The organism is Shewanella sp. Sh95, assembly GCF_001308045.1.
In the GTDB taxonomy this organism is placed as follows: domain Bacteria; phylum Pseudomonadota; class Gammaproteobacteria; order Enterobacterales; family Shewanellaceae; genus Shewanella; species Shewanella xiamenensis.
The window spans coordinates 1-57,671 of record NZ_LGYY01000058.1 but is presented as its reverse complement, the minus strand read 5'-3'; the positions used below and the strand labels follow the sequence as shown (position 1 = coordinate 57,671).

Genomic DNA, 57,671 nt, shown 5'->3' with positions numbered 1-57,671 from the left:
GAGACAAGGTAAATCGCGTTGTTAACCAATTAATTGATACTATGCCAATCACCTTGCCTATCACTCAGGACAGCCCTGCTTGGGTCATTTTGATGGGGATTGAACATGAACGTATCCATTTAGAAACCTCATCAGTCATTATCCGTCAGTTGCCTTTAGAAGAAGTATCCCCAAGCGCTCACTGGCCTGAGTGCCAAGACTATGGAACGATAGACGCTAACCAGCTGATTGCTGTGGCGGGCAAAAAAATCACTTTAGGTAAAAAAGAGCAAGATGAAACCTACGGCTGGGACAACGAATACGGCAATAAGAGCTTTAAAGTGGCAGACTTTAAAGCTTCAAAGTATTTAGTGAGTAATCAAGAATATTTGGGCTTTGTTGAAGCCGGTGGCTATCAATCGCCCGAGTTTTGGAATGAAGAAGGTCGTGCATGGCTGGCTTACACTCAAGCCCAGATGCCACGTTTTTGGCGCCGATATGAGGGCAAATGGTGGCAACGAAATCTTACCAGCGAAATTCCACTTCCCCTTAATTGGCCAGTTGAAGTCAATCAACTCGAAGCTAAAGCGTTTTGTTATTGGAAAGCGCGCCAGACTCAAAGCAACATCCGCCTTCTGACTGAGGCGGAATGGTATATTTTACGAGAAAATATTCCAACCGATGCCCCCGACTGGCAAGAAGTACCAGGGAATATCTCGCTGGCCTACTACGCTTCCTCTTGTCCGGTAAATCGCTTTAAACATAATGAATTTTACGACATTGTCGGTAATGTCTGGCAATGGACCGAAACTGCTATCGATGGTTTTAATGGCTTTGCAGTGCATCCACTCTACGATGATTTTTCAACGCCAACTTTCGATGGTAAACATAACCTGATTAAAGGGGGCTCTTGGATCTCGACGGGCAATGAAGCCATTGCAGCCTCTCGCTACGCGTTTCGCCGTCACTTCTACCAACATGCCGGATTTCGATATGTGGAGTCCCTGCAAAACCCAGAGCAAATGGCCGAGGTTAATGTGTACGAAACCGATGAACTGATTTCTCAATACTTAGAATTCCATTATGGCGCTCAATATTTTGGCGTCCCGAATTTCTGCGTTAATGGCGTTCAACAGGCGTTAAACGAAATCCAACTTGAGCATACCGCGAAGGCATTAGACATCGGCTGTTCGGTGGGCCGAGCCAGCTTTGAGTTAGCTAAAGTGTTCGACCATGTTGACGGTATCGATTTTTCGGCTCGTTTTATTCAACAAGCCTACGCGCTGACTGAACAAGGCGAAAAACGCTATACCATCCGCACCGAGGGCGATTTACAAGAGTTTAAGAGTGTCAGCCTTGCTAAACTGGGCTACCAAGAAGAAGCCAAAAAAGTCAACTTCATGCAAGGTGATGCCTGTAATCTTAAGCCGATCTACACAGGTTACGACTTAGTTTATGCCTCAAACCTTATCGACAGGTTGAACGATCCCAAACATTTCCTCACCAGTATTGGCCAACGCATTAACCAAGGTGGCTACCTAGTGATTGCATCACCTTATACTTGGCTTGAGGATTACACACCAAAAGAGAAATGGCTCGGAGGCATCAAAGTAAAAGGGGAAAACTTCACCACTTTAGATGGGTTGACCGAAACCTTGATCGGCCAATTTGAGCTAGTCGCGGTTAAGGAAATCCCCTTTGTTATCCGTGAAACTAAACGCAAGTTCCAACATTCCCTCTCAGAAATGACGATCTGGCGTAAACGATAACCGAAAACATTTAGGAAAAAATCCGCCAGAGAATCACTTCTGGCGGATGCATAACAGACAGCTCTGTGACATTCGCGGCCCCAATGGCAAGGATCTGCTTTTGATATTGCTTACCATAACCAAGTTGATTTGCTAAGCCAATAAACTCTCTCTTCAGGAAGCGGCTAGGCTTATCACAGCACTGTATTCCTCTACTATGGCGTGTTGATATTTCAGTAGAATAACTAGACATCATTCCTCGTTTCGCGAGCACGTGCTTGCTAGAACGAACAAAATCTAATCTCGAAACGTCAACACGCCCTAATACCAATGGCATTAAACATCTGTTCATTCAGCGCAAGTTCAAAGTGCTTTAGGCAAGTCGAAGCATAATAGAGCTCTATCAGAAGTCTTTAACCTAATATAAAGTACCTCCTCCAGCCATCACCTGCACTATGGTTGCTAAGCCAGATTATTTTATTGGGTATGCCAACACCAACGAGTAATAACATAGAATAACTTAGAAAGTTTATGCACTTACACCCAAAACAAATCCTGTGTGCACAACATCCTATTTATTAAACAGCTACAGAGTAAAAATCATATTGACGACCGAATTAAAATAACTTTGAATTGCATACATATTCACAAAACATACAGTAATTGGAGCACGGGATGGAACGAATTGAGCAAGTAGCAGTAGCCAAAAAAGCCAATATCTATTTTGAGGGTAAGGTCGCTAGCCGCAGTGTATTTTTCAGTGACGGTAGTAAACAAACCCTAGGCGTAGTGCTTCCAGGAGAATACGAGTTTTCCACCTCGCAGGGTGAAATCATGCAAGTTACTAGCGGCAGTTTTGAGGTATTACTGCCAAATAGCTCAACTTGGCAAATATTTAGCGAAGGCAGCCAGTTTGAGCTTGCGGCCAATGTCAGCTTTAAAATTCGCAATAGCGACATAGCAGAATATTGCTGCTGCTATCTATAGCGTTCAAGTCGATGGAATGCTTAGCCAACTGAGCATTCCGCTGTTTACACAATACGTCTGTATAAAAACCACACACTAGACGACTGGTCTAATTTGCTATAGACTCCTGCGCCATGAAAACAGAAACCCAATCAACCCGTCAGCATATTCTCGACGTCGGTTACTCGCTGATCGTTAAGCAAGGCTTTTCGTGTCTAGGGTTAGCCCAATTACTCAAGACCGCCCAAGTACCAAAAGGCTCGTTTTACCATTACTTTGAATCCAAAGAGCAATTCGGTGAGGCACTTTTAACCAGTTATTTTGCGCAATACCAAACAGAGCTTGATAGCTTATTTGCCAACCCACAGCTCTCAGGCTTTGATCGCCAAATGCAATACTGGCAAAGATGGTTGCACGTACAACAGGACGGTTGTATCGATCAAAAATGCCTAGTCGTTAAGTTAAGTGCTGAGGTGGCCGATCTCTCTGAGGCCATGCGCCTTGTGCTTTTAAAGGGATCGGCAAGCATCATCGAACGCTTAACCCAGTGCATTCAAGTGGGAATTGCCGATAACTCCATCTGCAACCAAGACGCTCAAGCAACAGCAGAGTTGTTGTATCACATGTGGCTCGGCGCCAGTTTGATGAATAAACTCGGCCACAGCCGCGCAGCTTTAGAGCGCGCCCTTGCAATGACCGAATCTATTTTAAAGACCAAAACCATGGGTTAATGCCAGCAACACTGGCACACCAATTAATCAGCAACCCGTTAATGAACAATGAAATATCGCCTCGTCGGCTTGATTTATCATTTAGTAGCCAAACAAATATAGACGACTGGTCTACTAAATTTATTTTCCAACCATAGGACAAATAGCAGTATGTTTAATTTCACCTACTACAATCCAACTCGCATTCATTTTGGTAAAAATACCATAGCTGAAATCGACACCTTAGTGCCTAGCAATGCCAGAGTGATGGTGCTATTTGGCGGCAGCAGCGCCAAACGAACAGGTACCTTAGCCGAAGTAAAACAAGCGCTTGGAAATCGTTTTGTGGTCGAATTTGAGGGGATCGAACCCAATCCAACCTACGAAACTCTGATGCAAGCGGTCGCGCAAGTACGTGAATTACATATCGACTTCTTACTCGCCGTTGGTGGCGGTTCGGTCATCGATGGCACTAAGTTTGTTGCCGCGGCTGCGGTATTTGAAGGCGAGCCTTGGGATATTCTCACGAGCTGGGGCACCAAGGTGACCAAAGCCATGCCATTTGGCTCGGTATTAACCCTACCGGCCACAGGTTCAGAGATGAACAATGCCAGTGTGGTGACCCGTAAATCTTTGAAAGCAAAGCTGCCATTCCGTAACGATTTAGTGTATCCACAATTCTCCATCCTCGATCCCACCAAAACCTTTACCCTACCGGAAAGACAAGTGGCGAACGGTGTTGTCGATGCGTTTGTGCATATCACCGAGCAATATCTCACTTACCCAGTCAATGCCGCGGTGCAGGACAGATTTGCCGAAGGTTTACTGCAAATTTTGATTGAATTAGGCCCACAAGCACTCACAAAGCCTGAAGATTACGATATCCGCGCTAACTTGATGTGGGTCGCGACTATGGCACTCAATGGCACGATTGCCACAGGCGTTCCGCATGATTGGGCAACTCACATGATTGGCCATGAGCTCACCGCACTCTATGATATTGACCATGCCCGTACCTTAGCCATTGTATTGCCAGCACTATTACGCTGCACTAAAACGGCTAAGCGTGAAAAATTACTGCAATTTGCAGACAGAGTATGGCATATCACCACAGGCTCCGAAGACGAACGAATCGAGGCCGCGATTGCGAAAACCCAAGCATTTTTCGAAGCCATGGGCATTGCAACGCACTTATCTGGCTATGATTTAGGTAAAGAAGCTGTCGATGCGGTTGTTGCTCAACTCGAGAAACATGGCATGGTTGCTTTAGGTGAACATGGCAATATCGATCCCGCCATGAGCCGCGATATTTTAACCCTCGCCTTATAGTTCAATCTCACACCTCTGCAATCCCATGCTGCCGTGAGACTTTACACTATCAACGCACCATAATGGTGCGTTGATATTCCCTCAAACGGGGCAAAGGGTACTCACACTTAGGGGCATCAAGTTTTAAAGAAATATTTGTAATGGCGTTAGCGACATCATTCAGTCACACCTTGTCATCTTGTAAACCCGTTTATCGCCGATAAATCCTCATTACTGATGCACAAACACCATGATTTTTGATGAAAAAACGACTACTCTTGGATAATCTTATCTTACTGATAAAAGGATTTTTGCATGCGTTTCTTTACTCTCATCAGCTTAGTGCTGCTTAGCTTATTCGCGCAGGCAACAGTATATAAGTGGGTCGATAAGAACGGTAAAGTTCATTATTCCGATGAGCCACATCCAAATGCTGAGATTGTTGAATTAAAAGAAAAAACGCTAAACCAAATTACTCTTCCCCCCGTAAACCCTGATACAAATGACTCGCAAGCCATTGAACAAACCAAATACCAAGTCGTCATAACTTCCCCTGAAGAAGAGGAAACCGTCAGGGATAATAATGGCGATTTCCAAGTCACAGCCACAGTAACCCCTGAAATCAAGAGCCAATATTTGATGGCCCTTAAACTCGATGGTAAAGCCATCGGCCAACCCCAAATTGGCGGCACATTTCAGTTGAGCAACATCGACAGAGGTGAACATACCATTGTTGTCGATGCGATGACTCAAAACGGCAAAGTCTTTGCATCTAGCTCACCAAGAAAGATATTTCTTCATCAAGCGGCGATGACTCCAGCACCTAAAAAGCAACCAAAATCAAATTAAGTTGTTTAATAATAATTAGTTAGGTTGTAAGCAATACATTAAGCCGTTTGACGAAGTCGAGTTGCAGTATGCACCAAATCGGTGCAACATAAGGGTGCAACCCTATTTTCAGGAACGGTAGATGGATAAAGAGACTCTGCTCAATCATTTAGTGACCGCGGTACTGGTCATCGATAAGGATCTTAAGCCTTGTTATGCCAACGCCGCTGCAGAGCAACTGTTAGGTGTCGGTAGCCACAGGCTAGTCGAACAAGCATTACCCGAGCATTATCAAGCGCTAGGTGTCGACGCTCAGCTCCTTAGCGATGCGGTAAAGGCTGGGCAAAGTCTCACCGTTAACACCGCGACGTTAGTCACCTTAGATGCCCAGCATCACACCGTCGATCTGACACTGATCCCGCTCGAGGATGAAGCACAGCTGAGCCTGCTTGAACTTAGGCAAGTCGACCAACAACGACGTATCCACCAGCAACTTAGCCAAGATGCACAGCAGCAGGCGGCACAATTCTTAGTGCGTAACTTAGCCCATGAGATTAAAAACCCCTTAGGCGGCTTGCGTGGCGCAGCGCAATTGCTCTCGCGGGAACTCGACGATCCCGCGCAAAAGGAATTTACCAATCTCATCATCGAACAAGCTGATCGGCTGCGTAGCTTAGTCGACCGACTGCTTGGCCCGCAGCGCCCCACTCAACATAGTCTGCATAACATTCATCAAGTGGTGCAAAAAGTGTACAAGTTGGTGGAAATCGCACTGCCAGCCAATATCCAGTTGAAGCGGGATTATGATCCCTCGATTCCCGATATCGAGATGGACCCAGATCAAATGCAGCAAGCCGTGCTGAATATTTTGCAGAATGCGGTGCAAGCCCTTGAGCATACAGGTGGCGAAATCCTAATCCGCACCCGCACGCAACATCAGGTCACTATCGGTTCGCAGCGCCACAAGCTCGTACTGACCCTGTCCATTATCGACAATGGCCCAGGCATTCCGCCTGAGCTGATGGACACACTGTTTTATCCCATGGTCACCAGCCGTGAGCAAGGTTCTGGGCTGGGTCTATCGATTGCCCACAACATTGCCAGATTACACTCGGGCAGAATTGATTGCGTCTCCAGCCCAGGACACACAGAATTTATTATCTCTCTACCGATTTTAAGCGCAAAATAATTAAGCAAAACAAACGCATACCGTATGAGGAAGCAAAATGCGAATCAGTGAACAAGTGTGGATCCTCGACGATGATAGCTCAATACGTTGGGTGCTCGAAAAAGCGCTCCAAGGCGCTAAACTCAGCACCGCCAGCTTTGCTGCGGCCGAATCACTTTGGCAAGCATTAGAGATTGCCCAACCACGGGTCATCGTCTCGGATATTCGTATGCCGGGCACCGATGGCTTAACTCTGCTTGAAAGACTGCAAATCCACTATCCGCATATACCCGTTATCATCATGACGGCGCATTCAGACTTAGACAGTGCCGTGAGTGCCTATCAAGCTGGGGCGTTTGAGTATTTGCCAAAACCCTTTGATATTGATGAGGCAATTTCCCTCGTTGAGCGTGCGCTGACCCATGCAACAGAGCAAAGTCCAACGCCAGTTGCGCAGGAAACTCAAGTCAAAACCCCCGAAATTATCGGTGAAGCCCCCGCGATGCAGGAAGTGTTTCGTGCCATTGGTAGATTATCGCGCTCTTCAATCAGCGTACTGATCAATGGCCAATCAGGCACAGGTAAAGAGCTAGTCGCAGGCGCACTGCATAAGCACAGTCCGCGTAAAGATAAACCTTTTATCGCCTTGAATATGGCGGCGATTCCCAAGGATTTAATCGAATCAGAACTGTTTGGCCACGAAAAAGGCGCCTTTACTGGTGCGGCTAACGTGCGTCAAGGGCGCTTTGAGCAAGCTAACGGCGGCACCCTGTTTTTAGATGAAATCGGCGATATGCCGCTAGACGTGCAAACCCGTTTGCTACGGGTTCTCGCCGATGGACAGTTTTATCGAGTCGGCGGCCACAGTGCTGTACAAGTGGATGTGCGCATCATTGCTGCCACCCACCAAGATCTTGAGCAATTAGTCCTAAAAGGCGGATTTAGGGAAGACTTATTCCACCGCCTCAATGTGATTCGTATCCATTTGCCACCGCTGTCACAACGCCGTGAGGATATTCCTCAGCTTGCTAGCCACTTTTTAGCCTCCGCCGCCAAGGAGATTGGTGTCGAAGCCAAAATCCTCACCAAGGAGACCGCCGCTAAGCTATCGCAATTGCCATGGCCGGGCAACGTTAGACAACTCGAGAACACTTGTCGCTGGCTCACCGTCATGGCCTCAGGACAAGAAATCCTGCCCCAAGACTTGCCGCCCGAGTTACTTAAGGAACCTACCAGTATTAATCCAATGGCGAAAGGCAGCCAAGATTGGCAATCGGCACTCACCGAGTGGATCGACCAAAAACTGTCTGAGGGAAATAGCGATTTATTAACCGAAGTACAGCCTGCCTTTGAGCGCATATTACTCGAAACCGCATTGAGACATACACAAGGGCATAAACAAGAAGCGGCAAAACGTTTAGGCTGGGGCAGAAATACTTTAACGCGAAAACTGAAAGAATTGTCTATGGATTAACCATCCATTTAAAAGCAAAAAAGGGATAGTGATATCCCTTTTTTATTATTTAGATTAAATCTAAATAATTAGAACTGGTAATGCACACCAATCGCCAGTTGTTTAATATCGGTATCGATATCTTTCACATTTAAATAATTGTGGTCAGCGTCTAAATCACCGCTAGTAACATCGTAACTCAAGCGAACATTTAAATGCTCTGTCACAGCAGCGTTAATACCAACACCGTAGGTCCAGCCATAGCCTGTGAAATCTTCATCAAAACCAAAACCGTCAATATTCATAGCCATAGATGCAACACCGACCTTTGCATAAGCTGAGAACATATCATTGATTTGCATAGTAAACTTAGGTGTAAAAGTAAGTGCACCCGCAGAAATATCGACATCGTTATCGCCTAAATCGCCAGTTGCAAATAAATTCGCCTCTAAACCAAACCATTCGTTAAAGTTGTAACCACCGTATACACCGAAACCTGTCCCTGTTTCTCCATCATCAAGCACATCAACAGTCACGCGATTTAGTGCACCACCCACATAAAAACCTGTGGTGTCAGCTGCCGCTACAGCTTGGCCTGTCACTAATACTGCTAGTAAAGAACCCGCAACTAAAGATAGTTTTTTCATTACATTTCCCTAATGAGTTAACCTAAGTAGTAAACGCCGCGAATAATATAACAAACACAAAATAAGAGTAATAGTTTGTAAAGGCTAAATACACTTTATACAGAAAGCATTCAGCTTTAAATAAAACGAGCATGTATGAGAAGAGACTTAAGCATTAACTAACGACTCGCAATACATTCATAATCGCGAAATAACACTAGAGAATAAGGGAACGACGTTTTCGCTCATCGAGGCATTCACTAATCATAACTTTTCCCGATTGTGCACAAATTACCCGGCTGCGCCACATTAATAATGGCCAAACATGTAGTCGATACTCCCGCTGCGCAATATTGAACGGAATAATTCTCGGCCAATAATATAAGGATTGACGCAGGATAAGCTCGCTCCAAACGCCCATAGGAAGATTCACTAGATTATGATCAGAGAGGTTTGAGTCAAGTCCCCCGCTCGCGCTGGGGACATGCTCGGCAATCAACTCAAAGCGAGTGAGTCGACAATCGATGATAACGGCAGATGAGCCGCGTATTAGCATCAAACAGGTGAGACTGCCGCTGCATCCATGGCATAACCACTCCTTTAGTATGTCAATAATCGCTTTAGTGTTTTACCGCGGTTATTGAGTCGTTGGCTCCACTTGTACGGGATCTTGGTGAATAATCACCTCGGCATCTTCAAAGGCGGCCTTTACCCTAAGCCCTGTGGTATCAGCAATACTGTGGGCCTCGTTTAGGCTTAAATGGCCGTCTAACTCCAAATGGAATTGAATAAAAATAGTTTTACCTGCTTGGCGCGTCCGTAAATCATGAAGCCCTAATACTCTTGGATCTTCCTTAGCAATTTGTTTTATCCGCTGACGGGTTTCTTCATCTAACTCACGATCTAACAATGCTTGAATCGAGCGGTAACCTAAATCAAAAGCCTGCCGGCCTATGTAACAGGCAATCAGTACTGCAAATAGACCATCCGCCCACCACCAGCCATATTGAGACAATATGAGTGCTAAAAGCACCGCGGCATTGAGAAATAAATCTGACTTATAGTGCAACGAATCGGCTTCCACCACTGTGCTATTCGTTGCCGCTAGCGCCCGTTTTTGCAGCAAAACTAAGGCGAGTGTCAGCACAATTGCGACCACAGAAACCACTACGCCTAAGGTGGCATTTTCAACGGGTGAAGGATTTAGCAAACGTTCGCCGCCATAAAATAGCAATAGAAATGCCGATCCCATAATAAAAGCCGATTGCGCTAGCGAGGCTAATGGCTCAGCTTTACCGTGGCCATATCTGTGGTCATGATCTGCGGGAACGAGAGCATAGCGAATGGCAATAAAATTGATAATCGAGGCGAGTGCATCGGCGAATGAATCCGTCAAGGATGCCAACATACTGGCAGAACCGGAATACAACCAAGCTAACAGTTTGATTGTGATAAGGGTCAAAGCAGTAGCCACGGAAGCGCGGCTAGCTAATTTGACCCAAAAATCGTATTGGGAAGTTTCAGTCATAGGGGTCTATATCGGGAAGCTATGACTCTATTGTATATCAGCTTACAAGCTTAACTGCGAGGTTCTTTAGCAGCTTGTGCTTCAAATCGCGCTTTAAACTTAGCTTGTTGCTCGGGCGTCAGCAGATTGTAAATTTGATTCTGCATCTTCATCCTTTCAATCGCTTGCGTTAGACGTTTTTCCTGCTGAGCACTCAGCAGTGCCTTAGCTTGCGCCTCATCGAAGGTGGCCGAGGTGATCAACCGCATTTCAGTTCGGTGCGCTAAACGCTCTTCCTTCGAAGGTCTATCATCACTACGTGCTGCACGTTGCTCAGCAAACAGTTTTTTAATGTCTGCTTTTTGTGCATCAGTTAAGTCTAATCCTTCGAACATTCTATGCATGCCATCATGCTCCATGCGATCGCCACGTTTATGAAACTCACCACGAGAATGATCACAGCCTTGGCTAGGCTCAGCACTCACTGCTGTCGCCAATACTGCGGAGCTTGCTAAGATAGCAAATAGACCTGCTTTTAAAGGAGATAATGTTTTCATCATATTAACCTCAATAATTCAACTTCATGTTGTAAAGATAAGAAATAGTGACGACCCTTTTAAAAGCCGAATCACTTTCGACGATAACAGTCTAAAGCCTCATATGTAAGTGAGGGCGTGACCTGAGTAAATCAGTGTAAAGTTGCGACAAGAACTAACAAATTCCCTATTCTTTACTTTGGCTTACATTGCTACACAGCAATTGACATCAAAAGAGGTATACTCAGGCAAAATACTAAAAGAGCCTGCGGTTTAGCGCACGACTCTTACACCAGTTCACCCAGATTAAGGAACACTATGAGTCGGATATTATTAATCGATGATGATCTCGGTTTGTCAGAACTCCTTGGACAATTACTCGAACTCGAAGGGTTTAAACTCACGTTAGCCTACGATGGTAAGCAAGGCCTAGAACTTGCCTTAGCTGCAGATTACGATTTGATCTTACTCGATGTGATGTTACCTAAATTAAACGGTTTTAAAGTGCTACGCGCCCTGCGCCAACACAAGCAAACTCCAGTGCTGATGCTCACCGCCAGAGGTGATGAAATTGACCGTGTGGTAGGGCTTGAGATCGGTGCCGATGACTATTTACCTAAGCCCTTCAATGACAGGGAGCTTATCGCTCGAATTCGTGCCATCATTCGTCGCTCACACTTAACCGCCCAAGAAATTCATGCAACACCCGCGCAAGAGTTTGGTGATTTGCGTTTAGATCCCTCACGCCAAGAGGCCTATTGCAATGAGCAACTGATCATCCTCACGGGCACAGAATTTACCCTACTGCACACCTTAGCGCTCCATGCTGGCGAGTTGATGAATAAAGAAGAGCTCAATGAAATTGTGCTGGGTAAAAAATTGATGCCATTCGATCGCAGCCTAGACATGCACCTCTCGAATCTACGTAAAAAACTTCCCGAGCGCAGCGATGGCAGACCCAGGGTGAAAACTATTCGTGGCAAAGGTTATATCTGGTTACCATAACGGCGGGAACAACTGTGCCTAATCGCTTATTTATCAAATTACTGCTCGGATTTTGGCTCTGTAGTTCGTTGATTATTGCCTTAGTCGGGCTGTTGCCTTTGTTGCAACAAAATCACGACCGCGCCCCAATACCGCCCCACCTGCAAAAAGTACTGGCGACCGTAGCGCAGCGCATTCAAGAAAATCCAACTCTGCTTAAGTCCGATTTTCTGCGCCGCTGGGAGAGGCATCGAGATATGGAAGGCAAACCGCTGCGGCTGTATCTCACCAATAGCCAAGGCCAAGTGATTAACACCAATAGAATCAGCCGTGGTGTACGCAGTTTTATGCTGATGGCCGATGAAGAAAAACAGCCAATTAGCCACCAATTTAAAGATGAATTAGTATTTGGCCCACACCAATTTACTCTGGAGGGAGAAACCTATTTTCTCTATGGTCGACTGCCAGATATTCATCCTCGGCCCTGGTTCTTCTTCTTCATCGAAAACAAACTACTCACCCTCAGTTTGGCCATACTGATGTCGGGATTACTCTGCGCCCTACTCGCTTGGCATTTGGGTAAGCCACTCAGTTCACTCAAGAAAAGTGCAGATGCCCTCGCCGAAGGTGATCTCAGTAATCGGGTAGATAAGGCAACCACCCAACGTAACGATGAAATCGGCCAACTCGCCACTGCGTTTAACAGCATGGCTGACTCGATTGAGGCCATGGTCAAAAATCAACAGCGATTAATGGGTGATATTTCCCACGAACTGCGCACCCCACTGACCCGCCTGCAATTGTCACTGGCACTGGCCCGTAAGAAAGGCCAACAAACTACAGAAACCGACCGCATTGCCTACGAGGCCGAGCAATTAGAACAACTGATTGCCGAGCTGCTGGAGCTATCGCGGGTCAAACTTAGCACCAATGAGACCAAGGTACGCCTTGGCTTAGCCGAGTCGTTAAGCCAAGTATTGGACGATGCCGAATTTGAAGCCGATCAACAGGGCAAAAAGATCACTATCGATATCGATGAAGCCATCGAACTCAGCCATTACCCCAAATCCCTGTCTCGCGCGATAGAAAACCTGCTGCGCAACGCGATTCGTTATGCCCAGAGCGATATCCACCTGCGCGCGAGCCAAGCCAGCGGCCAAGTACAGATCACCATTAAAGACGATGGCCCGGGGATAGATCCTGCTGAACTTGAAGCGATTTTTAAACCCTTCTATCGCCCCGATTCGGCAAGGCAGCGGGAAAGCGGTGGTTGGGGCCTAGGACTCGCCATTACCGAAGCGGCCATTAGCGCCCATAAAGGTAAAATCAGAGCCGAGAATCGCCAGCCCCACGGCCTTGAAGTCAATATCAGTTTACCGACCTAAAAACATAAGCCCCGCTAACACAGTTAGCGGGGCTTATATCATCAACAGTCAACTACCGTTAATTCTTAATCCCTAGCTGTTTTAATTTGCGATACAAGGCATTACGACTAATCCCCAAACGCTTAGCACATTGGCTCACATTACCCTCACAGGCGCGGTAAGCCTGCAACACGTTCAGATTTATGGTTCCATGGAGCGAGTCGATGGTGGCGGAGCTAGGCTCGGACAGTTCGTGCGGATGCGCCGTGGTTTCCGCGTCGACAACCTCAGTTAATGTGTGCGGCTCAAACGCCAGATCCATTAGCTTTTGAGCAAGGTAATCGGGGAGATGATTGATCTCGAGTACAACCTCACCTTCGGCCATCAAACACGCCACCTGCATTAGGTTATCCAGCTCCCGTAGATTGCCGGGCCAATCGTAACGCATTAGCTGCGCCAATAATTCAGTACACAAGGTTTGTGGGCCGCTGCGGTGACGGCGGTGCAATTTATGGATAATGCGCTCAATATCCTGCCGCTCACGCAGCGCAGGCAAGCGCACCTGCAATCCATTCAGGCGATAAAACAAGTCCTGACGGAACAGCCCCTGCGACACCAGCGACTCTAAATCCATATGGGTCGCGGCGATGATCTGAATATCGACCTTAACACTTTGATTACTGCCAACAGGGACGACCTCACGCTCCTGCAGCACCCGGAGTAACCGGCTTTGCGCCGCCAGCGGCATCTCGCCAATTTCATCGAGGAATAAAAAGCCACCGTGGGCTTGGCGGATCTTACCGATAAAACCAGTTCGATTAGCACCAGTAAAAGCCCCTGCCTGATAGCCAAATAACTCAGACTCAACCAGCTCTGCGGGCAAGGCGGCGCAATTCACCGCCACTAACGGCTGCGCGCGGCGCGAGCTCTGGGCATGGAGCTTTTTGACAAACTGCTCTTTCCCCACCCCAGTTTCACCGAGCACCAGCAAAGGGATTTGTTTAGTGATGACCTTATTAGCTTGCTGCCAAGCCCGCTCAAGCAAGGGATCGCGAAATCTTACCCCCAATTGACTCTGCGGCTTATCTTGAATCGTCTTCGCACTTTTGGTCTGCGTAACACCCAACGCCTGAGTCTGTAAGTGCAGGGCCAAATCCCGATTGAAGCCCCCCGCTCGCGCCCAGCTATCTCCCAAATGCAGCTCTAGGCTATCGCCCAGCTTGGCTTGAGTCAGCAATTGTTTTGCCATGGGATTACAACCCACAATTCGTCCATCACTGTCGGCAATCACTATGCCTTGCCAGCCAGAACTTAATAAACTCGGCTCGGCTGCTAAATCAATCCGATAGTGACTATCGGGCAGATGGCACAACAACGCAGTCTCAACCTGCTGCGCCAGACTCGACACTAACATTAAGGTCTGCTGTGAATGCCGCTGTTGCTCACTGGTGATATCGAGCACTCCGAGCATCTCGCCTTGGGGTGAAAAAATAGGGCAAGCAGTGCAACTCATAAAACGATTTTGGCGGATAAAATGCTGCTCACCGACCACTGACACCGCCTGTTTGGCCATGAGCGCCGTACCTATGGCATTGGTGCCTTTATACTGTTCAAGCCAGTTAACCCCAATATCAAGCGCTACATCCGCTAACTTACTGGAATAACGACTCACGCCCCAATGTTTCAGCACATAACCGTCAGCATCGGAGAGCAATAACCGGCTATTGGATTGCGCCATGAGTTGGTTAAATAAGGGTAAAGCATGGGATTGCACCAGCTCGATGAGCTGCTGATATTGCTCATGTTTATGTTTGAGCTCCGAGCTCGTGAGCCTGAGATCCTCACCAGCACGAAACTCTGATAAGCCAGCACCTAAGCTGCGCTGCCATGAATCGGCTAACCATGCCTGTGTGGTTGGAAAATGCGGTTTTACTGTCATAGCCATGCTCCCCGAGCGCTGCTCCATTTCGGCACACCCATGGTGTGTCGTTGGATGACAAAATGACCACAGGGCAACTTTCCATCCTTGAATGCCCTATTGATTTGGATCTGCAAAATTAGCTTTTCATCATACTGTTAGCTCAACAAGTGTACAACTCCTGCCAGTTTGGCACTGTCCTTGCGATACCCGTTTATACGCAGTACTCAAGTGTTGCGTAAGAGAACAATAACTTAATCAATAGCTTTGTCAGTTAACTCTTGGCAAAGGATAAAAATAACAACAGTGCTCAAACCTATTTCAACAAGACCCATGCTGAGACGCTACACATTTAGCGTTTTCGGCAGCCACAGAAGGAATAACACTATGATTTATGCTCAACCCGGAACTCCTGGTGCCATCGTTAACTTTAAAGAAAAATACGCCAACTTTATCGGTGGCAAATGGGTCGCCCCAGTCAACGGCGAATACTTCGATAATCGCTCCCCCGTCAATGGTCAAAACTTCTGTAAAATTCCCCGCTCCGACTACCGCGATATCGAACTGGCGCTCGATGCGGCCCATGCCGCTAAGGATGCTTGGGGCAAAACCTCGGCCACCGAGCGTGCGAATTTACTGCTGCGTATCGCCGATCGCGTTGAGCAAAATCTCGAATACTTAGCCGTTGCCGAAACCTGGGAAAACGGCAAAGCGGTGCGTGAAACTCTCAACGCCGACTTGCCTCTGTTTGTAGACCATTTCCGTTACTTCGCTGGCTGCATTCGAGCACAGGAAGGCAGCGCCGCCGATATTGATGGCAACACCGTCAGCTATCACTTCCCTGAACCTTTAGGTGTCGTCGGGCAAATCATTCCGTGGAACTTCCCGCTGTTGATGGCAGCATGGAAAATCGCCCCCGCGCTCGCCGCAGGTAACTGTGTGGTACTCAAACCCGCCGAGCAAACGCCGGTCTCTATCCTTGTGCTACTCGAACTGATTGAAGATCTGCTGCCACCCGGCATCCTCAACGTCGTCAACGGTTTTGGCGCCGAAGCGGGCCAAGCCCTCGCCACCAGCAAACGTATCGCTAAACTGGCCTTTACTGGTTCCACCGAAGTGGGTTACCACATCTTAAAATGTGCCGCCGAATCACTGATCCCATCGACAGTCGAACTCGGCGGTAAATCGCCTAACCTGTATTTCGCCGATGTGATGGACCACGAAGACGAGTATTTAGATAAAGCCGTCGAAGGTATGTTGCTGGCCTTCTTCAACCAAGGTGAAGTCTGTACTTGCCCATCAAGGGTGCTGATCCAAGAGTCGATTTACGATCGCTTTATCGAAAAAGTGCTCGCCCGTGCGCAAACCATCAAGCAGGGCAACCCGCTGGATACCGCCACCCAAGTGGGCGCACAGGCCTCCCAAGAACAGTTCGATAAGATCTTAAGCTATCTCGCGATTGGTAAAGATGAAGGCGCGCAGGTGCTCTTAGGCGGCTCGCTCTGCCAGCTCGAAGGCGAGCAAAGCAAAGGCTATTACATCAGCCCAACGATCATGAAAGGCCATAATAAGATGCGGATTTTCCAAGAGGAAATCTTCGGTCCGGTTATTTCGGTCACCACCTTCAAGGATGAAGCCGAAGCCTTAGCAATTGCCAACGATACCGAATACGGCCTTGGTGCGGGTGTATGGACGCGGGACATGAACCGCGCCCAGCGTCTAGGTCGAGGCATTCAGGCTGGCCGCGTATGGATTAACTGCTACCACGCCTATCCTGCCCACGCGGCCTTTGGGGGTTATAAGAAGTCAGGCATCGGCCGTGAAACCCACAAGATGATGCTCAATCACTATCAAAACACCAAAAACCTGTTAGTCAGCTACGATATCAATCCGCTCGGGTTCTTCTAACCGAGCTGAAATCTTGCCTTGATAACAAGAAAGGGCGATTAGCCCTTTCTTTATTTTTAGCGCGTTAAACTATAAGAACATACCGCCAGAAGCCTCGATACGTTGTGCGTTTATCCACGCCGCGGCGGGTGACAACAAGACACTGATTGCGCCGCCAATATCCTCGGGTAACCCCACCCGCCCCAACGCCGTTTGCTGCGCTAAAAACTCATTCATCTGTGGATTATCCCGCACCGCACCACCGCCAAAGTCCGTTTCGATTGCACCGGGAGCCAGCACATTAACGCGAATCCCGCGTGGACCAAGCTCCTTCGCCCAGTATTTGGTCATGGTTTCGACCGCGCCTTTCATGGTGGCGTAAGCACCAAATCCCGGAACAGCAAAGCGCGTTAACCCCGTAGAGACATTGATAATACTGCCGTTATCGGCAAGCAGAGGCAACAGTGCCTGAGTTAAGAAGAAAGGTCCTTTGACATGAATATTCATCAAAGTATCGAACTGCTCCACACTGGTTTCAGTCATGGGAACATAGATACCAATCCCAGCATTATTAACTAGATAGTCAAAACTATCCCGCTGCCAAGTCTGTTCGAGCGCGGTTTTTACGCGCTGCGAAAAATCACTAAAGGACTGGCTATCACCCACATCTAACGGTAAAGCGATGGCCTTGCGTCCGTGCCATTCAATTTCCGCTACCACCTCGGCGGCCGCAGCGGCATTACTTTGGTAAGTTAGAATAATATCAACACCTTGTGCGGCTATGGTCAGGGCCGCATTTTTACCTAAGCCACGGCTTGCACCAGTGATCAGCGCGATGGGAGTTGTGTTCATTGTGTATCCTCTTCATTCATCTATGTTAATGCCGCCGCACACAGCTTATTACTTGCACAAAGAGGGATAAACACACTATAAATGGCAAGACTGTTAGCCATTAGAGAACAATTGCGATGCAAGATAGACTACAAGCCATGCAAATTTTTATGCGGGTGGCTGAATTAGAGAGTTTTACTCAAGCCAGTATCAGCCTTGGTCTATCGAAAACCCATGTGTCGAATGTCGTAGCTCAGTTCGAAACCGCACTAGGGGCACGCTTACTACAACGCACCACCCGCACGGTGCGCCTCACTCAAGATGGTATAAGTTGTTATGAGCGCTGCAAAAACTTGCTCACCGACTATCAAGAGTTAGAAAGCCTTTTCCAACTGCAGGCAGTGCAAGTTTCCGGTCGCTTAAGAGTCGATATGTCCACGGGGATTGCACGTAACTTAGTGCTTCCTCATCTTCCTGACTTTATTGAGCAATATCCCCAAATTGAGTTGGAGCTAAGCAGTACCGACCGCAAGGTCGATATCGTCGCCGAAGGTTTTGACTGCGTGATCCGCGTTGGCAGCGTGCAGCAAGAAGGCGTTATCGCCAAAAAGATTGGCCACTTTAAGATGCTTAACTGCGTTAGCCCAAGCTACATCGCAAAATACGGCAAACCATCGAATATAGAAGAACTTAGCCATGGGCATAAGCTTATCCACTACGTTGGCCAGTTAGGCGGCAGCGATTCAGGATTTGAGTATCTGAGCCAAGATAATCACGAACTATGCGCCCTAGCCTTACCTAAGTTAATCACAGTCAATAATGCCGATGCCTACAGCGCGGCCTGTCTCGCAGGATTAGGCATTATTCAAGCGCCGAATATTGGGGTGGCAAAATATCTCCAAACCGGAGAACTGATTGAGATCCTGCCAGATTATCCTGCCCCCTCAATGCCAGTGAGCCTGCTCTATCCCCATAGGCGCCACCTTTCTAAACGCCTTCAGGTATTTATGGCTTGGTTAACCGAGCTGCTAACGCCTTTTTTAGTATCGCGTTAACGGCTAGTCTCGATATTCGCTAACCGCTGCGAAAGTTTTGCCATCGAGCTTGCTGTGCGGGGATCGCTCTCAGGTTCGACCACGGGGTTAAATTCGAGGCGCGGACCGACGAACCTACCTAGACGGCTTGGCAGAATATGCAAATCCCAAACTAACTGATCGTAGTAATGCAGCCGCAGGCCATTATCCGCAACTGGCCAATGGGCATAGAGTAAAAACGAATGATAGCTCTGCGAGAGGGAGCGGCTCGCCACTAATTTAAAATTTGCATCGAGCAGGCTGCACTCGGTCGATTCTTCAAAGGGACAATCGTAGGAGGTCAGCAGTAAATAGCCTTGGGTGCCATTGGGTAACGAGCAGCGGTACTGGGCCTCAAGCTGCCTTCCTGCGATGTTGACCCCAGCAGCTTGCTGATTGAAATACAAAGGTTGAGTGAGCGCCTCGGTATCGGACACTCGCAGTGTGAAGGCTGTTATCGGCTGCATGCGGTATCCTTCCTTTGCCCTGAAATAGCTAATTTCGCTTCCAATACAAGCCCATCAATATCAGGTATCCCACAAAATACGCCAGCAAGTCGAGTGGGTCGAAATGACTACCAATCACAATTCGCGCCAAACGATTGCCGCCCAACCCCAGCTTGTCCACTAAGCCCCAATACTGACCAAATTCGATACCGAAGGCAAACAGCAGCACAGCCATCGCCAACCATGGCGTGTGCCAAAACCGATTGATTGACTCCCCTTTTGCATTCACCACGGGCACTAGCGTGCGCGCCATGCAAAACAACAGGATCACCACTAACACGTCACCGACAAAACCGCGAATAAACCCCGAAGGCACAAAACGCGCGATCAACACTTCGATGATAAACAGCAGCACCGCATAAATTAAAAAAGATTTTCGATCGGGCTGACGGCTAAAAAGATGGACTGGCATAAACAGGTTGCTCCCTTACCTCTCGAAGATGAAGCGGCAAAATCTATCTTAAAACCAATACCTTAACAAGCTTAGTTCGATGAATTTATCTCCTATTTACCCATTTCACTCACCAGAACAGCGGGCAAGTTCACTCCGCAAAATTTAAGCGCCGTTTAAGTTTGGCTTTAGTAGCCTGCAAGCACACCACCTTAGGAGCAACAGATCATGTCCTCAAATATGCAGCAAAACATCAACGTCTGGGATCCCTTGATCCGTATCTTTCACTGGTCATTGGTGGGCTTTTTTACCTTAGCCTACCTCACCGAAGGTGAAGACGAATGGATGAACATCCACAGTTACGCTGGCTACAGCATCTTAACCCTGCTGGTATTTCGCCTGTTATGGGGCGTGATTGGCACTCACCATGCGCGTTTTATCAACTTTGTTACCCGTCCGAGCATAGCATGGACTTACCTGAAAGAACTCTTCACGGGCAAGGCTAAGGATTACATCGGCCACAATCCCGCAGGCGCGCTGATGATAGTCGCCCTGATCCTCAGCATAGGATTCACGGGCTTCTCCGGCATGGCGCTTTATGCCACCGATGGCCAAGGTCCACTGGCCACAAGCTTTTTCGCCACTTGGCCAGAGGACGCATTAAAAGAAGTGCATGAGTTTTTCGCCAACTTCAGCCTGTTTCTTATCGTCACCCATGTCGGCGGCGTGATCGTCAGCAGCCTGCTGCATAAGGAAAACCTCGTCAAAGCCATGCTGACAGGTAAAAAGCAGCGTCCGCTGATCCAACAAGATGAACATCAATAACCGTCACAATCCGACCGTTCAAAGGAGTTAGAGATGAACAACAACCTGAATAAAAGCCTGATGGGACTGGCACTCACTGTGGTACTGCTCAGCAGTGTTAATGCCAGCGCCGCCAATACTAAGGTCGCCAGCTTGCCACTCAGCGCCGAGCGAATTGGTTTACAACTACAACAATATCAAGCACAAGGTGCTGGCCCATTTAGCGCCGCGGCAGGACAAGTACTGTGGCTACAGCAGAGTGAGGATCGCAGCTGTGCCAGCTGCCACACCGCCAAAGTGACAGACTCAGGTATGCATCAAAACACCCGAAAGCCCATCGAGGCCATGGCGCCATCGCTCACCAGTAACCGTTTAACCGATGCGGCCAAGATTGAGAAATGGTTTACCCGCAACTGTAACTGGACCTTTAAACGCGAGTGCACGCCTCAAGAAAAAGGCGACGTACTGCTGTGGCTGAGTTTGCAATAACGGCGTTATTCACATTCATTTTAATCAGTAAAACCTAAGGAAATACCATGACTAAACAAGCCCATCCCCTAAGCTGGATTGTAGGCTCCACACTCACCGCCCTCGCCCTTGCGATAGGCGCCGTAGGGCTCAGCTTGACCTTTACCAGTACAGGTTATGCCGACGATGGTCGAGAGCTGAATCAAGCCATCCCACAAAATGCAGAATACTCGGCAGAATGTGGCAGCTGCCATATGGCGTATCCCGCAAATTTACTGCCCGCAGAAAAGTGGCAGGCAATTACCAACAACCTAAACAATCACTTTGGTGATGATGCCAGCCTGACGCCTGAAGCAACGGCGAGAATTGAGCAATATCTCGTTCAACATGCCGCGCAAAATGGTAAGGTGATGAAAAATAGCAAACCTTTAATTGTTGATATGGGGCCACAAAAAATTACCGAGCAGGCATTTTTTATCCGTAAGCACGATGAGATCCCAAGGCGCATGGTGCAAGATAACCCCAAAGTCGGCTCATTCAGCCAATGTAGCAATTGCCACAACCTCGCAGAGAAGGGCATATTCGATGAAGATACCGTTAATATTCCTGGCTTTGGCCGCTGGGATGATTAACAGCCCAAGCTGTCTAGCCCATGATGACGACCTCTCTAACAAAGTGGTCGAATGGGTGAAGGAGGGTAAAGTATTACCCTTCGACACCATCATGCAACGCTATGAATCACGGTTAAAGGGACGTTTGCTCGACCTTGAGGTCGAGCAAAAACACGGCCGCATCATCTATGAACTCGAAATCCTGCGCGACGATGGCATTGTCTATGAGATTAAGATCGATGCCAAAACGGGTGAATGGCTTAAGGAAAAGGTCGACTAATGCGCTTACTCTTGATTGAAGATGATGCCGACTTAGTAGCTCGCCTCATTCCCGCCCTTAACAAGGCGGGCTATACCGTTGAACATGCCAATAACGGCATCGATGGCGCCTTTCTCGGTGAGGAAGAAGCCTTCGAAGCGGTGATCCTCGATTTAGGCTTGCCCGGTAAGCCGGGTTTAAGTGTGCTGAGCCAATGGCGCCAAAAGGGCCTGCTGATGCCAGTGTTAATTCTTACGGCACGCGATGCCTGGCACGAACGCGTCGATGGCCTTAAGGCCGGCGCCGACGATTATCTCGGTAAACCTTTCCATGTTGAGGAGCTGCTCGCCAGATTAGAAGCGCTGATCCGCCGACACTTTGGCCGCGCCGATAATCTGCTGCAACATGCTGGCGTCTCTCTCGATGTGGATAAACAAGCTGTGACCAATGCCGAAGGAGACGTTATCGAGCTGACTAAGATTGAGTATCGCCTGTTGCATTATTTAATGGCCAACCCGACTAAGATTGTGTCCAAATCTGAGTTGAGTGAGCGCATTTACGAAGAGGAACAAATCAAAGACAGCAATGTAATTGAAGTGTACGTCAACCGACTTCGCCAACGCCTCGGCAAAGATTATATCGAGACGCGGCGCGGCCAAGGTTATCGACTCAAGGATGCATAAGCGTGTATTCACTCAAAGCCTATCTCACTAGAAACCTGCTTATCACCCTCACCTGCGCCATGGCGCTATTGTTGTATTTGCTATTTCAAGGCATTCAAATCTTGACCCAAGACTTTGTCGCCTCGCGCCTGCAACACGATGCCGATAGTCTGATCTCCGCCCTCGAACCGCAAGCCGATGGCACTTGGTCGCTGAGTACAGACAGGCTCCCCAATGTGTATCACAGGGTCAATTCAGGCCACTACTTTGCAATTAACATCGGTGAGCAGTTATTACGTTCCCGCTCGCTGTTTGACCATATAGTTTCACTCCCCAATCTTAAAATTGGCGAGCAACAACAAGCCACTCAATACGTTGGCCAAGAACACTGGCTGATGCTCAGTCAGACAATCGTCAAAAATGGGCAAACCATTACCCTCTGGGTGACCGAAGACATTAGCTCGCTCGAGCAAACCCAATTACGCTTTTTAGGCTTTGCGGCGGTAGTGGTACTGCTGACCATTATGATCCTGTTATTTGCCCAACACCTGTTGCTCAAACGGGGCTTTAAACCGCTAGAGCAAATGCCAGATGCCATCAGGCAACTGCGGCTCCAAGGTCAAGAAATCGATACCCAGCACACGCCAACAGAAATTAGCCCTTTGATTGAGGAAATCGAACGCCTCATGAATCAACTGGGGCAGAGGGTACAACGCTCACGCAATGCCTTGGGTAATCTTGCCCACGAAATGAAACGCCCTCTGCAAGGGCTACAATCCTACCTCGATAGCCTAGCGCCAGAGCAAAGACGCGAAGGCAGTAAGGTGCTCGCAGATCTGCACCATATTATTGAGCGAGAGCTTAAGCGCACTAAAATCGTCGGGCTCTCCACTCCGGGGCGTTTCACCGTGCTCAATGACGATCTGCCGCCACTCATCCAAGTGATGCAGCGCATTTATCCAGAGCGCAAAATTGATTATCGGTTTGATAAAGCACTGGTGATTCCCTTTGACCGGGACGACTTACTGGAACTGCTTGGCAATCTGCTCGATAACGCCTGCAAGCATGCGCGTCGACAGATACAGCTTTGTATTGAACAGACAAATACCAGCAATCGAGCGTATCTGATTGAGGTCAGCGACGATGGCGAAGGTGTATCGGATAGCGATTTAACGGTGATTACGGAACGAGGGATTCGGCTCGATGAGAGCATTCAAGGCCACGGTTTAGGCCTGTCGATTTGCAAAGATATTGTCGAGAGTTATCAGGGAGAACTTAGCTTTACGCATTCAACACTTGGTGGGTTAAAAGTTAGCGTGACATTACCTCAGCCGCATTAAACGCACAGCAAAGCAAATGCTCGCTGTGCGATGGGAATTACGACTTATAAGGCATAGGGCCGAGATAATCTTTCTTACCCACATCCACACCGTTATGGCGCAGAATCGCATAGGCCGTCGTCACATGGAAATATAAGTTCGGGATAGCATGTTCAATCGCAAACTCATATCCTGTTAAATACTTACCTTCCCAACGCGGTTGAGAAACGTGAATTGTCGCCGCATCGGCAAAATCTGCCTCGGTAAATTGAGCTAAGTACTCGATAACAGAAGCAATACGCGCTTGCAGCTCTGGCAGAGTCGTTTCAGTATCATCATGCTTAGGTACGGTATCTAAATTCCCCGTTAGACGCGCGACCCCAATCTTGGCGGTATCACAGGCAATCTGGATCTGACGGATCAGATTAAATTGATCGGGTGCTAAGCGGGAATTCAATAATACCGCCATATCCACCTTCTTCAAGTTGGCAAAAATCTCACCCTTTTCCAGAATAAGACTCAAGTTTTTCAGCATCTTGCTAAATTGAACAGCCGTTAAATCATAAAGCATGACATAAACTCCTGTGATAAACGCCACCAGATTGCAGCACTAGAGACTATATTGGGGCAAAAAGGATGATTTCAACAGAGTTAAAATTTCAGCTTTGCTAGGGCGTGTTGACGTTTCGAGATTAAATTTTGTTCGTTCTGGCAAGCTCGTGCTCGCGAAACGAGGAATGATGTGTAGTTATTCTACTCAAATGACGAGCGGCTCTTATGACAGAAAGTAACATAAAAACAATTTCTTAGCATTTATCCAGAAGCTTAACTATCAATCTTCTTTATGCATCAATTAATCGTATTGCCTGAAAAATAAAAGGCCTCGCATTGCTGCGAGGCCTTTTACTTTAAAGAGGTTGAGTTGGCCGATAAGCCGGGTCCTGTCGTGGACAGTCATTCATCTAGGCCTGCAATCGCTCACAGGCTCAAGCGACCTACCCGGTTCCAACGCGAGCCACGCCATACGGAACCCTATTTGGTCTTGCTTCGGGTGGAGTTTACCTTGCTACGGACTATTGCTAGCCGCACGGTGCGCTCTTACCGCACCCTTTCACCCTTACCACCTTAGCCGAGGCTATGATGGCGGTCTCCTCTCTGTTGCACTTGTCGTCGGTTCACACCGCCCAGGCGTTACCTGGCACCCCGCTCTTTGAAGCCCGGACTTTCCTCCCCGTTCTTGCGAACGCGGCGACTGTCTGGCCAACTCGGCGCGGATTATAGCCTAAGCAATCTGCGCGTACCACTGTTAATCCAGCTGGTGTGCTCCTATCGGTTAGATTTGCTTATAAATCAGACTCTAAACCGAACTTATACAGAGCATTCTTTTTAAGACCGTGAATTTGCGCGGCAATGGCAGCGGCCTTTTTAAGCGGCAATTCTTCACAGAGTAACTTGAGTGTGTTGATGGCAACGGTTGGGATAGCTTCATCATCCTCGGCCGCGCGGTGACCGTGCACCATCAGCACTATCTCGCCTTTTTGCTGGTTAAGATCGCTGCTGACGGTAGCCAATACCTCAGCCACTGGGCCGCTAAGGAAGGTCTCGAAGGTTTTAGTCACTTCACGCGCCATCACCACTTGCCGCTCGCCGCCTAACACTTCAACCATAGTCGTTAGGCTATGTTCGATACGGTGGGGAGATTCATAAAAAATCAGCGTGCGCGGATCTTCCTTAAGTTCAAGCAACTTATCGGCGCGAGCTTTTTCTTTCGAAGGTAAAAAGCCTTCAAAGGAAAAACGATCCGACGGCAAACCTGAGGCACTTAACGCCGTAATCGCCGCACAGGGGCCAGGCAGGGGGATCACCTTAAACCCAGATTGGCGCACATGGGAGACCAAGTGATAGCCGGGGTCTGATATCAGCGGCGTGCCCGCATCGGAAATTAGCGCAATCGACTGCCCTGCGGCTAGCTGATCCACAATCCACTGGGCGCGAGCACGCTCATTATGGTCGTGCAGTGCGATGGTTTTAGTTGAAATGCCAAAATGACTCAATAACTTGCCGCTATGGCGGGTGTCTTCACAGGCAATTAATGCAACCTGGCTGAGCACGTCAATAGCACGTGGGCTCATGTCCCCCAAATTACCAATAGGAGTGGGAACGATGTAGAGTGCGACGCTTTGGTCCATATATACCTCTGTAATGACAGTGCCAAGACTTTCGTCAAGCGCAAGAGAAGGTTAAACTAGAGGCAGCATCTTACCAGAGTGAAGCCCAGTGTTAAAAAGCCTGAATACAACTAAGTTAGTTTCCGTGGCCATTTTATCCGCAGTATTGGCGGGTTGCGGCAGTCAAGCGCCCAGCAGCTCTACCAGTACAGCGCCCACCGTGGCCACCTCATTAGCCTCTGCTCCATTGGCGCCAAATGTGTATTTAGCACAGGCCGCTAATAGCAAAGATCCTCAGCAACGTGATACTTACCTGCTGCTGGCGGCACATGCGCATATTAATGCGAACGACTATGCGGCGGCGCAAAAGCTGCTCAAGTCGATGCTGCCAAGCCTGACTCAGGTCCCGACGCTAGTGGCTGAACATAAATACCTGACTGCGCGGGTGCTAGAGCATACATCGACGCCGCTTGATGCTCTGAAAACGCTAACTTACCCAAGCACTTGGGTATTACCCGGCTGGCAAATGGCAGCCTATCATCAATTAAGAGCGCATTTATTCCAACAGAATAAACAGCCTATCGAACAGGTGCGCGAATTAAGTTTATTGACCACCTATTTACCTCCCGCCGAGGCGAATGAAGTCAATAATCAGATCTGGCAAGTGTTGCAACCGATGCACGAGCAAACCTTGCTCGCATTCACCAAAGATGCCAAAAGCCCTGTTTTTGCAGGTTGGTTACAACTGGCGTATATCGCTAAGCATTATGCGGTCGATCCCAACCAACTGGTCCGTTATTTAGGCGACTGGCAAAAACAAAACCCTTATCATCCTGCGGCGGCGAAGTTGCCCGCGGATTTAGATCAAGCGTTAAACGCCAAACCTTATACCCCAAAAAATATCGCTGTACTCTTGCCGCTCACAGGCCAGCGCGCCAGTGCCGCCAATGCGATTCGCCAAGGCATTTTGGCCAGTTATTTAGCCAAACCGAATGAGCAAGTCTCGGTGAATTTTTACGATACCGCTAACGATGCCGTTTCCGCCTATCAGCAAGCGGTAAATGCAGGCGCTGAGTTTATTATTGGCCCGCTACTGCCAAATGAAATCGATCAATTATTGGCATTAAACACTGGTACTGCGGCAACCAACACCACTGGCACGCCAGCAGCGCCTGTTGCGGCAAGCGCGCCGATCCCGCAACTGTTTTTAAATCAAACAGACAAGTTTGTCGCTGATGCTAATAAGTTTTACTTTGCATTATCGCCAGCACAAGAAGCAGCCGATGCTGCAATACGCATGTATCAAGATGGCGTAACTATGCCACTGCTACTCGCCAGCAACGACGCCATCGGCAAACGTATGGCCGAGAGCTTTATTCAAGCCTGGAAAAAGAAAAGCGATACGCCCATCGAAGTCTATTACTACGACAGTGGCGATAAGATGAAAACGACTGTGCAAGATGCGCTCGGCGTTCGCGATAGCCAAGCCCGCATTGCGCGCATCAAAGAACTACTGGGCAATTCAGTACAGGCCGATTTCCGCTCGCGCCAAGATATAGATGCGATTTATATGATCTCGACGCCGCAGGAGTTAACCCTGCTCAAGGCCTTTATCGATGTCACCTTTAGCGTCTTTACTCAGCCCGTGCCGTTGTACACCTCGAGCCGTAGCCGTATCGATAATGAATCGAGCCAAACTGCGCAGGATTTAAATAACCTCACTCTCAGTGACGCACCTTGGTTGATGCAAAATGGCGAAGAAAACCTGATGGTTAATACCTTATGGCCCGGTTGGAACAACGGCCAAAAACGCTTATTTGTGATGGGTTATGATGCGATGGATTTAATCAGCAAACTCGCACAAATGCGCTCATTTACCGGTTACCAGTTCAATGGTCGTAGCGGCGTGTTATCGGTCAATCCCGATGGCGTAATTAACCGCCAATTAAGCTGGGGACGCTATCAAAGAGGCAGTTTCCGCCAACTATGACACTCGGACAGCAGGCAGAGTCGCTCGCCCAAGGTTACCTTGAACAGCAAGGTTTAATCTTTGTTGAGCGCAATGTCCGCTATCCCTTTGGTGAAATAGACTTAATCATGCGCCACAAAAACTACTGGGTATTTGTTGAAGTAAAATACCGCTCAGCAAATCAATTTGGTGGAGCAATACAAGCACTTAGCAAAGCACAAATCGGCAGGATCCGCATGGCGGCCAGTCATTATTTACAGAGCCATAAATTGGATGTACCCTGCCGATTCGACGTTGTCGCCATCGAAGATACGCAGATCCAATGGCTGGTCGATGCCTTTTAAACGAGGCTCTCGACTCAGCTAATCGAATAATTTTTAACGCTTATGCCTCAACTCCACCGTGGAAATATGGCATCATAGCCACACTTTATCCTGAAAGGATGTATCCATGTTAGAACGCATTAAAGACAGCTTTACTGAATCTATCCAGACTAAAATCGATGCAGCCGAAGCACTGCCAGAATCCATCGCCAAAGCGGCGGAGATGATGGTGCAATGTCTTTTGGGTGGCAATAAAATTCTTGCCTGCGGTAACGGTGGTAGTGCCGGTGATGCTCAGCACTTCTCGGCCGAGCTATTAAACCGCTATGAGATTGAACGTCCACCACTGCCAGCCATTGCCCTGTCGACGGACACATCGACTATCACGGCAATTGCTAACGATTACAGCTACGATGAGATTTTCTCAAAGCAAATCTTAGCTTTAGGCCAACCAGGCGACATCTTGTTAGCCATTTCCACCAGCGGTAACTCTGGTAACGTGATTAAAGCGATGGAAGCGGCACTGAGTCGCGATATGACTATCGTAGCCTTAACCGGTAAAGACGGCGGCGCGATGGCGGGATTACTCAGCGTGGGTGACGTCGAAATTCGCGTTCCTTCGAACGTGACGGCACGTATTCAAGAAGTGCACTTACTGGTGATCCATTGCCTGTGTGACAATATCGACCGCACACTCTTCCCACAGGACGAACAGCAATGAGATATGCTGCCCCACTGTTAATGGTTTGCATGCTACTGCAAGGTTGCGCCGGTGCCGTTATGGTGGGCGCAGTCAGCGGCGCCATGATGGCTAACGATGAGCGTTCGGTAAAAACGCAGCTCGATGATACTAATACTGATTTTAAGATCACCAGTGCGCTACTAGAGCATGAAGATCTTAAGAAACAAACCAATATCACGGGTGTATCGGTAAACGGTAATGTGCTGATGATAGGCCAAGCCCCCAACTCGATGTTGAGGGATAAAGCGGTTAAGGTCGTACAAGACCTTAAGCTGGGCGGTAAAATCCACAACCAGATCCGCATCGGTAATCCAACGTCTTTCACGACTCGCAGTAACGACACTTGGGTAACAACCAAAGTGAAGGGACGGATGCTCAACGAGAAAGAATTGGATGTGACCCGAATTAAAGTGATCACTGAAAACGGTGAAGTCTTCCTGCTAGGGCTGATCCACCGCTCACAGGCAGAGCTTGCTGTTGACATTGCCCGTCATACTGCTGGTGTACGCAAAGTCGTTAAGGTTTTCGAATATATCGAATAACCGATTGAGCCTAAACACTTAAAGTTTAGGCTCGCCTTTTACCGCGGTATCAATTCCTAAAGACTTCACCTGTATGTTATCCATCATCTTGGGTGACTTCTCCACCAACGCTCCTATCCAAGGTAAAAACAGCGAAGGCAGCACAATCAAAGCGGCACCCAGCCAACTTAAGCTATCCAGCCATTCATCAAACAGCAGCCAGCCTAATAAGACGATAAATAACAAACCAGTATATTCGGCAATCGCAATATCACTCGCCTGCGCTTTACGGTAAGCCAGTACACATAACCAATGATAAATCAGTAAAAAGGCATTACTAAGTAGTGCAACCGCGAGCAATTCCCAGCTCAGTCCCTCCAGCCCCTGAAAGGCCGCAATGACTAAGGTCGCGGGGATTCCCAGCAAGTTATAGAGCATTAAGGTTAATACCGGATGCTCAGTATTAGGCACTTTTTTAAGCATCAACTGATTGATAGCAAAAGTAAATGCTGAAAATAACACCGCTAATCCAAACCAGTTCATCTCGCTCGGCCTGAGGATAATTAAGATCCCCACAAAGCCTAACAGTGTGCATATCACCTGCCCTGTGGTAATCCGCTCCTTTAAAAACCAGTATCCCATCAAAATAATCATCAGGGGGGCAGAATAAAACAGGGAACTGACTGTGGCTAAAGGCAATGCCATCAATCCAATAATTAAAAAAAGCGCGCCAACCGAGCCTATGTTGGCACGCCAAAGGTGAACCGAAATATATTCCGTCTGCGGTCGCTGCGAGTACAACCAAATCGGGGTTAACATGAGTACTGAAGTGATTTGTCTCACGAGTAGAAAAGTGGCTGCATTAGCATCTTCTGGCAACCATTTGATCGATACATCGTAAAAAGCACTAAATAGATTACCCACTATCAATAAAATCAAACCGATAACAACAGGGCGCTGCATTTTAACTATCCGTAAATCTCAATGCTGGCATGATAATCCCCGCAAAACTTAAGCTGAAATGATGCTTTCTCATGCTAGATGAATTAAATTCATACTAAATCGTTTAGACTTTGAAAATCATGAGAAAGCTTCCACCCTTACGTGCGCTGCAAGTATTTGAAACTGCCGCGAGGCAACAACATTTTTCCAAGGCTGCCGCCGAGCTTTGCATTACCCAAAGCGCGGTTTCACACCAAGTGCGTGTATTGGAGGAGTACTTTGGTGAACAACTTTTTGATCGTCAGGGACGTAAACTACAGCTCACGCCCAAAGGCCAGAGCTTATTTATTGAGTTAGAAAGAATTTTTAATGAGTTAAGCGATCTTAATCTCAAAATCCGCGACACCCCAAATCAACAACTCTGTTTGGCGGTATACAGCTCATTTGCGGTGAAATGGTTGATCCCAAGGTTAGCGGATTTTCGGCGCCAATATCCCAGCGTTAAAATTCGCCTCGAGATGATCACTCAAGACCCCGATCTCAGCACCAGCACGGCCGATATCTTTATAGCAGGCAAACTCAATCAACGGGGTTATTGGCAACAATTACTGCACAAGGAACGCCTGATCCCCGTATGTAGCCCTAGCCTTTATCCTAAATGGCGCGAGATTAACTTGGGCAATTTTCAGCAACAAGCATTACTGATTGTGGATGAAGGCCCACTTGGACTCGATTGGCATAAGTGGTCATCGGCCCATAAAATCCCCCTGAATAACGAACAACAGCATATTTTTAGCCACATAGTGATGGCAATTGAGGCGGCGATTGCCGGACAAGGTATCGCCCTCGCCCCTGATTTTATGGTGGCCGGTGATATCAGTACTGGACGACTGGTAGCGGTAAATCTACCCGATGTTCATACGGGTTTTGAATTTTGTTTTTTATGCAAACAGCGACGCCTAAATGAACCCGCCATTGCAGCATTTTCTTCTTGGTTAAAATCGCAGGCCTAAACGCTTAGCTACAGCCCAATGAATAACAGACATAAAAAAGCCGACCTAAGAATGGGTCGGCTTAATCGAGTGTTATGTAATGCGCTTTTTAGGTCAAATTACACTAACAAACCAATCTTCTCGTACACCTTTTTCAGCGTCACTTCGGCGCGAGCCTGGGCATTTTCGGCGCCCGCTCTCATCACTTGGTCGAGGTAAGCACGGTCGGCACGCAGCGCACGGTAACGCTCTTGCAGCGGCTCTAACATGCCCACGACCGCTTCACCCGCGGCACCTTTTAAGTGGCCATACATCTTGCCTTCAAACTCGGCTTCGAGGCTGGCAATGCTCTGGCCTGTGATACCCGACATTAAGCTCAACAGGTTAGATACACCAGGCTTGTTTTCCATATCGAAACGCACGACTGGCGGCTCATCACTGTCGGTCATGGCTTTTTTCAGCTTTTTCATGACCGCTTTAGGATCTTCAAGCAAACCAATTACGTTGTTACGGTTGTCGTCCGACTTAGACATCTTCTTCAGCGGATCCTGAAGCGACATCACCTTAGCGCCATGCTCAGGAATAAAAGGCTCAGGAATGGTAAATGTCTCGCCGTAAGCGTTGTTAAAGCGAGTGGCGATATCACGTGTTAACTCAAGATGTTGCTTCTGATCTTGACCAACCGGGATTTCATTCGCTTGATACAGCAGAATATCCGCCGCCATCAGTACAGGATAACCAAACAGACCGACGTTAATATTGTTGGCGTGCTTTTGTGACTTATCCTTAAACTGCGTCATACGGCTCAGCTCACCCATTTGGGTATAGCAATTTAACGCCCAACCCAGCTGAGTGTGCTGCGGCACTTGAGATTGGATAAATACCGTGCTCTTTTTAGGGTCGACGCCGCAGGCTAAATACAGTGCAAGTGTATCTAAGCAGGCTTCACGCAATGCTTGAGGGTCTTGGCGCACGGTAATGGCATGCAAGTCCACCACGCAATAAAGGCAGTCGTGGCTATCTTGCATGGCAACCCATTGACGCAATGCACCCATGTAGTTACCTATGGTTAATTCGCCGGACGGCTGTGCACCGCTGAGTACTATGGGTTTGGTCATTACGTCATTGCTCCAAATAAAGATAAAAAGATTCGATTAAACTGCCTGGCCGACATTTAGCCAGCTAAGGATCTCGGCAAACTGCTCGCACACCGCGTCAGGGCCAGTGAGCCCAATATCTTCACCGTAGTTGTAGCCATAGGTCAAGCCGATTGATGCAACACCTGCTGCTTTCGCCGCTAAAATGTCATTTTTAGAATCGCCTACCATCAACAACTCACTTTTATCGAGTTGCCATTGCGCTAATAAATGCTCTAGCGGTAATGGATCCGGCTTCATCTTCGCCAGCGAATCGCCGCCAAGCACTAAGCTAAAGAAATCATTAATCTTAAAGGCCTCAAGCAGCGGCAAAGTAAAGCGGTAGGGTTTGTTTGTCACCACTGCCAGCTTAAATCCAGCGTCAAACAGAGTTTGTAGCACTTGGTGCACATCGGCATAAAGTGCACTGTGCTTCTCAAGATTTTCTTGATAGTGATGCATAAAAATCGGCATAGCCGCATCTAATGCCGTTTGCTCAACGTCTACGCCTAAAGCGTGGCTCATGGCACGGCGCATAAGCATTTCAGCCCCATTACCCACCCAAGTTCTCACCTGTGCCTCGGTACACGTTGCCAAACCTAACTCGGCGAGTGCCGCCTGTGTCGCGACCGCAAGATCGGGCACACTGTCAATCAGTGTGCCGTCGAGATCAAAGGCAATCGCCTTAATCTGTTTCCGCATCATTTGGCCTCAACTTTTGCTAACTCGGCACGCATTTCATCGACAACGGCTTTATAGTCTGGTTGACTAAAAATAGCCGACCCAGCGACAAACATATCGGCACCTGCGGCAGCAATTTCGGCAATGTTATCCACTTTTACGCCACCATCGACCTCTAAGCGAATATCAAAACCGCTCGCATCGATACGCTCACGCACTTGGCGTAATTTATCTAAGGTCGAAGGAATAAAGGATTGGCCACCAAAGCCTGGGTTGACCGACATCAGCAGGATCACATCTAACTTATCCATCACATGGTCAAGATAATGCAGCGGTGTTGCAGGGTTAAACACTAAACCTGCCTTACAACCGGACTCTTTAATCAGTTGCAAAGTACGGTCGATATGCTCAGAGGCTTCGGGATGGAAAGTAATAATAGAAGCGCCAGCCTTAGCAAAATCAGGCACGATGCGATCAACAGGCTTAACCATTAAATGCACGTCGATCTCCGCCGTAATGCCATAGTCGCGTAACGCTTTACACACCATAGGACCAATGGTTAAGTTCGGCACATAGTGGTTATCCATCACATCAAAATGCACTACGTCAGCCCCTGCATCTAACACGGCTTTAACGTCATCCCCTAAACGGGCGAAATCGGCGGATAAAATCGATGGAGCAATTAAAAATGGGCGCATAGGACACTCGCTGCTATTGAACAAAAAGTGCCTTATTTTACCCTTAGCTAGACCATGCCTCTATAGCAAATGCCACATTTATCGCGATTGAGGCCAGATGGAAGCTCAATTCCAGTACTCACAACCTACGGTAAGTCCAAGGAGAAGCTGAAGCGTTAGAAAGATTTTAGTGAAGATTGATAAATTATTGTTCATAAACTAAGCGAGTTTGTTATACTCGGGCAGCTAGCGTGGATCATTTAATGATTTCAAGGGAAGTATCATGAAAGGGCGGTTAACACAGTTTTCACACATTTTAGGCTCGGTGACATTTAAGTCGTCGATGATGTTGGCATTTACCGCAGTGGTAGTCGCCTCCTTAGCCTTTGGTGTCGAAAAACTGACCGCAGGTAACGATACCCCAGCCTGCGCTTGCAGTAGTGATACTCGTTACAACAATAGCTTACCTAGCAGCCATCCGAATAACCGTTGTGCCGAACAGGCGCAAACTTTAAGTTGGAAGACCTGGCTAACAGGTAAAAATCGCTCTAGCCAGTTCCATTTTGTCGACTTGCTTGAACTGCTCCATGGTCATCAAGATAAACCTATCGATGACATGAAACCTGCCAATTCACAACAGTCCTATTGATGCTAAGCCGGATCTGGCAAGTCTTTCACAGTACGATAGCCGCCTTCTTTGGGGTGCAGTCAGATAAAAATCGCCAAAAAGACTTCCAGACCAATTCACCATTACCGTACATTTTGATGGGAATCGTGTTAGCGATAGCCTTAGTTGCCAGCCTTATTTTGCTGGTTAGCCAAGTCGTTAGCTAAATAAGCAAATAACTCAAACCTTCCGTCATCAGTAATTAGTCATCCTGCGGATCGTAAGTCTCATCGTATAAAGCAATCAACTCGTCAACTTTATTGCGGCCACTACCATTTTGGCTAATGTTGCGTTGCACTTGGATCTTAGCGAGATGCGCACCGCGATACAGTTCGCGCGTCAGCGGAATATCATGGTTGCTAATCACAACAGGAATGCGCTGTTCAAGAGCCATATGCCGCGAATAACGCGCGAGCAACGCCTGATCATCTAAGCTAAAGCCTGCACCGACATAGGTAGTAAAACTCGCCGTGGAGGATAATGGCGCATAGGGTGGATCACAATAAATCACATCACCAATTCGGATTTGTTCAAAGGCTTTTTCATAGCCAATGCACCTAAATTCGGCGCGTTGCGCTTTCTTTGAAAAGGCCAAAATTTCCTTTTCGGGGAAATAAGGCTTCTTGTAGGAGCCAAAGGGTACATTAAAGCCGCCTTTGCGGTTATAACGGCACAAGCCATTAAAACCATGACGATTCAAGTACAGAAAATAAACCGAACGCAGGAAAGGATCGCGAGATTTATTAAAGTCTGTACGCACGCGATAGTAGGCTTCCTTCTGATTCATCTCATCAACAAATAGCTTCTTAGCAGCCGCAATGTACTCCAAGGGCCTTTCTTTGACTATGTTGTAGAGATTTATCAGGTCTTGATTGATATCGCAGAGTAAATAGCTGGGGTAGTCAGTATTTAAAAATACCGAACCTGCGCCAACAAAGGGCTCAACTAAACGTTCACCCATGGGTAAATAGTTCGAGAGCTCATCCACCAATTTAAATTTTCCGCCAGCCCATTTCAGGAAGGCTCTATGTTTTTTGATCATTTAACTTGATGAATGCCGACAAAAATAAAGGCCATGATTGTACTCTGTTTATTCTGAAATTTCACCGCTTGGAAGCGCATCTTGTAATTGATAACCACCGAGCTCAGCCCATTTTTTTATCATGGGTTGACTCAAACGATATTGTTTGACCAATTCTGCGGCAGCCTGTTGCGCCGATTGACTGTCGCTAAACTGCCCCACCAGCACCACCCAAAATTGTTTGTATTTAGCGACTCGAATATCCGGCACAGAATGCAGTTTTTTCAACAGCGACTCGACTGTGTCACGCTGGGAGACTGTAGCTATTTGGATGGTATAACCGGACGTTGGCCGAGTTTTTACATTAGTTATTGATGCAGCCGTGATGTTCTTCGCTGGATGAACGTTATCGTTCTTAGCGATATCTTCATGTGATGTATTGTTACTAGCAGTCACAACATTGTTTTCGGCCTTACTTGTGGCTTCATCAATCGGTTGTGTTATGGCGGACTCATTCTCGGCTGGAGTCTCACCATGAAATCCCGCCAAAGGATCAGCTTGCTGCGCCGCTTGCAATAATAAAGACTGTGCTAACGACTCCTCACGTTGTTTAAAATAGGGCGTTAATATCCGTTGACCATGGGCTAAAAACTCGTCGGAATCCAATGCGGGATAAGTGACCACGTCAAGCACGGGCTCATCGGAAAAGGGTTGAGCCAATCCAAACCAAATCAAAATGGTAATCAACAAACTGCAAAGTCCAATCAACGCTAGCTTATATTGTACCCAGGCTGACTTCTTCTCACTCTGGCCATGTAGCGCCAGTTCCAGCAAGGTAACGACTTCCTGAGGAGTACCCGTTTGTTTTTCAAGTTGTGCGCGAACAATGTCTCTTGGAGTAAATGGATTTTGGTCACTGTATCGCAGCAAGGTTTGATACAGTGCTTCCCGCTCAGGCAAACTTAGCGGTTCAATACTAATAGGCAGGATCTGCCGCCGGAGAGAATCGGGTAATTGTGGCAATAAATCGGCTAAAAATGCTGGAGGAACCGTTAAGGTCACAGCTATCCGCTGTCCCGCACACTGAATTTGATTGAGTATGATGCATTCTGCCCATAGCTCTTTTGAGAGCAAATGAGCATCATCGATAATGATATGTAACGGTTTACTTTGATTTTGAGCTACACGCAGAATGGTTTCGGCGAGGGGGATCTCATCATCAAAAATGGGGGATGACATCAACTGCACTAAAATCTTGCGACGAATCTCAGCGTTATCGGCATGCATAGGGCAGATAACCAGCGCCGCATTTGAATCATCAAAATCGGTAGCTAATGCAGTGAGCAGCGTTGTCTTGCCCGAACCTTGGCCGCCAACAAGCACCAGCAATTGGTCGCTATAACTGGCAACATGATGCAATCTTTGTATGAGGGCTTCCTGTGAGGGAAGCAAGACTTGCCCCTGAAATGTCACTCATCCACCACACAAGGTTTATGCGCAGCAGATAACCTGTTCTAGGGTAGATTCAGAGACTTGACTAAATACTTCTGCTCGACCAATGGCCGTTGGAAGTACCAGCCGGATCTGACCGCCTAACACTTTCTTATCGCGACGCATATGTTGAATAAAACTGTCGAAATCCATTGATTCCGGCGCTTTTACAGGAAGATCGAAGGCTTGAAACAATTGCACAATACGACGGACAATTGACTCATCAACCAATCCTAAAGACTTAGCGGTTTGAGCAGCAAGGACTGTGCCAGCCGCAACGGCCTCACCGTGCAACCAGTTACCATAGCCCATCTCAGCTTCAATAGCATGACCAAAGGTATGCCCAAGATTCAAAAGCGCGCGCACGCCCTGCTCTGTTTCATCTTGGCTGACCACATCAGCTTTAATTTCGCAGCAGCGGGAAATCACATAGACTAAGGCTTGAGTGTCTAAGCTTTTTAGTGCTTGAACATTATCCTCAAGCCATTGAAAAAACTCAGCATCCCACATAATGCCATATTTAATAACTTCCGCCATCCCCGCAGCAAACTCACGCGCCGGCAAGGTCTTTAAACAGTCAGTATCAATAATGACAATTTGTGGCTGATAAAAAGCCCCTATCATATTTTTACCCAAAGGATGATTGACCGCCGTTTTGCCGCCAACCGAAGAATCCACTTGGGATAAAAGCGTTGTAGGGATTTGAATAAAATCGATACCACGTTGATAACATGCCGAGGCAAACCCCGTCATATCACCAATCACCCCTCCACCGAGGGCCACCAACACAGAATCTCGGGCATAATTACGTTGCAGTAGAGCCGAAAAAATAACATCTAAATGCGTTAAATCTTTAAATTGTTCGCCATCGGGAAGGATGACACTAGATACCTCACCAAACGAAGCCATCGTGTCTTGAACCTGGTTTAGATACAAGGGCGCGACGGTTTCATTGGTGACGATAAGGATACGTTTTTTCAGCAGATAGCGAGACAAAGTCTCGCTATCACTCATCAAACTCTGGCCAATGTAAATGGGGTAACTACGTTCACCTAAATTAACCTGAATTTGTTGTGTCATTCTGCCTAGAAACCTAATTTCTCAACGATTTGATTCGCAACAACCTTTGCACTTTGATCATCAGTTTTAACGATCACATCAGCAATTTCTTCGTACAGAGGGTTACGGATTTCTGCGAGGCTCTCTAATACTTCTCGCGGATCATCTACTTGCAGTAATGGGCGACGCTTGTCTCTTTGAGTTCGCGCAACCTGTTTGTCGATAGTGGTTTCGAGATAAACCACAATACCGCGAGCAGATAAATGATTACGGATATCTTTGCTCTGAACTGAACCACCACCAGTGGCAAGGACAATACCCTGTTTTTCAGACAGATCAGCAATAACCTGAGCCTCACGACGGCGGAAACCTTCTTCGCCTTCTACATCAAACACCCAAGCAATATCAGCGCCAGTGCGTTGCTCAATCTCTTGATCTGAATCGTGGAATTCTAAATGCAGCATTTGCGCCAGATGGCGACCAATTGTGCTTTTACCTGCGCCCATTGGGCCTACCAGAAAAATATTACGTTTTTCAGCCATTTCTTGTACGTCTGAATCTTAATGAAAAGTATGCCTATATCGACTCATGATCAAGCCGACCTACTGTATGTTACCTTGCTCTTATGAGACTTGACCGAGGATTATCTCAGTTTAATGTCTAGTCTGGCAAGTGATGCTCGCTATTTATGGTAAGAATTGTATTTTATAAATAATAAAGCCAGCAAGTGGTGCTGGCTTTATCCGAACGACTACATAGAGTTAGAGTTTCTCATTCACAATTTTAGGTGTTACAAAAATCAATAGCTCTTGGCGCTCATTCTTGTCGGTACTGTTACGGAATAAGAAACCGACCAAAGGAATGTCTCCCAAAATAGGTACCTTGCTAACCCGGCTAATCAAATTCTGCTGGTAGATACCACCTAATACAATGGTTTCGCCATTGTCGACAAGTACTTGAGTACCAATACGCTGTGTATCAATCGCTACTGCTGGACCTGTCGGCGTATCCACCGTTTTGCCCTGTGAGTCCTGCGTAATCTCAAGATCCAGAATCACACGATTGTCCGGTGTAATTTGTGGTGTCACCCTTAGTGACAACACCGCCTTTTTAAAGGTCACCGAGGTCGCACCGCTTGACGTGGATTGTACGTAGGGAATTTCAACACCCTGCTCAATATACGCCGATTTTTGGTTAGAGGTCGTGATACGAGGGCTCGCGATAATCTCACCTTTGTTTTCTTGCTCTAGTGCACTGAGCTCTAGATCCAAGATAGTACCGTCAGCGAGCTTAGCCACATGGAAGGCGATGCTAGTTGGGTTAGTGACGGCCGCAGGCAAGTTCACATTCAAACGATTATCTAAACTTGGTATCGTACCATTGGCAATATCGCCGGCCCCTTCTAGAGAACCAGAGGTCCCTTTATCACCCTGCTGATCAGTCACTCCCCAGCGGATACCCAAATCTTCAGACACGTCATCCTTTACGGTAACCATACGCGATTCAATCAACACTTGGCGGATCGGAATATCAAGCACCTCAACCAAACGATGAATGTTTTCGATGATTTCAGCGGTATCTTTGACGAGTACCGTATTGGTACGCTCATCAACGGCCACAGAACCGCGAGGAGACAATAAACTTGAGTCAGTGCCTTTTAATAGCTCAGCAATGTCGGTCGCTTTGGCATAGTTAATCTGCAGATACTCAGAATAAAGCGGCGCAAGCTCTTTAACTTCCTGTTTACTTTTGAGATTTTGACTTTCGCGAATCGCAAGTTCTTCACTCGGCGCCACCATCAAAATATTACCTTCGATGCGTTTATCGAGTCCTTTGGTTTGCAAAATCAAATCCAGTGCTTGGTCCCAAGGTACATCGTCAAGCCTAAGAGTAATATCTCCCTCAACAGTATCACTGGTCACTAAGTTAAAGTTGTTATAGTCAGCAATAATCTGTAATACGGTACGAACAGAAATATTCTGGAAGTTTAATGAAAGGGTCTTACCGTTATATTTCTTAATATCTTTAGTCGCTACAGTACGTTCAACCTTGTTAATCGACAACCTAAAGAGGTTATCTTCCTGCTTATAATTGAACTCATAATTACCCGATACATCAACTATGATGCGAGTCGTTAAGTCATCTTTAAAGGTTTCAAAGTTTTTAACTGGCGTAGAAAAATCCTGTACATCCATCACATACAACAAGTCATTGTTGATGTCAGTGTTGTAAAGCTGAACCTCAAGTTTGGCACCAATTTGCTCAACGTTGGCCGCAACAGAGCGGCTATTTAGGTAGACTAATAAATCGCCACCGCCATTTTCATTACGTCGAAAATCAATATTTTTAATACTATTTACAAATGGGCTATTTGCTGTTGCCTGAGAATTCACAACCTCATCATTAATGGTTAAGCGATAAGAATTACCAACTACGCTACCTTGATAAGGTTTGACTTTGGATAAACCTAAAGTCACTGTTAAACGCGCATCTTGCTGCGAGGTCACTAGATCTTTAACACCGACCTGATTAATCGGTAAGCGATCTTTAGAAAGACCAGAAATACTACCATCAAAGGTCAATACCAGCTCAGCAGGCGATGCATTTGAATCAATTTGTGGAGCCGAAATCGCATCCTCAAATATTAACTCAACCTCTAACTGATGATCGACTAAAGCATGGTATTTCACATCCATTAGCCGATTTGCCGCAAAGCTCGATGGCAAAAATCCAAATAGTAATGCGATCCCAATAACAGACTTAACTAAGCCTGAAGATAAAAACGATAACGGGATTTTTATCGCGGCAGAAGATTTCATTGTTCCCTCATCCTTCGCTTGTTATTTTCCAGAAAGTTCGATGTTGTTTGTGCGCTCTGACCAACAACCCGTACCATCTGGAATTAATTCTACAACTTCCACATTCTGTGGAGTCACTTTCGCTATACGTCCGTTAAACAACCCTAGATACTCACCCACGCCCATCCGATATACACTGCCATCATTCGTTTCAATCAGCGCCCAAGTTACATTAGCTTCACTTAACGTACCGCGCATTTTTAGGTTGTCTAAAGCATAAGTTTCTAAACGGCCCTTACGACGTTTTAAATCCGGTTGTAAGCAGTTTTTACTGGTATCAACGACTTCTTCGGTTAATTCGCGAGAAGGCGGAACAAAGGGACTACGCATTAACTCAGCCTGGTAGGCAAAATGCTCAAACTTAGGCGGTTCTTTTAAGGGTGGAATATGCGCCACATGCTGTGCTTTAGTTGTAGTAACAAATAGCTCTAAATCACTACGATCGCCAACACACCCCATTAAAAAAAGACTCATCCCTAACAGAGGTAAGAGTTTCATTATTTCTTCCCCTTGTTAGCAGGCTTTTCGGGGGGTAACTCTGCCCCTTCTTTAAAGCGATAGGTTTTAGCAAGAATGTCCATGGTTAAAGTACCGCTATCATCACGTTTGATCGTAAAATCATGCAAACTAACAATACGAGGTAACTTAGCAACACCACTCACCATATTGCCAATCTGGTGATAATCACCAGTGACTGACATCTTAATTGGAAATTCGATATAAAAATCTCGCTGAATTTCAGCTTCCCAATTTAAACTTTTAATCCGTAAACCAGCATCCGTTGCTGCAAAGGTTAAGTCATCAAGCAAACCGGGCATCTCGTTTTCTGAAGGTAACATTTTCAGCAATTCGGCAAATTGCCCTTCCATTACGGCAAGTTGTTCACGATAGAGCTTTAAATTAGCGGCCAGTTGATATTTGTTTTGAAAATCTTCTCTTAGCTGTAACTCTTTGTTTTGTTCATTATTAATCACATCGATTGCATCAGACAACACCACAAAATATCCCGCTGCAAATACGCAAAGAGCTAGCAAAATAGCGAAAAATACTTTTACTTGTTTTGGCCAACTTCCGATATTTTCAAAATCGATATCATTAAACTGACTGAGATCGAGCTTCATTTACTCGCTCCTTTTGCCGCTTTTACGGGCTCTTCAGCAATGGCTCCTTTGATGCTCACCCTTAAACTAAAGCTCTGCAATTGTCTTAACTCATCATCTTGGGTAACGATCGATTGCATATTGGGATCGGTTAACCACTCAGACGCTTTTACCTTACGCATCATATTTGCTACGTTATTATTCGACTCACTGCGACCTTCAATGAGCAACAAACTGCCTTTTTTCTCAAGACTCGATAGATAAATTCCTGGCGGAACAATACGCACTAGCTCGTCTAATACGTGTGTCGGCAAATTACGGGATTGCTGAAGATTTAAAATAATTTCAGTTCGACGCTCAATATCTTTTTTACGTTCAGTGATCTTTTTAATCTCGGCAATTTGAGCATCGAGCTGCTGAATTTCTGACTGTAAATAAGCATTTCTTGCTCGCTGCTCATCAGTCATCATCTCGAGTAAAGCCAGCGCTGCATAGACTAAGATTGCTGAGCCCAAAAATACCGCAGCCAATATGCCGATATAATCGCGTTTCTGCTTTTCTCTCGCTTCTTCACGCCAAGGAAGCAGGTTTATGTTCGCCATTGACCGTAGCTCCTCAGGGCTAAGCCACAAGCAACCATATATTTGCTAATGCTAGGTTGCAGTATATTTTTAACGGATTCATCCGCGTGCAGGCATCCTTGGAAAGGGTCGGCAATTATGGTGTGAACACCTAACTCATTGGTCAATAAGTTAGCCATGCCTTCTAGTTTAGATGTGCCACCACATAAGACGAGATAGTCGACTTTATCTTTGCCGCTTGAAGTACAATAAATTTGCAGCGTTCGCTTAATTTGCTGCAGTAATTGCGTTTGGAAGGGAGATAACACTTCAAACATATAATTACGCGGTAAATCACCCTCGATTTTTGCTTTTTCTGCCTGCTCATAAGACATGCCATAAAAAGAGAGAATCGACTGAGTAAATAACTCACCACCAAAGGCTTGTTCACGGATAAATGTAGTTTCGCCAGACTCGACAACGCAGAAAGTAGTCATATTCGCGCCGATATCGACCATGGCAACCGCTTTCTGGCGAGCCCCTTCAGGTAATTGGCCTAGGACTAACTCAACCGCTCGACCTAAGGCATAGCCTTCAACGTCAACGACTTTAGTCTCTAGCTCGACTTCATCAAGCGCATCAACTCTGGCATCGATATTGTCAGTACGGCAAGCACTGAGTAATACATCGACCTTAGAAGGATCGGTACTGTTGACGTTTAAGGTTTCAAAATCAATGCTGACTTCATCAAGGGAATAGGGGATTAAGTTATCAGCCTCAATCTCAATTTGCGCTTCCATTTCCTCTTCGCTAAGCGAGGCATCCATATAGATGACCTTAGTCATTACAGCAGAACCAGAAACCGCAACCGCAGCATATTTAACCGATTTAGGCAAAGCACGCTTTACCTGTTTGAGGCATTCAACAACGGCATCGGTATCACGAATATCATGATCGTTAATAGCACCCTTTTTTACGGGAACCGCTACGTGACTTAATATTTTGTATCCATCAGCAGTCTTACTCAGCAAAATGGCCTTTACTTCATGGGAACCAATATCAATTCCGACCATTTGCGGAGCCTGACGCTTCCATAAATTTGAAAGCATAATCCGTTGTCACTTTATTATTTATATTTCAGTATGAGAGATTAGCACAAAATCAACCCGTTATACGTATTTGTATAGAATGTTTCAAGATTTTACAAACGCTATTTTAGGGCCGTCACGTTTTTGCTTCACCCAAACGTTCGCGCCTTATATACTGTCGCACTTAACTGAACATTAGGATCAATTTAGGTGAAGTGGTTAAAACGTATTGTTATAGCTCTATTCAGTCTAGCCCTTTTGGGCGTAGGCGCCATTGTTGCAGCATACTTTTATGTTTTGCCGGATCTGCCGGATGTTTCGACACTAAAAAATGTGCAATTACAAACACCTTTGCGCATTTACAGTAGTGATGGCAAACTCATATCTCAGTTTGGTGAAAAACGACGTATTCCCTTAAAACTGGAAGAAGTCCCTAAACCGCTGTTACAAGCCTTCCTTGCCACCGAAGATGCGCGCTTTTATGAGCATGGTGGTATCGATCCTGTCGGGGTAATCCGCGCAGCAATCGTCATGTTAACAACCGGCGAAAAAAAGCAAGGAGCAAGTACTATCACCATGCAGGTGGCACGTAACTTCTTCCTAACCCGCGACAAAACCATTATTCGTAAAGTGAAGGAAATTTTTATTTCCTACCATATCGAGCAGTTGTTAACGAAAGATGAGATTTTAGAGCTGTACGTTAACCGTATCTATTTAGGCCAAAGAGCCTATGGCGTTGGCGCAGCCGCTCAAGTGTATTTTGGCAAAAACGTCCAAGATCTGACTCTGTCTGAAATGAGTATGATTGCTGGCTTGCCAAAGGCCCCCTCAACGCTTAACCCCATTACTTCACCTTCCCGTGCTCTCGCTCGTCGCAACGTGGTGTTGATGCGGATGAATGAAGTGGGGTATATCAGCAAAACGGAGTACCAAACCGCACTCCAGGAGCCACTCGTAGCCAAATATCATGGTGCCGAAATCGATCTCTATGCCCCTTATATTTCTGAAATGGCCCGGGATTACATGGTGCAAAAATATGGTGAAGAAGAAGCCTATACCAATGGCTATAACGTCTACACCACGATTTCATCCGATCTCCAGCTGTTAGCGCAGCAAGCATTACGCAATAATGTTTATGCCTATGATGAACGTCATGGCTACCGCGGTCCTGCTGCTGTTTTGTGGACAGGCGCTAAGCCTGATAATGCACAAATCAAAGCTGAACTGGCTAAAGTCACACCCGTCCAAGAGTTACAACCTGCCGCAGTATTAAGCATTGATGGACAGCAAGCCAGTGTATTAACCGCTAAAGGTGAAACCAAAGTCATCAAATGGGATGGCTTGAAATGGGCGCGTAAATTTATTAACGATAAACGCCAAGGTGCGGTACCTAAATCGGCTTCAGACATGCTGACAGTAGGCGAACGTATTTGGATCCGCGACAATGGCCAGTACTTACAATTATCGCAAGTCCCCGAAGTAGCGAGTGCCACAGTGTCACTCGATCCGGAAAATGGCGCTATCCGTACTTTAGTGGGTGGTTACAGCTTTAGCCAAAGCCAATACAACCGGGTGACTCAGGCTAAACGCCAATTAGGTTCGAATATTAAACCTTTCATCTATGCTGCGGCATTAGAAAAAGGCTTTACGCTCGCGACTCTAATTAATAACGCACCGATTAATAAACCCGATATTAGCCAAGGTACTGCGTGGCGGCCGAAAAACTCGCCCGATATCTATGGTGGCCCAACGCGTTTACGTGTGGGCTTAGCGCAATCGATCAACGTCATGTCTGTTCGTGCCATGCGCCATATTGGTTTAGATGCAGCTATTGCCGAGTTAACTAAGTTCGGTTTTGACCCTAACGACTTACCACGAAACGAGTCCTTAGCCCTCGGTTCACCTTCGGTAACGCCCTTACAAGTCGCAGCGGCTTTCAACGTGTTTGCAAATGGTGGCTTCTTGGTTGAACCTTTCTATATTGAGCGGGTAGAAGACTCCTTCGGCAATGTGATTGAAAAAGCCAATCCAACCTTAGCTTGTAAGCCAAGTGGTAATCTAACCCAACCGAGTAGCGACCCAATGGGCTTTAGTGAGCCAACGGCTCAAACCGATGAGCCTGTTGCCCATTGCTTTGAACAAACTGGCCGTTACGCACCGCAAATTATCTCTGAACAAACGGCATTCCTGATCACCGAAGCGCTGAAGAGCGTGATCTGGGGGGGTGGCGATTGGAGTAAAGGCACTGGTTGGCAAGGTACAGCTTGGCGTGCGGCGCAATTAATTAAACGCCATGATATTGCAGGTAAAACGGGGACAACCAACGAATCTCGCGACACGTGGTTCAGTGGTTTTGGCCCGACGCTGACAAGCACCTTCTGGGTGGGATTTGACGATCATGGTCGCCAGTTAGGTAGAACCGCTTGGAACGCTAATGGTGAAAAAGATCAGATCACTGGGACCGAAGCCGGTGCTAAGACCGCAGGGCCTGGCTGGAACGAATTTATGAATAACGTGCTTAAAGGCGTTCCAGAAACCACGGCGATTCCACCAGAGGGAATCGTCTCGGTGCGGATCGACCTTGCAACAGGCAAGCTCACTCGTAAAACTGATTACACCAGCGATTTTGAATACTTTATCTCCGGTACTGAACCGAAGGAATATATCAGTGAAAGCCAAGATGAAAATAATCTCTTCATCGATGCGCCAGCGGATGACTTGTTCCAATAGCCGTAAATAGCAATAAAAAAACGCGACCTTGAGTCGCGTTTTTTTATTGCTCGCCTAAGATTAACCTACTTTGCATTAACCCGCTTTTTTAGTCGCAATCGCTTGCTTAACCTGAGTCAACGCTGTGCCGCCGAGGACATCACGTTTTGCCAAACAGGCTTCGATGGTAAGGTTGGGATACACATCATCTTCGATGATATCGGCAAAGGTTTTAAACTCGGCCAGCGTAAAACCTTCTAACGGGATCTTCTTAGCGATCGCCGCAACCACGGCCACACCGACGACATGGTGCGCTTCACGGAACGGCATGCCCTTAGACACCAGATAATCCGCCAATTCGGTCGCGTTGGCATAACCTTGCTGCGCGGCTAACAGCGCATTCGGGCGATTCACCACTAAGCCAGATAATACCAGCGCCGCCATATCTAAGCAGATTGCCCAGCTGTCGACCACGTCGAACAAGCCTTCTTTGTCTTCCTGCATGTCTTTGTTGTAGGCCAGAGGCAGGGCTTTCATGGTGGTGAGAATACCCACTAAACTGCCGTACACACGACCCGTTTTACCGCGGATCAGCTCCAGCGCATCGGGGTTTTTCTTTTGTGGCATCAAGGACGAGCCTGAGGTCACTTCATCACTCAAGGAGATAAAGCCCGCTTCACCCGTATTGAAGAAAATCAAATCTTCGGCCATGCGGCTTAGGTGCATCATGCTGATTGAGGCGGCTCCGCACAGCTCAACCACATGGTCGCGATCCGACACGCTATCCAAACTGTTTAAGGTTGGCGAAGCAAAGTTCAGTGCTGCTGCAAGCGCATATCTATCCATTTGATAGGCTGTGCCCGCCAATGCACCCGAACCGAGCGGACAGGTATTGGCGCGCTTTAAGGCATCGGTTAAGCGGCTAAGATCACGCTCAATCATTTCCACATAGGCTAAACACCAATGGCCGAAGGTCACAGGTTGAGCACGTTGCAAGTGAGTATAGCCTGGCATTACAGCATCAAATTCACGCTCAGCAAGCGCGATAAGTTCGCTGCGTAAGGTTTGTAGGCGAGCCACTAATGCCGCACCTTCGGATTGGCACCAGAGTTTTAAGTCGGTCGCGACTTGGTCGTTACGGCTACGGCCCGTATGGAGTTTTTTTCCCAGATCGCCGACTTTGGCGATCAACGCAGATTCCACGAAACTGTGAATATCTTCCGCGCCCGAGGCGAGAATAATCGCAGGATCGCCCTTCACTTCCACCAGCAGCTCGTTCAACGCTTTCTTCAAGTCGCTGCATTCAGTGGCAGTGATAATGCCGACGCTAGCAATTGCATCGGCCCAAGCGATAGAGCCGACTACATCCTGCTCAAACAAACGATAATCCACCGGCAGTGAATCGTTGAATAATTTAAATAGCGCGCTGGTTTCGCCCTGAAATCTTCCACCCCATAAAGCCATGCTCAATCCCCTCGGTCACTGCTTTGAATACGTTAAAGCCATTAAAACTTAAGATATAAAAAAGGGCGCTAGGCGCCCTTTAAGTCTGCCTATTACTTAGCGTTGAGCGCGCGGATGCGGCTCGCTAACGAGTACAGACGGATAAAGCCTTCAGCGTGTTTTTGGTCATACACTTGGTCTTCACCGAAGGTCGCAAACGCTTCAGAGTACAAGCTGTTTGGCGAACGTTTCTTAACGGCAATCGCGTGACCTTTGTAGAGTTTCACCACAACTTCACCGTTAACAGACTCGGCTAAGGACTCAGATGCCGCCAACAGCGACTTACACAGAGGTGTAAACCAACGACCGTCGTACACTAAGTGTGCCATTTGGGCACCCACTTGCTCGCGCCAAGTACGGCTGGTTTTATCCAGCACTAACTCTTCAATCGCGCGTAGCGCGGCAAACATCACAGTGCCGCCTGGGGTTTCGTAGCAACCACGGGACTTCATGCCCACTAAACGGTTTTCAGTGATGTCGATACGACCCACGCCATGTGGTGCAGCGATGGTGTTCAGCTTCATCAGTGCAGCGTAAGGCGTTAATGCTTCACCGTTTACTTTAGTCACACGACCATTTTCGACTTCAAGTGACACATATTCTGCTTCGTTTGGCGCATCTTCCGGATCGGCAGTCAGCGTCCACACACCTTTGCTTGGCTCGTTCCATGGATCTTCCAACTCGCCACCTTCGTGGGAAATGTGGAATGCGTTGGCATCACGGCTGTAGATCTTAGTGGCAGAAGCTGAAGTCTTAATATTACGCTCAGCTAAGTAAGCCAGCAGATCTTCACGGCTCTGCATGGTCCATTCACGCCATGGTGCAATCACTTTTAAATCAGGCGCTAATGCCGCAAAGCAACCTTCGAAACGCACTTGGTCGTTACCCTTACCGGTACAACCGTGGCACAGGGCATCGGCCCCCACTTTACGCGCCACTTCAACCTGCGCCTTCGCGATGATTGGACGCGCCATTGAAGTACCTAACAGGTAAGTCCCTTCGTAAATAGCACCCGTTGCCATGGTTGGGTAGATGTAATCTTTAACGAATTCTTCTTTCAGATCGACGATATGGCATTCAGACGCACCTGAGGCTAATGCCTTTTCAGTCAGACCCACTAACTCTTCTTCACCCTGACCAACGTCAGCGCAAAAGGCGATGATTTCACAGTTGTCGTAGGTTTCTTTTAACCAAGGAATAATGGCCGAAGTATCTAGACCACCCGAATAGGCTAAAACGACTTTTTTCACGCCAGTATTTTTGTTCTCGATAGACATCTTAAATTCCTATAACTCGTTTCTCACCTTGGAGAAAGTAGGCTGCTAAACAGGGTTAAATTAACTAAATAGGGTTACCAGTACTGCATTTTGGGCGTGCATCCGATTCTCAGCTTGTTGCAGGATCAAGGAGCCTTCGCCATCCATGACCTCATCGGTCACTTCAACACCGCGGTGAGCGGGTAAACAGTGCATAAAGAAGTGAGCACCCGCTTTCGCCATCAAGGCCTTATTGACCTGATAAGGTGTAAACTTATCCTTAATTTCCGCTAACGGTGTTGGATCTCCCATGGAAATCCAAGTATCAGTATAGATAGCATCGTGACCTTCAATCGCATCAATATCTGAAGTCAGTACAACCTTGCCGCCATATCGGCTCGCGAGCTCTTGCACTTCGGCCACAACGTAGCCATCAGGAAAGTGACCCGCAGGGCAGATCACTGTCATGGTGGCACCGAGAATGGCCGCGCAATACATCAATGAGTTAGTAACGTTATTACCATCACCCACATACGCTAACTTAGCATCACTGATATTTTCAAAATGCTCGGCCAAGGTTAAAAAATCGGCTAAAGCTTGGCAAGGATGGTATAAATCCGAAAGTGCATTAATCACGGGCACACTACCAAACTTAGCTAATTGTTCGATAGTCGTGTGGGAGAACGTTCTCGCCACAATGGCATCGGCCCAACAGGACAGGTTAGAAGCAAAGTCAGCGACCGATTCCCGCTTACCTAAGGCACCATTTTGCTGGTCTAGGTATAAACAGTGGCCACCGAGCTTATTAATACCGATATCGAAGCTAACACGAGTACGCAGAGATGGCTTTTCAAATAACATCACCACACTCTTACCGTCCAGTGCATGGCGATATTCTGCGGGATTCGCTTTAATCGTCTTGGCCAAGGTAATCAGATCCAGCAACTGCTGCTGGGTTAACTCTTTTATCGATAGTAAATGCTTCATAACCTACTCCGCTTATGGTTGGATTTGTGTGCCCACGGCCTCACCTTTTGCTAATGCGACTAATTGGCTTGCATCACGCCATGAGGCCACTTGAACCGCCTGCCCCATCCACTGCGCCACTTCGAGCGCAGCTTCTACTTTTACTTTCATTCCCTTTTCGATCACACCTTGCTTCACCAAATCCGCAATCTGCTTACCATTCAGTGAAGGGATTAATTGACCTTTACCATCGAGTACGCCAGACACATCCGATAACAGCACCAACTTGCCACCGACCAATTTAGCTAATACCGTCGCCGCTTGGTCAGCGTTCACGTTCAGCATTTGGCCATCGTCCATCATGGCAATTGAGCTACAAATCGGCATCCAGCCTTGGGACAAAATAAACTTAAGGTAAGTGGCGTCCTTAGGAGAAACCTCGCCCACTAACCCTAAACGCTCATCTTTAATCTTGGCCGATACCGTGTTGCCATCGGCTAAGCTCATGCCCACACTCACAATCCCAGCTTTTGTCGCTGCGCCTTGGAGGATCTTGTTTGATGTGCCAGCCAGTGCACCGGCAATAATCGGCATTTGCTCAGGCGGGGTCACCCGCAGGCCTTCTAACTTGACGGTTTCCATGCCGTTTGCGGCTAATTGCTCATCGACCAAACAGCCACCACCATGCACCATCAGCACCTGCTGACCATTTGCGATCATTGCTGCGGCGGTATCCATTAAACGCGCCATCCCCATTTCACACTGCAGCAGGGCGCCGCCGACTTTAAGAACTAATACTGAGTTGTTGGTAGACATCTTGACGACTCTCTTAAATAAGGATGAACGGTTAAAGGTTAAAGTGAATCTTTATGCATTGCAGGGCTTGGCTCGCCGCGCCTTTCATCAAATTGTCGATGGCACTGGCAACCACTAAGTAGCCACTGTTCTCATCAAACTTCCAACCTAAGTGGCAATTCGGAGTCAGCACTACATCATCCACTTTCGGGAACTGGTTCTGTTTCACCGTCACCAGCGGAGCTTGGTCATAAACACTGTATGCCGCAGCCACATCGGCAGTGGTGGTGCCTGGTTTTAGCTGTACCGTGATGGTTGCTAAAATGCCGCGCTTGAAGTTGCCAAGGTGCGGCGTGAAGATCACCTCTTGCCCCAATTGAGTGGCAATTTCGGGTTGATGTCTGTGGCCTAATACGCCGTATGGTGTGAGGCTCACTTCGCAAAAACTGGTATGCAGCTGTGCCTTACGGCCCGCGCCCGTCACACCGCTGACCGCATTGATCACCGGATAGGCGGAGGTCAGTAAATTCTTTAATGGTTTCAAAGCGGTTAATGATGCTGTTGGGTAACAACCTGGCACAGCAATCATCTTAGTTGCGGCGACTTCTTTGGCATTCCACTCGGCAAGACCATAAACAGCCTTGGCTAGCACCTCGGGATATTCGTGCTCAAAACCGTACCACTTAGGGTACTGCGCCACATCACTGAAACGATAGGCACCGCTTAAGTCAAACACGGCTAAACCTTGGTTGTAGAACCAAGCCGCTAAATGCAAACTCACCGAGTGCTCGGTCGCCAACACCACTGCATCCGCCTCGGCGACGATCTTAGTCTTCGCTTCTTCAGTCAATGGTGACAGAGCTAAGTCAATGTGGCTGTAGACAGGGTACAAATCTGCTAAAGCTCTACCTTTATCTAAACTATTTTCAGAGACATACAGGCCTTGAATTGATAATTCAGACTCCGCATGGACTAAAGCAGTGAGTTGTGCACCTGTGTAACCACTGGCGCCGATAATGGCGATATTTTTCATATGTATTTTTATAAACCAAATCAAAGAGACTTAAAGAATAGATGAATAGCGTATACGCAACAGCGCATATCTATGATGACAGGACTATCGTCGTGGGAAATCGTAATGGCTCGTTATTTTATTCACTGACGGCTTAACGCTATACATCATGATATTTACTCTACAGGTCACAAGGGGTGACTCATCTCAACTGCAGGCTAGACTACCACAAAGATCTATTTATGCAATATATGTGAATATATATTTTTATTAAATTTTATCTTTAATCTGCGTTCAAGCACGCTTAGCAAATGACACAATACTTCACTAACTTCTTTATAACTCAGTTATCTATGGATGAAAGACTGAAAAATCAGTCCTTTTTATTAACACCTGATATACATGTACGCAAAGCCAAAATAATGCAGTTCATATTCACTTTGGCTAAACATAATAAAATATTGCGTTAGCTCGCATTTATATTGAATATTCCTCAACAATTATCGTGATTAGTTGCATATAAGATAAGCCAGTCGTATAAGTTATAAGTTCTGCTGTTGACCATTGCCCTCAGTGGTAGGTATTGTGCTAGCGGGCTAATACAAAGCGGATTTTGATGTTTTTCTATTCGGAGTAACTATGGCAGGTAATGTGGCAGACAATGTGACCGACATGTATGCGTCGTTAAGATCAAACGTGAGTATGTTAGGGCAGATCCTTGGCGATACAATGCGCACCCACCTCGGTGATTCTTTCCTCGAGAAGGTTGAGCAAATTCGTAAACTTGCAAAAGATTCCCGCCGTGGCGATGAGGCGGCACGGGAGCAAATGCTAGAACTGCTGACCGCACTCCCCGATGAAGAGTTAGTGCCTTTTGCCAAAGCCTTCAACCAATTCCTCAACCTAGCAAACTTATCCGAACAATTTCATACTATTAGCCGTAACTGTGATGAACTGGTTTGTGTACCGGATCCGGTCGAACAGTTGCTTGGCCGTATGCTGAATGGCCGTATCGATCAAACCAAGATGTTGGATTGCTTAAAGACGCTTGATATCGACTTAGTCCTCACCGCACATCCAACGGAAATCTCTCGCCGCACACTGATCCAAAAATATGCGGCGATTGTGGATTGCCTCGCCGAGCAAGAAAACGATCAATTATCCGATAGAGAACGTCGCCAAATTAATCTGCGTCTGCGCCAGTTAATCGCCCAAATCTGGCACACCAATGAAATTCGCCGTGAGCGCCCAACGCCAGTGGATGAAGCCCGCTGGGGATTATCGACGATTGAAGAATCTCTCTGGCACGCCGTCCCCGACTTTTTAAGGCAGCTCAACGATCAAGTACAAGAGCGCACTGGCCAGCAATTGCCTATCGATATTGCACCGGTGCGCTTCTCAAGCTGGATGGGTGGTGATCGCGACGGTAACCCCTTTGTGACCGCCAAAGTCACCCAAGAAGTGTTAGACCGTAATCGCCATGCTGCGGCACGCTTATTCCTCAAGGATATAGTGTTGCTAGTGGGTGAACTGTCAATGGAAGAAGCCAATGATGAATTAAAGGCTTATACCAACAATAGCTGCGAACCCTATCGTTTTGTGCTGCGCTCATTAAGACAAAAACTGCGTGACACCATAGATTACTTAAATGCCCGTATTGAGGGCCACAATCCTGAAGTGGATAAGTCGACGCTGATTTGGCAAGAAAGCGATCTTAAAGCGCCGCTAGAGATGCTGTATAAGAGTTTATGTGACTGTGGCATGCGTTTGATTGCTAACGGTTTACTGCTCGACATTTTGCGCCGTCTCGCTTGTTTTGGTATTCATATGCTTAGGCTCGACATTCGCCAAGACGCCGGCCGTCACTGCGATGTAGTTGCAGAATTAACCCGTTATCTAGGTATGGGTGACTTTAATCATTGGGATGAAACCGAAAAACAAGCCTTCTTACTGCGCGAACTCAGTAACCGTCGTCCGCTGATCCCGAGCAACTGGCAACCTTCCGCCGACGTGGCCGAAGTGCTTAACACTTGCCGTTTAATTGCTAAACATCCTGCTAAGGCGTTGGGCTCCTATGTGATCTCGATGGCGAGCAAGCCTTCAGATGTATTAACCGTATTATTACTGCTCAAAGAAACTGGCTGCACGCATCCAATGCGGGTTGTGCCGCTATTTGAAACCTTAAGCGACTTAAACAACGCCGCCGAATGCATTACCGCACTGCTTGATATCGACTGGTACCGTGGTTATACCAAAGGCATGCAAGAGGTGATGATAGGATACTCTGACTCGGCCAAAGATGCGGGTGTAATGGCAGCCGCTTGGGCGCAATATCGCGCACAGGAGCAGTTAGTCGCCGTCTGTAAACAGGCTGGTGTTAAGCTGACGCTGTTCCATGGTCGTGGTGGCAGTATTGGTCGTGGCGGCGGCCCTGCTCACAAAGCGATTCTGTCGCAACCGCCTGGCTCAGTTGATGGCCGTATTCGTGTCACCGAACAAGGTGAGATGATCCGCTTTAAGTTCGGCCTGCCTAAATTGGCAGTGCAAAGCCTAGCCCTGTACACCTCAGCGGTGTTAGAAGCGACTCTGCTTCCGCCGCCCGAGCCTAAGCAGGAATGGCGCAATTGCATGGAGCGGATTGCTCAGGAGTCAGTGAGTGCTTACCGCGGTATTGTCCGTGAAGAGCCGGATTTTGTGCCTTATTTCCGTGCAGCCACTCCGGAGGTTGAACTAGGCAAATTACCATTAGGCAGTCGCCCAGCAAAACGCCGTGTCGATGGCGGTATCGAGAGCTTACGTGCCATTCCTTGGATTTTCGCTTGGTCTCAAAACCGCTTAATGTTGCCAGCATGGCTCGGCGCCGGTGAAGCATTACAGGCTGCCTGCGAACGTGGAGAAATGGGTTTGCTACAGGATATGGATCGCGAATGGCCCTTCTTTAGCACGCGGATTTCCATGCTGGAGATGGTGTACGCCAAGGCGGAACCTAACTTAGCGCGTTACTATGAAACCTGTTTAGTTCCGCCCAATCTTCACCACTTAGGCGAAACTTTACGCCAGCGTTTAGATCTCGGCATTAAAGTGGTGCTGGAGCTGACTAAATCGGATACCTTAATGGCGCATACACCGTGGAATCGCGAATCAGTCAAACTGCGCAATCCCTATATCGATCCATTAAACTTCCTGCAGACCGAGTTATTAGCTCGTACCCGCAAGGAAACAACCGAAGCTCCCGCTTCCGAACACGTGCAACTCGCCTTAATGCTGACGATTGCCGGTGTCGCGGCGGGCATGAGAAACACAGGTTAATGAAAAAACTCACGCTTAGCCTTTGCTTGGGATTATCTGTACTGCTTGGCGGCTGCGTCACGCAGTACAGTATCAGCGAGCATGAAATGGAGCAGTATCTCAGCAAAGAGATCCATTTTGAGGTAAAACAAGGTAATCAACTCGTGGGCGCGCAAGTGCGCATTAACGACATCAGTGTCAGACTCGGTGAAAAGCCTGACACTATGAGCGTAAGTGCAACCACTCAGGTGTCCATCACTAACCCTATTTATCCATTAAAGGCGCAGCTTTCAACCACCTTTGAGGCTAAGCCTTGGTATGACAGTGCCACCCACAGCGTCTACCTACGCCAGCTTGAATTGGTGAAAGTCGAGTCAACACCCAAGGATATCGAGAAAGCCATCAGTAGCGCGACACCACAAGTGATGGGCTACTTAAGGCATTTCCTCGAGAATCAGCCCGTTTATGTGCTCGATACGAAGGATAGTAACCAAGCGCTGATGGCCAAGATGACCGAGAGCATTCAAGTCGTCCCAGGCAAATTAGTCCTTAAGTTCACTAAATAACGGCTTGCGTTGCAAACCATTCGCCATAAAAAAATGCTCCCTCGGGAGCATTTTTGTTAATCAAGCTAGACTGACTAAAACCCGTAAGTATCCAAAGAGTTACTTGCTGAAACGCCCTATCGATTGATAATCCACAATCACAGCTTCGGTGAGTAATTCACGTCTTAACATATCGTAGGCCACTGCCGCACTTAAGCTACGCACTAAATCCCGTGAACGTCGCGGCAGTTTTATCATTTGGCTGTAGACGCCACTGCGGGTAGCCAAGGCAATTGCTACTGTACCGACGGGCTTCTCTTCGGTTCCGCCATCTGGTCCCGCTATTCCACTGGTCGCTAAGGCAAAATCACTGTCTAAGATAGCACGCGCGCCCTTGGCCATTTCTTCGACCGTGGGAATAGACACTGCGCCGTGATCGTCTAACGTCGCCGGATTAACACCTAACACTCGCACCTTAGACTCGTTACTGTAAGTCACCAGACCGTGTTGCAAATAGGAAGAGCTGCCGGGGAAATCCACTAACTGACTAGTAATCATCCCACCCGTGCAAGACTCGGCAACACTTAAGGTCAAGCCAGAATTCAGTAACTTCGCATGGATTTCCTCGGCAAGCGTCGCTTTATCTTCGGCGACAACCGCAGTACCCAGCACCATTTTGATGTGCCCAGTCACCCGTGGCAGCAAAGCAATCGCCTTCTCACCGCGGGCAAAGATCTTAATCTCAATATGTGGCATTGAGGAGCGATAGCCAATGGTAATCCCCTCAGGCAACTCCAATGGCTCGATTTTGTCGGCAAGGGAAGACTCGCCATGACCTATGGTCAGCAACTTCTTCAGCGCCACCTTAGCGTCAAGGTCAAACTCTGCACGGATAAAAGGAATAAACTGTTCCGTCACCATATGCTTGAGTTCAAATGGCACGCCAGGGGTGAAGAACAACCAAGCTCGATTCAGCTTCACTCTAAATCCACAGGCCGTGCCGACGGGGTTATCCACCATCACCGCAGACTCAGGCAGCATTGCCTGCTTTAAATTACTCACTGGCATTTCACGGTTATTGCGCGTAAACCAATCTTCTAAACGTTGACGCCATTCACGATTCTCAACCAGAGGCTCGCCTTTAGCCTTAGCCATTGCCTCGGCAGACATATCATCACTGGTCGGCCCCAAGCCGCCATTCACTAGGATGACATCGGCATGCAAGCTACGCTCTTGGAAAACCGCAATTAAGTCCTCGAGACGATCACCGACTGTAACGCGCCTTTGGATCTCAATGCCATGCTCCATCATAGTGCTGGCAAACCAAGCAGCGTTAGTATCAACAATCTGACCCGACAGCACCTCTTCCCCAGTACAAATCATCTCTAACTTCATCATAGATCCTTAGCTACCCCAATAAGTTACTGCATAAGGTAAGTAACCTCTGAAGTAATAGCAAGAGTTGACCTTTGGGAGATATGGTTCAGTAGTGTGAAGAAAATAAGGTAGTCAGTCGCGATTTAGCGCACATCAGGGGTGTGTGAGCGAAAGAGGCTGAAAATTGGAATGATACCAATTATATTAATTATGTGATCTAATTGGTCATCAGTTTTTAATCATACAAAATATGAATAATCCCCACATCGCAGCCTTAGTAAAATCGGAGAAAAGTGCACGCAAACGTATGCGCTATCTT

The 57,671-nt window shown here is 47.4% G+C and carries 55 protein-coding genes and 1 other RNA gene (1 of these 56 running past the window's edge); 27 read left to right on the top strand and 29 right to left on the bottom strand.

Annotated elements, in window-relative coordinates:
* The 7 genes from ovoA to glnG form a co-directional block, all read left to right on the top strand.
* A protein-coding gene (gene ovoA, locus AEA42_RS04735) for a 5-histidylcysteine sulfoxide synthase (protein WP_088586521.1) crosses the window boundary here: on the top strand, positions 1-1,748 show its 3' portion. Its footprint begins 352 nt before the window's first position; only the last 1,748 of its 2,100 coding nucleotides appear in the window; the start codon falls outside the window, past its left edge; the stop codon is at positions 1,746-1,748.
* A 654-nt stretch (positions 1,749-2,402) separates the two neighbouring features.
* Entirely contained in the window at positions 2,403-2,714 is a 312-nt protein-coding gene (locus tag AEA42_RS04725; RefSeq protein WP_055647108.1) for a pyrimidine/purine nucleoside phosphorylase, read from the top strand.
* Between the two features lie 113 nt (positions 2,715-2,827).
* Positions 2,828-3,424, top strand: a complete 597-nt coding sequence (locus AEA42_RS04720) for a TetR/AcrR family transcriptional regulator (RefSeq protein WP_055647107.1) — start codon at positions 2,828-2,830, stop codon at positions 3,422-3,424.
* Positions 3,425-3,574: 150 nt separating this feature from the next.
* The gene (locus AEA42_RS04715) at positions 3,575-4,732 is read left to right on the top strand and encodes an iron-containing alcohol dehydrogenase (protein WP_037425092.1); all 1,158 of its coding nucleotides are present in this window, start codon (positions 3,575-3,577) and stop codon (positions 4,730-4,732) included.
* Positions 4,733-5,026: 294 nt separating this feature from the next.
* Positions 5,027-5,560, top strand: a complete 534-nt coding sequence (locus tag AEA42_RS04710; RefSeq protein WP_055647106.1) for a DUF4124 domain-containing protein — start codon at positions 5,027-5,029, stop codon at positions 5,558-5,560.
* 121 nt (positions 5,561-5,681) lie between these two features.
* Entirely contained in the window at positions 5,682-6,728 is a 1,047-nt protein-coding gene (gene glnL, locus AEA42_RS04705) for a nitrogen regulation protein NR(II) (RefSeq protein ID WP_037423098.1), read from the top strand.
* A 37-nt stretch (positions 6,729-6,765) separates the two neighbouring features.
* A complete protein-coding gene (gene glnG / locus AEA42_RS04700; protein ID WP_055647105.1) occupies positions 6,766-8,181 on the top strand; it encodes a nitrogen regulation protein NR(I) in 1,416 nt (471 codons plus the stop codon).
* Positions 8,182-8,249: 68 nt separating this feature from the next.
* Here the strand turns inward: glnG and AEA42_RS04695 are convergent, their stop codons facing one another.
* From AEA42_RS04695 to AEA42_RS04685, 3 genes are all read right to left on the bottom strand, one after another.
* Positions 8,250-8,807 carry a porin family protein gene (locus AEA42_RS04695; RefSeq protein WP_037425095.1) on the bottom strand — a complete coding sequence of 186 codons (558 nt, stop codon included), beginning with the start codon at positions 8,805-8,807 and terminating at the stop codon, positions 8,250-8,252.
* A gap of 616 nt (positions 8,808-9,423) precedes the next feature.
* Positions 9,424-10,314: a cation diffusion facilitator family transporter gene (locus AEA42_RS04690; RefSeq protein WP_037423092.1), complete on the bottom strand. Its 891-nt coding sequence runs from the start codon at positions 10,312-10,314 to the stop codon at positions 9,424-9,426.
* A gap of 50 nt (positions 10,315-10,364) precedes the next feature.
* Positions 10,365-10,850: a Spy/CpxP family protein refolding chaperone gene (locus AEA42_RS04685; RefSeq protein ID WP_055647113.1), complete on the bottom strand. Its 486-nt coding sequence runs from the start codon at positions 10,848-10,850 to the stop codon at positions 10,365-10,367.
* 297 nt (positions 10,851-11,147) lie between these two features.
* On the opposite strand from AEA42_RS04685, the gene AEA42_RS04680 reads away from it, so the two are divergent.
* Both AEA42_RS04680 and AEA42_RS04675 read left to right on the top strand, forming a co-directional pair.
* Positions 11,148-11,834 (top strand): response regulator, encoded by a 687-nt coding sequence (locus AEA42_RS04680; protein WP_055647104.1) that lies wholly within the window; start codon positions 11,148-11,150, stop codon positions 11,832-11,834.
* Positions 11,835-11,848: 14 nt separating this feature from the next.
* Complete coding sequence (locus tag AEA42_RS04675; RefSeq protein ID WP_055647103.1) at positions 11,849-13,198, top strand: ATP-binding protein; 1,350 nt, start codon at positions 11,849-11,851, stop codon at positions 13,196-13,198.
* A gap of 58 nt (positions 13,199-13,256) precedes the next feature.
* Here the strand turns inward: AEA42_RS04675 and AEA42_RS04670 are convergent, their stop codons facing one another.
* A complete protein-coding gene (locus AEA42_RS04670; protein ID WP_055647112.1) occupies positions 13,257-15,116 on the bottom strand; it encodes a sigma-54-dependent Fis family transcriptional regulator in 1,860 nt (619 codons plus the stop codon).
* Between the two features lie 366 nt (positions 15,117-15,482).
* Here AEA42_RS04670 and AEA42_RS04665 point away from each other — a divergent pair, with 366 nt between their 5' ends.
* Positions 15,483-17,003, top strand: a complete 1,521-nt coding sequence (locus tag AEA42_RS04665; RefSeq protein ID WP_055647102.1) for an aldehyde dehydrogenase family protein — start codon at positions 15,483-15,485, stop codon at positions 17,001-17,003.
* 69 nt (positions 17,004-17,072) lie between these two features.
* Here AEA42_RS04665 and AEA42_RS04660 read toward each other — a convergent pair whose 3' ends face one another.
* Positions 17,073-17,834 carry an SDR family oxidoreductase gene (locus AEA42_RS04660; protein ID WP_055647101.1) on the bottom strand — a complete coding sequence of 254 codons (762 nt, stop codon included), beginning with the start codon at positions 17,832-17,834 and terminating at the stop codon, positions 17,073-17,075.
* Positions 17,835-17,950: 116 nt separating this feature from the next.
* Between AEA42_RS04660 and AEA42_RS04655 the strand changes: the two genes are divergently transcribed.
* A complete protein-coding gene (locus tag AEA42_RS04655) occupies positions 17,951-18,868 on the top strand; it encodes a LysR family transcriptional regulator (protein WP_055647100.1) in 918 nt (305 codons plus the stop codon).
* Here AEA42_RS04655 and AEA42_RS04650 read toward each other — a convergent pair.
* Entirely contained in the window at positions 18,865-19,353 is a 489-nt protein-coding gene (locus tag AEA42_RS04650; RefSeq protein WP_055647099.1) for a hypothetical protein, read from the bottom strand. The genes AEA42_RS04655 and AEA42_RS04650 overlap by 4 nt on opposite strands.
* A 28-nt stretch (positions 19,354-19,381) precedes the next feature.
* Complete coding sequence (locus AEA42_RS04645; protein WP_055647098.1) at positions 19,382-19,804, bottom strand: DUF2809 domain-containing protein; 423 nt, start codon at positions 19,802-19,804, stop codon at positions 19,382-19,384.
* A 207-nt stretch (positions 19,805-20,011) separates the two neighbouring features.
* Between AEA42_RS04645 and AEA42_RS04640 the strand changes: the two genes are divergently transcribed.
* Genes AEA42_RS04640 through AEA42_RS04615 form a run of 6 tightly spaced genes read left to right on the top strand, consistent with a single transcriptional unit; the run spans position 20,012 to position 23,927 of the window.
* A complete protein-coding gene (locus tag AEA42_RS04640; protein WP_055647097.1) occupies positions 20,012-20,608 on the top strand; it encodes a cytochrome b/b6 domain-containing protein in 597 nt (198 codons plus the stop codon).
* A 33-nt stretch (positions 20,609-20,641) separates the two neighbouring features.
* Positions 20,642-21,076 carry a DUF1924 domain-containing protein gene (locus AEA42_RS04635; protein ID WP_055647096.1) on the top strand — a complete coding sequence of 145 codons (435 nt, stop codon included), beginning with the start codon at positions 20,642-20,644 and terminating at the stop codon, positions 21,074-21,076.
* A 47-nt stretch (positions 21,077-21,123) separates the two neighbouring features.
* Positions 21,124-21,687: a diheme cytochrome c gene (locus tag AEA42_RS04630; protein ID WP_055647095.1), complete on the top strand. Its 564-nt coding sequence runs from the start codon at positions 21,124-21,126 to the stop codon at positions 21,685-21,687.
* A complete protein-coding gene (locus tag AEA42_RS04625; protein WP_037423059.1) occupies positions 21,680-21,946 on the top strand; it encodes a PepSY domain-containing protein in 267 nt (88 codons plus the stop codon). The genes AEA42_RS04630 and AEA42_RS04625 overlap by 8 nt, the downstream gene beginning before the upstream one ends.
* Positions 21,946-22,608, top strand: coding sequence for a response regulator transcription factor (locus tag AEA42_RS04620; RefSeq protein ID WP_023265941.1), 663 nt, complete (start codon positions 21,946-21,948; stop codon positions 22,606-22,608). Before AEA42_RS04625 ends, AEA42_RS04620 begins: the two co-directional genes overlap by 1 nt.
* 2 nt (positions 22,609-22,610) lie before the next feature.
* Positions 22,611-23,927 (top strand): sensor histidine kinase, encoded by a 1,317-nt coding sequence (locus tag AEA42_RS04615; protein WP_055647094.1) that lies wholly within the window; start codon positions 22,611-22,613, stop codon positions 23,925-23,927.
* Between the two features lie 37 nt (positions 23,928-23,964).
* Here AEA42_RS04615 and AEA42_RS04610 read toward each other — a convergent pair whose 3' ends face one another.
* From AEA42_RS04610 to rsmI, 3 genes are all read right to left on the bottom strand, one after another.
* Positions 23,965-24,477, bottom strand: a complete 513-nt coding sequence (locus AEA42_RS04610; protein WP_037423051.1) for a DUF1993 domain-containing protein — start codon at positions 24,475-24,477, stop codon at positions 23,965-23,967.
* 343 nt (positions 24,478-24,820) lie between these two features.
* An RNA gene (rnpB, locus tag AEA42_RS04755) (RNase P RNA component class A) lies at positions 24,821-25,174 on the bottom strand.
* Between the two features lie 75 nt (positions 25,175-25,249).
* Positions 25,250-26,095 (bottom strand): 16S rRNA (cytidine(1402)-2'-O)-methyltransferase, encoded by an 846-nt coding sequence (gene rsmI / locus AEA42_RS04605; protein WP_037425136.1) that lies wholly within the window; start codon positions 26,093-26,095, stop codon positions 25,250-25,252.
* Between the two features lie 88 nt (positions 26,096-26,183).
* Here rsmI and AEA42_RS04600 point away from each other — a divergent pair, with 88 nt between their 5' ends.
* From AEA42_RS04600 to dolP, 4 genes are all read left to right on the top strand, one after another.
* On the top strand, positions 26,184-28,064 hold the full coding sequence (locus tag AEA42_RS04600; protein WP_055647093.1) for a penicillin-binding protein activator: 1,881 nt from the start codon (positions 26,184-26,186) through the stop codon (positions 28,062-28,064).
* On the top strand, positions 28,061-28,387 hold the full coding sequence (locus AEA42_RS04595) for a YraN family protein (RefSeq protein ID WP_047536234.1): 327 nt from the start codon (positions 28,061-28,063) through the stop codon (positions 28,385-28,387). The genes AEA42_RS04600 and AEA42_RS04595 overlap by 4 nt, the downstream gene beginning before the upstream one ends.
* 106 nt (positions 28,388-28,493) lie before the next feature.
* The gene (locus AEA42_RS04590; RefSeq protein ID WP_011070670.1) at positions 28,494-29,087 is read left to right on the top strand and encodes a phosphoheptose isomerase; all 594 of its coding nucleotides are present in this window, start codon (positions 28,494-28,496) and stop codon (positions 29,085-29,087) included.
* Positions 29,084-29,650 (top strand): division/outer membrane stress-associated lipid-binding lipoprotein, encoded by a 567-nt coding sequence (dolP, locus tag AEA42_RS04585; RefSeq protein WP_037424203.1) that lies wholly within the window; start codon positions 29,084-29,086, stop codon positions 29,648-29,650. The genes AEA42_RS04590 and dolP overlap by 4 nt, the downstream gene beginning before the upstream one ends.
* Positions 29,651-29,668: 18 nt before the next feature.
* On the opposite strand, the gene AEA42_RS04580 is transcribed toward dolP, so the two are convergent.
* Positions 29,669-30,592, bottom strand: a complete 924-nt coding sequence (locus tag AEA42_RS04580; RefSeq protein WP_037425145.1) for a DMT family transporter — start codon at positions 30,590-30,592, stop codon at positions 29,669-29,671.
* A gap of 119 nt (positions 30,593-30,711) precedes the next feature.
* On the opposite strand from AEA42_RS04580, the gene AEA42_RS04575 reads away from it, so the two are divergent.
* Positions 30,712-31,584 (top strand): LysR substrate-binding domain-containing protein, encoded by an 873-nt coding sequence (locus AEA42_RS04575; RefSeq protein ID WP_055647092.1) that lies wholly within the window; start codon positions 30,712-30,714, stop codon positions 31,582-31,584.
* A 98-nt stretch (positions 31,585-31,682) separates the two neighbouring features.
* Here the strand turns inward: AEA42_RS04575 and trpS are convergent, their stop codons facing one another.
* Genes trpS through rpe form a run of 3 tightly spaced genes read right to left on the bottom strand, consistent with a single transcriptional unit; the run spans position 31,683 to position 34,078 of the window.
* On the bottom strand, positions 31,683-32,681 hold the full coding sequence (gene trpS, locus AEA42_RS04570) for a tryptophan--tRNA ligase (RefSeq protein WP_011718615.1): 999 nt from the start codon (positions 32,679-32,681) through the stop codon (positions 31,683-31,685).
* Between the two features lie 36 nt (positions 32,682-32,717).
* Complete coding sequence (locus tag AEA42_RS04565; RefSeq protein ID WP_055647111.1) at positions 32,718-33,401, bottom strand: phosphoglycolate phosphatase; 684 nt, start codon at positions 33,399-33,401, stop codon at positions 32,718-32,720.
* Positions 33,401-34,078 carry a ribulose-phosphate 3-epimerase gene (gene rpe, locus AEA42_RS04560; RefSeq protein ID WP_037424193.1) on the bottom strand — a complete coding sequence of 226 codons (678 nt, stop codon included), beginning with the start codon at positions 34,076-34,078 and terminating at the stop codon, positions 33,401-33,403. The genes AEA42_RS04565 and rpe overlap by 1 nt, the downstream gene beginning before the upstream one ends.
* A gap of 262 nt (positions 34,079-34,340) precedes the next feature.
* Here rpe and AEA42_RS04555 point away from each other — a divergent pair, with 262 nt between their 5' ends.
* On the top strand, positions 34,341-34,706 hold the full coding sequence (locus AEA42_RS04555; protein WP_055647091.1) for a hypothetical protein: 366 nt from the start codon (positions 34,341-34,343) through the stop codon (positions 34,704-34,706).
* On the top strand, positions 34,706-34,891 hold the full coding sequence (locus AEA42_RS04550) for a DUF2970 domain-containing protein (protein WP_037424187.1): 186 nt from the start codon (positions 34,706-34,708) through the stop codon (positions 34,889-34,891). The genes AEA42_RS04555 and AEA42_RS04550 overlap by 1 nt, the downstream gene beginning before the upstream one ends.
* Before the next feature lie 35 nt (positions 34,892-34,926).
* Here the strand turns inward: AEA42_RS04550 and AEA42_RS04545 are convergent, their stop codons facing one another.
* The 9 genes from AEA42_RS04545 to AEA42_RS04505 form a co-directional block, all read right to left on the bottom strand.
* On the bottom strand, positions 34,927-35,766 hold the full coding sequence (locus AEA42_RS04545) for a Dam family site-specific DNA-(adenine-N6)-methyltransferase (RefSeq protein WP_055647090.1): 840 nt from the start codon (positions 35,764-35,766) through the stop codon (positions 34,927-34,929).
* 48 nt (positions 35,767-35,814) lie between these two features.
* Entirely contained in the window at positions 35,815-37,218 is a 1,404-nt protein-coding gene (locus AEA42_RS04540) for an AAA family ATPase (protein ID WP_055647089.1), read from the bottom strand.
* An 18-nt stretch (positions 37,219-37,236) separates the two neighbouring features.
* The gene (aroB, locus tag AEA42_RS04535; RefSeq protein WP_047536226.1) at positions 37,237-38,316 is read right to left on the bottom strand and encodes a 3-dehydroquinate synthase; all 1,080 of its coding nucleotides are present in this window, start codon (positions 38,314-38,316) and stop codon (positions 37,237-37,239) included.
* Positions 38,317-38,321: 5 nt separating this feature from the next.
* Positions 38,322-38,837, bottom strand: coding sequence for a shikimate kinase AroK (gene aroK, locus AEA42_RS04530; protein WP_037424170.1), 516 nt, complete (start codon positions 38,835-38,837; stop codon positions 38,322-38,324).
* 219 nt (positions 38,838-39,056) lie between these two features.
* Positions 39,057-41,114 carry a type IV pilus secretin PilQ family protein gene (locus AEA42_RS04525; RefSeq protein ID WP_055647088.1) on the bottom strand — a complete coding sequence of 686 codons (2,058 nt, stop codon included), beginning with the start codon at positions 41,112-41,114 and terminating at the stop codon, positions 39,057-39,059.
* A 21-nt stretch (positions 41,115-41,135) separates the two neighbouring features.
* On the bottom strand, positions 41,136-41,651 hold the full coding sequence (locus AEA42_RS04520; protein ID WP_037424163.1) for a pilus assembly protein PilP: 516 nt from the start codon (positions 41,649-41,651) through the stop codon (positions 41,136-41,138).
* Positions 41,651-42,274, bottom strand: a complete 624-nt coding sequence (locus AEA42_RS04515; protein ID WP_037424160.1) for a type 4a pilus biogenesis protein PilO — start codon at positions 42,272-42,274, stop codon at positions 41,651-41,653. The genes AEA42_RS04520 and AEA42_RS04515 overlap by 1 nt, the downstream gene beginning before the upstream one ends.
* Positions 42,271-42,855, bottom strand: a complete 585-nt coding sequence (locus AEA42_RS04510; RefSeq protein ID WP_037425164.1) for a PilN domain-containing protein — start codon at positions 42,853-42,855, stop codon at positions 42,271-42,273. Before AEA42_RS04510 ends, AEA42_RS04515 begins: the two co-directional genes overlap by 4 nt.
* A complete protein-coding gene (locus tag AEA42_RS04505) occupies positions 42,843-43,922 on the bottom strand; it encodes a pilus assembly protein PilM (protein WP_037424154.1) in 1,080 nt (359 codons plus the stop codon). The genes AEA42_RS04510 and AEA42_RS04505 overlap by 13 nt, the downstream gene beginning before the upstream one ends.
* Positions 43,923-44,111: 189 nt before the next feature.
* On the opposite strand from AEA42_RS04505, the gene AEA42_RS04500 reads away from it, so the two are divergent.
* Positions 44,112-46,631, top strand: a complete 2,520-nt coding sequence (locus AEA42_RS04500) for a PBP1A family penicillin-binding protein (RefSeq protein ID WP_037424150.1) — start codon at positions 44,112-44,114, stop codon at positions 46,629-46,631.
* 75 nt (positions 46,632-46,706) lie between these two features.
* On the opposite strand, the gene argH is transcribed toward AEA42_RS04500, so the two are convergent.
* The 5 genes from argH to argC form a co-directional block, all read right to left on the bottom strand.
* The gene (argH, locus tag AEA42_RS04495) at positions 46,707-48,074 is read right to left on the bottom strand and encodes an argininosuccinate lyase (protein WP_055647087.1); all 1,368 of its coding nucleotides are present in this window, start codon (positions 48,072-48,074) and stop codon (positions 46,707-46,709) included.
* A 92-nt stretch (positions 48,075-48,166) separates the two neighbouring features.
* Positions 48,167-49,390 carry an argininosuccinate synthase gene (locus AEA42_RS04490; RefSeq protein ID WP_037431139.1) on the bottom strand — a complete coding sequence of 408 codons (1,224 nt, stop codon included), beginning with the start codon at positions 49,388-49,390 and terminating at the stop codon, positions 48,167-48,169.
* Positions 49,391-49,450: 60 nt separating this feature from the next.
* Positions 49,451-50,356, bottom strand: coding sequence for an ornithine carbamoyltransferase (locus tag AEA42_RS04485; protein ID WP_055647086.1), 906 nt, complete (start codon positions 50,354-50,356; stop codon positions 49,451-49,453).
* 12 nt (positions 50,357-50,368) lie between these two features.
* Positions 50,369-51,151 (bottom strand): acetylglutamate kinase, encoded by a 783-nt coding sequence (gene argB, locus AEA42_RS04480; RefSeq protein ID WP_055647085.1) that lies wholly within the window; start codon positions 51,149-51,151, stop codon positions 50,369-50,371.
* Between the two features lie 31 nt (positions 51,152-51,182).
* A complete protein-coding gene (gene argC, locus AEA42_RS04475) occupies positions 51,183-52,163 on the bottom strand; it encodes an N-acetyl-gamma-glutamyl-phosphate reductase (protein ID WP_047536213.1) in 981 nt (326 codons plus the stop codon).
* Positions 52,164-52,781: 618 nt separating this feature from the next.
* Between argC and ppc the strand changes: the two genes are divergently transcribed.
* Positions 52,782-55,451 carry a phosphoenolpyruvate carboxylase gene (gene ppc, locus AEA42_RS04470; RefSeq protein ID WP_055647084.1) on the top strand — a complete coding sequence of 890 codons (2,670 nt, stop codon included), beginning with the start codon at positions 52,782-52,784 and terminating at the stop codon, positions 55,449-55,451.
* A complete protein-coding gene (locus AEA42_RS04465) occupies positions 55,451-55,996 on the top strand; it encodes a DUF1439 domain-containing protein (RefSeq protein ID WP_023266416.1) in 546 nt (181 codons plus the stop codon). Before ppc ends, AEA42_RS04465 begins: the two co-directional genes overlap by 1 nt.
* Positions 55,997-56,095: 99 nt before the next feature.
* On the opposite strand, the gene AEA42_RS04460 is transcribed toward AEA42_RS04465, so the two are convergent.
* Entirely contained in the window at positions 56,096-57,370 is a 1,275-nt protein-coding gene (locus AEA42_RS04460) for a CinA family nicotinamide mononucleotide deamidase-related protein (protein ID WP_037431144.1), read from the bottom strand.
* Positions 57,371-57,671 lie beyond the last annotated feature (301 nt).

Excerpts from the sequence above, each read along its gene's own strand:
- AEA42_RS04625 (WP_037423059.1), top strand. The coding sequence starts at position 21,680 with ATGATTAACAGCCCAAGCTGTCTAGCCCATGATGACGACCTCTCTAAC.
- glnL (WP_037423098.1), top strand. The coding sequence starts at position 5,682 with ATGGATAAAGAGACTCTGCTCAATCATTTAGTGACCGCGGTACTGGTC.
- AEA42_RS04620 (WP_023265941.1), top strand. The coding sequence starts at position 21,946 with ATGCGCTTACTCTTGATTGAAGATGATGCCGACTTAGTAGCTCGCCTC.
- aroB (WP_047536226.1), bottom strand. The coding sequence starts at position 38,316 with ATGACACAACAAATTCAGGTTAATTTAGGTGAACGTAGTTACCCCATT.
- AEA42_RS04635 (WP_055647096.1), top strand. The coding sequence starts at position 20,642 with ATGAACAACAACCTGAATAAAAGCCTGATGGGACTGGCACTCACTGTG.
- AEA42_RS04580 (WP_037425145.1), bottom strand. The coding sequence starts at position 30,592 with ATGCAGCGCCCTGTTGTTATCGGTTTGATTTTATTGATAGTGGGTAAT.
- AEA42_RS04660 (WP_055647101.1), bottom strand. The coding sequence starts at position 17,834 with ATGAACACAACTCCCATCGCGCTGATCACTGGTGCAAGCCGTGGCTTA.
- AEA42_RS04575 (WP_055647092.1), top strand. The coding sequence starts at position 30,712 with ATGAGAAAGCTTCCACCCTTACGTGCGCTGCAAGTATTTGAAACTGCC.
- argH (WP_055647087.1), bottom strand. The coding sequence starts at position 48,074 with ATGGCTTTATGGGGTGGAAGATTTCAGGGCGAAACCAGCGCGCTATTT.
- AEA42_RS04655 (WP_055647100.1), top strand. The coding sequence starts at position 17,951 with ATGCAAGATAGACTACAAGCCATGCAAATTTTTATGCGGGTGGCTGAA.
- AEA42_RS04515 (WP_037424160.1), bottom strand. The coding sequence starts at position 42,274 with ATGAAGCTCGATCTCAGTCAGTTTAATGATATCGATTTTGAAAATATC.
- AEA42_RS04565 (WP_055647111.1), bottom strand. The coding sequence starts at position 33,401 with ATGCGGAAACAGATTAAGGCGATTGCCTTTGATCTCGACGGCACACTG.
- AEA42_RS04610 (WP_037423051.1), bottom strand. The coding sequence starts at position 24,477 with ATGCTTTATGATTTAACGGCTGTTCAATTTAGCAAGATGCTGAAAAAC.
- AEA42_RS04640 (WP_055647097.1), top strand. The coding sequence starts at position 20,012 with ATGTCCTCAAATATGCAGCAAAACATCAACGTCTGGGATCCCTTGATC.
- AEA42_RS04490 (WP_037431139.1), bottom strand. The coding sequence starts at position 49,390 with ATGTCTATCGAGAACAAAAATACTGGCGTGAAAAAAGTCGTTTTAGCC.
- AEA42_RS04555 (WP_055647091.1), top strand. The coding sequence starts at position 34,341 with ATGAAAGGGCGGTTAACACAGTTTTCACACATTTTAGGCTCGGTGACA.
- AEA42_RS04685 (WP_055647113.1), bottom strand. The coding sequence starts at position 10,850 with ATGAAAACATTATCTCCTTTAAAAGCAGGTCTATTTGCTATCTTAGCA.
- AEA42_RS04485 (WP_055647086.1), bottom strand. The coding sequence starts at position 50,356 with ATGAAGCATTTACTATCGATAAAAGAGTTAACCCAGCAGCAGTTGCTG.
- AEA42_RS04665 (WP_055647102.1), top strand. The coding sequence starts at position 15,483 with ATGATTTATGCTCAACCCGGAACTCCTGGTGCCATCGTTAACTTTAAA.
- AEA42_RS04650 (WP_055647099.1), bottom strand. The coding sequence starts at position 19,353 with ATGCAGCCGATAACAGCCTTCACACTGCGAGTGTCCGATACCGAGGCG.
- AEA42_RS04715 (WP_037425092.1), top strand. The coding sequence starts at position 3,575 with ATGTTTAATTTCACCTACTACAATCCAACTCGCATTCATTTTGGTAAA.
- AEA42_RS04725 (WP_055647108.1), top strand. The coding sequence starts at position 2,403 with ATGGAACGAATTGAGCAAGTAGCAGTAGCCAAAAAAGCCAATATCTAT.
- AEA42_RS04670 (WP_055647112.1), bottom strand. The coding sequence starts at position 15,116 with ATGACAGTAAAACCGCATTTTCCAACCACACAGGCATGGTTAGCCGAT.
- AEA42_RS04595 (WP_047536234.1), top strand. The coding sequence starts at position 28,061 with ATGACACTCGGACAGCAGGCAGAGTCGCTCGCCCAAGGTTACCTTGAA.
- AEA42_RS04720 (WP_055647107.1), top strand. The coding sequence starts at position 2,828 with ATGAAAACAGAAACCCAATCAACCCGTCAGCATATTCTCGACGTCGGT.
- AEA42_RS04680 (WP_055647104.1), top strand. The coding sequence starts at position 11,148 with ATGAGTCGGATATTATTAATCGATGATGATCTCGGTTTGTCAGAACTC.
- argB (WP_055647085.1), bottom strand. The coding sequence starts at position 51,151 with ATGTCTACCAACAACTCAGTATTAGTTCTTAAAGTCGGCGGCGCCCTG.
- AEA42_RS04695 (WP_037425095.1), bottom strand. The coding sequence starts at position 8,807 with ATGAAAAAACTATCTTTAGTTGCGGGTTCTTTACTAGCAGTATTAGTG.
- ppc (WP_055647084.1), top strand. The coding sequence starts at position 52,782 with ATGGCAGGTAATGTGGCAGACAATGTGACCGACATGTATGCGTCGTTA.
- argC (WP_047536213.1), bottom strand. The coding sequence starts at position 52,163 with ATGAAAAATATCGCCATTATCGGCGCCAGTGGTTACACAGGTGCACAA.
- AEA42_RS04510 (WP_037425164.1), bottom strand. The coding sequence starts at position 42,855 with ATGGCGAACATAAACCTGCTTCCTTGGCGTGAAGAAGCGAGAGAAAAG.
- rpe (WP_037424193.1), bottom strand. The coding sequence starts at position 34,078 with ATGCGCCCATTTTTAATTGCTCCATCGATTTTATCCGCCGATTTCGCC.
- AEA42_RS04545 (WP_055647090.1), bottom strand. The coding sequence starts at position 35,766 with ATGATCAAAAAACATAGAGCCTTCCTGAAATGGGCTGGCGGAAAATTT.
- AEA42_RS04590 (WP_011070670.1), top strand. The coding sequence starts at position 28,494 with ATGTTAGAACGCATTAAAGACAGCTTTACTGAATCTATCCAGACTAAA.
- AEA42_RS04520 (WP_037424163.1), bottom strand. The coding sequence starts at position 41,651 with ATGAAACTCTTACCTCTGTTAGGGATGAGTCTTTTTTTAATGGGGTGT.
- glnG (WP_055647105.1), top strand. The coding sequence starts at position 6,766 with ATGCGAATCAGTGAACAAGTGTGGATCCTCGACGATGATAGCTCAATA.
- AEA42_RS04525 (WP_055647088.1), bottom strand. The coding sequence starts at position 41,114 with ATGAAATCTTCTGCCGCGATAAAAATCCCGTTATCGTTTTTATCTTCA.
- rsmI (WP_037425136.1), bottom strand. The coding sequence starts at position 26,095 with ATGGACCAAAGCGTCGCACTCTACATCGTTCCCACTCCTATTGGTAAT.
- AEA42_RS04710 (WP_055647106.1), top strand. The coding sequence starts at position 5,027 with ATGCGTTTCTTTACTCTCATCAGCTTAGTGCTGCTTAGCTTATTCGCG.
- AEA42_RS04630 (WP_055647095.1), top strand. The coding sequence starts at position 21,124 with ATGACTAAACAAGCCCATCCCCTAAGCTGGATTGTAGGCTCCACACTC.
- AEA42_RS04460 (WP_037431144.1), bottom strand. The coding sequence starts at position 57,370 with ATGAAGTTAGAGATGATTTGTACTGGGGAAGAGGTGCTGTCGGGTCAG.
- AEA42_RS04645 (WP_055647098.1), bottom strand. The coding sequence starts at position 19,804 with ATGCCAGTCCATCTTTTTAGCCGTCAGCCCGATCGAAAATCTTTTTTA.
- AEA42_RS04505 (WP_037424154.1), bottom strand. The coding sequence starts at position 43,922 with ATGCTTTCAAATTTATGGAAGCGTCAGGCTCCGCAAATGGTCGGAATT.
- AEA42_RS04465 (WP_023266416.1), top strand. The coding sequence starts at position 55,451 with ATGAAAAAACTCACGCTTAGCCTTTGCTTGGGATTATCTGTACTGCTT.
- AEA42_RS04690 (WP_037423092.1), bottom strand. The coding sequence starts at position 10,314 with ATGACTGAAACTTCCCAATACGATTTTTGGGTCAAATTAGCTAGCCGC.
- dolP (WP_037424203.1), top strand. The coding sequence starts at position 29,084 with ATGAGATATGCTGCCCCACTGTTAATGGTTTGCATGCTACTGCAAGGT.
- AEA42_RS04550 (WP_037424187.1), top strand. The coding sequence starts at position 34,706 with ATGCTAAGCCGGATCTGGCAAGTCTTTCACAGTACGATAGCCGCCTTC.
- aroK (WP_037424170.1), bottom strand. The coding sequence starts at position 38,837 with ATGGCTGAAAAACGTAATATTTTTCTGGTAGGCCCAATGGGCGCAGGT.
- trpS (WP_011718615.1), bottom strand. The coding sequence starts at position 32,681 with ATGACCAAACCCATAGTACTCAGCGGTGCACAGCCGTCCGGCGAATTA.